Source organism: Streptomyces sp. NPDC004667, assembly GCF_040609475.1.
Lineage (GTDB): Bacteria > Actinomycetota > Actinomycetes > Streptomycetales > Streptomycetaceae > Streptomyces.
In genome coordinates, this window is record NZ_JBEXKC010000053.1 from 1 (window position 1) to 54,542 (window position 54,542).

The 54,542-nt window shown below is 74.4% G+C and carries 48 protein-coding genes, 1 tRNA gene, 1 pseudogene and 1 riboswitch; of the genes and pseudogenes, 26 read left to right on the plus strand and 24 right to left on the minus strand.

Features of this window, described 5'->3' with window-relative positions:
* Positions 1-79 precede the first annotated feature (79 nt).
* Positions 80-517 carry an AMP-binding protein gene (locus ABZW32_RS25985; RefSeq protein WP_356219944.1) on the minus strand — a complete coding sequence of 146 codons (438 nt, stop codon included), beginning with the start codon at positions 515-517 and terminating at the stop codon, positions 80-82.
* 148 nt (positions 518-665) lie between these two features.
* On the opposite strand from ABZW32_RS25985, the gene ABZW32_RS25990 reads away from it, so the two are divergent.
* From ABZW32_RS25990 to ABZW32_RS26000, 3 genes are all read left to right on the plus strand, one after another.
* Positions 666-2,582: an ABC transporter ATP-binding protein gene (locus tag ABZW32_RS25990; protein WP_356219947.1), complete on the plus strand. Its 1,917-nt coding sequence runs from the start codon at positions 666-668 to the stop codon at positions 2,580-2,582.
* Between the two features lie 61 nt (positions 2,583-2,643).
* Positions 2,644-3,021, plus strand: coding sequence for a VOC family protein (locus ABZW32_RS25995; protein ID WP_356219950.1), 378 nt, complete (start codon positions 2,644-2,646; stop codon positions 3,019-3,021).
* Between the two features lie 50 nt (positions 3,022-3,071).
* Positions 3,072-4,196 carry a MerR family transcriptional regulator gene (locus ABZW32_RS26000; protein ID WP_356219953.1) on the plus strand — a complete coding sequence of 375 codons (1,125 nt, stop codon included), beginning with the start codon at positions 3,072-3,074 and terminating at the stop codon, positions 4,194-4,196.
* Positions 4,197-4,217: 21 nt separating this feature from the next.
* Here the strand turns inward: ABZW32_RS26000 and ABZW32_RS26005 are convergent, their stop codons facing one another.
* Entirely contained in the window at positions 4,218-6,293 is a 2,076-nt protein-coding gene (locus tag ABZW32_RS26005; RefSeq protein ID WP_356219956.1) for a regulator, read from the minus strand.
* 122 nt (positions 6,294-6,415) lie between these two features.
* Here ABZW32_RS26005 and ABZW32_RS26010 point away from each other — a divergent pair, with 122 nt between their 5' ends.
* On the plus strand, positions 6,416-6,841 hold the full coding sequence (locus ABZW32_RS26010) for a hypothetical protein (RefSeq protein WP_356219958.1): 426 nt from the start codon (positions 6,416-6,418) through the stop codon (positions 6,839-6,841).
* A gap of 22 nt (positions 6,842-6,863) precedes the next feature.
* Here the strand turns inward: ABZW32_RS26010 and ABZW32_RS26015 are convergent, their stop codons facing one another.
* Positions 6,864-7,574 carry an FCD domain-containing protein gene (locus tag ABZW32_RS26015; RefSeq protein WP_356219961.1) on the minus strand — a complete coding sequence of 237 codons (711 nt, stop codon included), beginning with the start codon at positions 7,572-7,574 and terminating at the stop codon, positions 6,864-6,866.
* Between the two features lie 149 nt (positions 7,575-7,723).
* On the opposite strand from ABZW32_RS26015, the gene ABZW32_RS26020 reads away from it, so the two are divergent.
* Both ABZW32_RS26020 and ABZW32_RS26025 read left to right on the plus strand, forming a co-directional pair.
* A complete protein-coding gene (locus tag ABZW32_RS26020; protein WP_356219964.1) occupies positions 7,724-8,230 on the plus strand; it encodes a gluconokinase in 507 nt (168 codons plus the stop codon).
* Positions 8,231-8,298: 68 nt separating this feature from the next.
* Positions 8,299-9,696: a gluconate:H+ symporter gene (locus tag ABZW32_RS26025; RefSeq protein WP_356219967.1), complete on the plus strand. Its 1,398-nt coding sequence runs from the start codon at positions 8,299-8,301 to the stop codon at positions 9,694-9,696.
* On the opposite strand, the gene ABZW32_RS26030 is transcribed toward ABZW32_RS26025, so the two are convergent.
* The 5 genes from ABZW32_RS26030 to ABZW32_RS26050 form a co-directional block, all read right to left on the minus strand.
* On the minus strand, positions 9,644-9,931 hold the full coding sequence (locus tag ABZW32_RS26030) for a hypothetical protein (protein ID WP_356219969.1): 288 nt from the start codon (positions 9,929-9,931) through the stop codon (positions 9,644-9,646). The two genes, ABZW32_RS26025 and ABZW32_RS26030, sit on opposite strands and share 53 nt — an antisense overlap.
* A complete protein-coding gene (locus tag ABZW32_RS26035; protein ID WP_356219972.1) occupies positions 9,928-11,106 on the minus strand; it encodes a hypothetical protein in 1,179 nt (392 codons plus the stop codon). Before ABZW32_RS26035 ends, ABZW32_RS26030 begins: the two co-directional genes overlap by 4 nt.
* Positions 11,107-11,247: 141 nt before the next feature.
* A complete protein-coding gene (locus ABZW32_RS26040; protein WP_356219975.1) occupies positions 11,248-11,763 on the minus strand; it encodes a protein phosphatase in 516 nt (171 codons plus the stop codon).
* Between the two features lie 25 nt (positions 11,764-11,788).
* On the minus strand, positions 11,789-12,559 hold the full coding sequence (locus tag ABZW32_RS26045) for a hypothetical protein (RefSeq protein ID WP_356219977.1): 771 nt from the start codon (positions 12,557-12,559) through the stop codon (positions 11,789-11,791).
* Between the two features lie 104 nt (positions 12,560-12,663).
* A complete protein-coding gene (locus tag ABZW32_RS26050) occupies positions 12,664-16,230 on the minus strand; it encodes a S8 family serine peptidase (protein WP_356219980.1) in 3,567 nt (1,188 codons plus the stop codon).
* A gap of 183 nt (positions 16,231-16,413) precedes the next feature.
* On the opposite strand from ABZW32_RS26050, the gene ABZW32_RS26055 reads away from it, so the two are divergent.
* The gene (locus ABZW32_RS26055; protein ID WP_356219982.1) at positions 16,414-17,928 is read left to right on the plus strand and encodes an MFS transporter; all 1,515 of its coding nucleotides are present in this window, start codon (positions 16,414-16,416) and stop codon (positions 17,926-17,928) included.
* 60 nt (positions 17,929-17,988) lie between these two features.
* Complete coding sequence (locus ABZW32_RS26060; RefSeq protein ID WP_356219985.1) at positions 17,989-18,660, plus strand: DUF6629 family protein; 672 nt, start codon at positions 17,989-17,991, stop codon at positions 18,658-18,660.
* Here the strand turns inward: ABZW32_RS26060 and ABZW32_RS26065 are convergent.
* The 3 genes from ABZW32_RS26065 to ABZW32_RS26075 all read right to left on the minus strand — a co-directional run bounded on the left by ABZW32_RS26065 (position 18,624) and on the right by ABZW32_RS26075 (position 21,226).
* Positions 18,624-18,752: a DUF6126 family protein gene (locus tag ABZW32_RS26065; RefSeq protein WP_037687239.1), complete on the minus strand. Its 129-nt coding sequence runs from the start codon at positions 18,750-18,752 to the stop codon at positions 18,624-18,626. The two genes, ABZW32_RS26060 and ABZW32_RS26065, sit on opposite strands and share 37 nt — an antisense overlap.
* A 214-nt stretch (positions 18,753-18,966) precedes the next feature.
* The gene (locus tag ABZW32_RS26070) at positions 18,967-19,605 is read right to left on the minus strand and encodes an XRE family transcriptional regulator (RefSeq protein WP_356219988.1); all 639 of its coding nucleotides are present in this window, start codon (positions 19,603-19,605) and stop codon (positions 18,967-18,969) included.
* A 79-nt stretch (positions 19,606-19,684) separates the two neighbouring features.
* Positions 19,685-21,226 carry an ATP-dependent DNA ligase gene (locus ABZW32_RS26075; protein WP_356219990.1) on the minus strand — a complete coding sequence of 514 codons (1,542 nt, stop codon included), beginning with the start codon at positions 21,224-21,226 and terminating at the stop codon, positions 19,685-19,687.
* A 175-nt stretch (positions 21,227-21,401) separates the two neighbouring features.
* Here ABZW32_RS26075 and ABZW32_RS26080 point away from each other — a divergent pair, with 175 nt between their 5' ends.
* Both ABZW32_RS26080 and ABZW32_RS26085 read left to right on the plus strand, forming a co-directional pair.
* The gene (locus tag ABZW32_RS26080) at positions 21,402-24,125 is read left to right on the plus strand and encodes an alpha/beta fold hydrolase (RefSeq protein WP_356219993.1); all 2,724 of its coding nucleotides are present in this window, start codon (positions 21,402-21,404) and stop codon (positions 24,123-24,125) included.
* Positions 24,122-24,988, plus strand: a complete 867-nt coding sequence (locus ABZW32_RS26085; protein ID WP_356219995.1) for an ABC transporter permease — start codon at positions 24,122-24,124, stop codon at positions 24,986-24,988. The genes ABZW32_RS26080 and ABZW32_RS26085 overlap by 4 nt, the downstream gene beginning before the upstream one ends.
* Positions 24,989-25,000: 12 nt before the next feature.
* Here the strand turns inward: ABZW32_RS26085 and ABZW32_RS26090 are convergent, their stop codons facing one another.
* Entirely contained in the window at positions 25,001-25,999 is a 999-nt protein-coding gene (locus tag ABZW32_RS26090; protein WP_356219997.1) for a polysaccharide deacetylase family protein, read from the minus strand.
* A gap of 143 nt (positions 26,000-26,142) precedes the next feature.
* Entirely contained in the window at positions 26,143-27,090 is a 948-nt protein-coding gene (locus tag ABZW32_RS26095; RefSeq protein ID WP_356220000.1) for an aldo/keto reductase, read from the minus strand.
* Positions 27,091-27,524: 434 nt separating this feature from the next.
* Here ABZW32_RS26095 and ABZW32_RS26100 point away from each other — a divergent pair.
* Together ABZW32_RS26100 and ABZW32_RS26105 are read left to right on the plus strand one after the other, a co-directional pair.
* Positions 27,525-28,301 (plus strand): annotated as a pseudogene (locus ABZW32_RS26100) (substrate-binding domain-containing protein); the annotation flags it as partial.
* Positions 28,302-28,800: 499 nt separating this feature from the next.
* The gene (locus tag ABZW32_RS26105; RefSeq protein ID WP_356220059.1) at positions 28,801-29,790 is read left to right on the plus strand and encodes a hydroxyacid dehydrogenase; all 990 of its coding nucleotides are present in this window, start codon (positions 28,801-28,803) and stop codon (positions 29,788-29,790) included.
* Here ABZW32_RS26105 and ABZW32_RS26110 read toward each other — a convergent pair.
* Positions 29,751-30,575, minus strand: a complete 825-nt coding sequence (locus ABZW32_RS26110; RefSeq protein ID WP_356220003.1) for a sugar phosphate isomerase/epimerase family protein — start codon at positions 30,573-30,575, stop codon at positions 29,751-29,753. The genes ABZW32_RS26105 and ABZW32_RS26110 overlap by 40 nt on opposite strands.
* A complete protein-coding gene (locus ABZW32_RS26115; RefSeq protein WP_356220062.1) occupies positions 30,572-31,648 on the minus strand; it encodes a LacI family DNA-binding transcriptional regulator in 1,077 nt (358 codons plus the stop codon). Before ABZW32_RS26115 ends, ABZW32_RS26110 begins: the two co-directional genes overlap by 4 nt.
* Positions 31,649-31,850: 202 nt before the next feature.
* Between ABZW32_RS26115 and ABZW32_RS26120 the strand changes: the two genes are divergently transcribed.
* The 9 genes from ABZW32_RS26120 (at position 31,851) to ABZW32_RS26160 (ending at position 41,460) form a co-directional block, all read left to right on the plus strand.
* Positions 31,851-33,002, plus strand: coding sequence for a Gfo/Idh/MocA family oxidoreductase (locus tag ABZW32_RS26120; protein ID WP_356220005.1), 1,152 nt, complete (start codon positions 31,851-31,853; stop codon positions 33,000-33,002).
* Positions 32,999-34,153 (plus strand): DUF993 family protein, encoded by a 1,155-nt coding sequence (locus ABZW32_RS26125; protein WP_356220008.1) that lies wholly within the window; start codon positions 32,999-33,001, stop codon positions 34,151-34,153. The genes ABZW32_RS26120 and ABZW32_RS26125 overlap by 4 nt, the downstream gene beginning before the upstream one ends.
* On the plus strand, positions 34,150-34,989 hold the full coding sequence (locus tag ABZW32_RS26130) for a sugar phosphate isomerase/epimerase family protein (RefSeq protein ID WP_356220010.1): 840 nt from the start codon (positions 34,150-34,152) through the stop codon (positions 34,987-34,989). Before ABZW32_RS26125 ends, ABZW32_RS26130 begins: the two co-directional genes overlap by 4 nt.
* A gap of 72 nt (positions 34,990-35,061) precedes the next feature.
* The gene (locus ABZW32_RS26135; protein WP_356220013.1) at positions 35,062-37,455 is read left to right on the plus strand and encodes a polysaccharide lyase 8 family protein; all 2,394 of its coding nucleotides are present in this window, start codon (positions 35,062-35,064) and stop codon (positions 37,453-37,455) included.
* A 104-nt stretch (positions 37,456-37,559) separates the two neighbouring features.
* Entirely contained in the window at positions 37,560-38,150 is a 591-nt protein-coding gene (locus ABZW32_RS26140) for a VOC family protein (protein ID WP_356220015.1), read from the plus strand.
* 108 nt (positions 38,151-38,258) lie between these two features.
* The gene (locus tag ABZW32_RS26145) at positions 38,259-39,875 is read left to right on the plus strand and encodes a N,N-dimethylformamidase beta subunit family domain-containing protein (RefSeq protein ID WP_356220017.1); all 1,617 of its coding nucleotides are present in this window, start codon (positions 38,259-38,261) and stop codon (positions 39,873-39,875) included.
* 140 nt (positions 39,876-40,015) lie between these two features.
* Positions 40,016-40,396, plus strand: coding sequence for a VOC family protein (locus ABZW32_RS26150; RefSeq protein ID WP_356220020.1), 381 nt, complete (start codon positions 40,016-40,018; stop codon positions 40,394-40,396).
* A gap of 168 nt (positions 40,397-40,564) precedes the next feature.
* Positions 40,565-41,032 (plus strand): SRPBCC family protein, encoded by a 468-nt coding sequence (locus ABZW32_RS26155; RefSeq protein ID WP_356220023.1) that lies wholly within the window; start codon positions 40,565-40,567, stop codon positions 41,030-41,032.
* Positions 41,032-41,460: a MarR family transcriptional regulator gene (locus ABZW32_RS26160; protein WP_280918876.1), complete on the plus strand. Its 429-nt coding sequence runs from the start codon at positions 41,032-41,034 to the stop codon at positions 41,458-41,460. The genes ABZW32_RS26155 and ABZW32_RS26160 overlap by 1 nt, the downstream gene beginning before the upstream one ends.
* 188 nt (positions 41,461-41,648) lie before the next feature.
* On the opposite strand, the gene ABZW32_RS26165 is transcribed toward ABZW32_RS26160, so the two are convergent.
* The 4 genes from ABZW32_RS26165 to ABZW32_RS26180 form a co-directional block, all read right to left on the minus strand.
* The gene (locus ABZW32_RS26165; RefSeq protein WP_356220026.1) at positions 41,649-42,479 is read right to left on the minus strand and encodes an ABC transporter ATP-binding protein; all 831 of its coding nucleotides are present in this window, start codon (positions 42,477-42,479) and stop codon (positions 41,649-41,651) included.
* Positions 42,476-43,522, minus strand: a complete 1,047-nt coding sequence (locus ABZW32_RS26170) for an iron ABC transporter permease (protein ID WP_356220029.1) — start codon at positions 43,520-43,522, stop codon at positions 42,476-42,478. The genes ABZW32_RS26165 and ABZW32_RS26170 overlap by 4 nt, the downstream gene beginning before the upstream one ends.
* A complete protein-coding gene (locus ABZW32_RS26175; protein ID WP_356220032.1) occupies positions 43,519-44,520 on the minus strand; it encodes an ABC transporter substrate-binding protein in 1,002 nt (333 codons plus the stop codon). The genes ABZW32_RS26170 and ABZW32_RS26175 overlap by 4 nt, the downstream gene beginning before the upstream one ends.
* Positions 44,521-44,554: 34 nt before the next feature.
* A riboswitch (cobalamin riboswitch) is annotated at positions 44,555-44,698 on the minus strand.
* A gap of 557 nt (positions 44,699-45,255) precedes the next feature.
* On the minus strand, positions 45,256-45,399 hold the full coding sequence (locus tag ABZW32_RS26180) for a hypothetical protein (RefSeq protein WP_356220035.1): 144 nt from the start codon (positions 45,397-45,399) through the stop codon (positions 45,256-45,258).
* Between the two features lie 60 nt (positions 45,400-45,459).
* On the opposite strand from ABZW32_RS26180, the gene ABZW32_RS26185 reads away from it, so the two are divergent.
* On the plus strand, positions 45,460-45,933 hold the full coding sequence (locus ABZW32_RS26185) for a hypothetical protein (RefSeq protein WP_356220038.1): 474 nt from the start codon (positions 45,460-45,462) through the stop codon (positions 45,931-45,933).
* Between the two features lie 79 nt (positions 45,934-46,012).
* Here ABZW32_RS26185 and ABZW32_RS26190 read toward each other — a convergent pair.
* Positions 46,013-46,086: transfer RNA gene (locus tag ABZW32_RS26190), tRNA-Trp, on the minus strand.
* Between the two features lie 224 nt (positions 46,087-46,310).
* Here ABZW32_RS26190 and ABZW32_RS26195 point away from each other — a divergent pair.
* Complete coding sequence (locus ABZW32_RS26195) at positions 46,311-47,966, plus strand: GMC oxidoreductase (RefSeq protein WP_356220039.1); 1,656 nt, start codon at positions 46,311-46,313, stop codon at positions 47,964-47,966.
* Between the two features lie 61 nt (positions 47,967-48,027).
* Here ABZW32_RS26195 and ABZW32_RS26200 read toward each other — a convergent pair whose 3' ends face one another.
* Together ABZW32_RS26200 and ABZW32_RS26205 are read right to left on the minus strand one after the other, a co-directional pair.
* Positions 48,028-48,507: a carboxymuconolactone decarboxylase family protein gene (locus ABZW32_RS26200; protein ID WP_030229787.1), complete on the minus strand. Its 480-nt coding sequence runs from the start codon at positions 48,505-48,507 to the stop codon at positions 48,028-48,030.
* Positions 48,504-49,583, minus strand: a complete 1,080-nt coding sequence (locus ABZW32_RS26205; protein WP_356220042.1) for a dihydrodipicolinate reductase — start codon at positions 49,581-49,583, stop codon at positions 48,504-48,506. Before ABZW32_RS26205 ends, ABZW32_RS26200 begins: the two co-directional genes overlap by 4 nt.
* Before the next feature lie 145 nt (positions 49,584-49,728).
* On the opposite strand from ABZW32_RS26205, the gene ABZW32_RS26210 reads away from it, so the two are divergent.
* On the plus strand, positions 49,729-50,928 hold the full coding sequence (locus tag ABZW32_RS26210) for a serpin family protein (protein ID WP_356220045.1): 1,200 nt from the start codon (positions 49,729-49,731) through the stop codon (positions 50,926-50,928).
* On the opposite strand, the gene ABZW32_RS26215 is transcribed toward ABZW32_RS26210, so the two are convergent.
* Positions 50,894-51,886: a PfkB family carbohydrate kinase gene (locus ABZW32_RS26215; protein ID WP_356220048.1), complete on the minus strand. Its 993-nt coding sequence runs from the start codon at positions 51,884-51,886 to the stop codon at positions 50,894-50,896. The genes ABZW32_RS26210 and ABZW32_RS26215 overlap by 35 nt on opposite strands.
* The gene (locus tag ABZW32_RS26220; protein WP_356220051.1) at positions 51,883-52,542 is read right to left on the minus strand and encodes a bifunctional 4-hydroxy-2-oxoglutarate aldolase/2-dehydro-3-deoxy-phosphogluconate aldolase; all 660 of its coding nucleotides are present in this window, start codon (positions 52,540-52,542) and stop codon (positions 51,883-51,885) included. The genes ABZW32_RS26215 and ABZW32_RS26220 overlap by 4 nt, the downstream gene beginning before the upstream one ends.
* An 88-nt stretch (positions 52,543-52,630) precedes the next feature.
* Between ABZW32_RS26220 and ABZW32_RS26225 the strand changes: the two genes are divergently transcribed.
* The gene (locus tag ABZW32_RS26225; protein WP_356220053.1) at positions 52,631-53,458 is read left to right on the plus strand and encodes an IclR family transcriptional regulator; all 828 of its coding nucleotides are present in this window, start codon (positions 52,631-52,633) and stop codon (positions 53,456-53,458) included.
* A 138-nt stretch (positions 53,459-53,596) separates the two neighbouring features.
* Positions 53,597-54,542: sigma-70 family RNA polymerase sigma factor (locus ABZW32_RS26230; RefSeq protein WP_356220056.1), on the plus strand; the 946-nt coding region annotated here is incomplete at its 3' end.

The following is a 54,542-nucleotide window of genomic DNA, read 5'->3' on the forward strand; positions in this document are numbered from 1 at the left end:
CATCACCTTGATCGGAGTGCTCATGCGTCCTTCTTCGTCTCGGAGGAGCCGCCCGGCGGGTCCATGGGGAGGACCGCGCTCACCTCGTACCCGCCTCCTCGTCGACGGCCACGGTCCGCTGCCCCTCGGGCAGGCCGAGGCCGGCCGCCCGGCGGCCGGTGTCGGTGAGCAGGAGGTACGGGGGCAGGGCGGCGAGCATGCCGCGGGCGGTGCGCGGGTCGTCCTCGGCGACGAGGGCGTAGGTGCCGCCCGCCTTGAGGGTGGCGAGGAGGCAGACGGGGAGCGCGGGCCGGGCGCCCACGGCGATGGCGACGAGGCCGCCGGTGGGCAGGGCCCCGTCCAGCAGGTGGTGGGCCAACCGGTTGGCCTGCGCGTCGAGTTCGCCGTAGGAGAGTTCCTGGGAGCCGTGGAGGACGGCGGGGGCGGCGGGGGCGGTGCGGGCGAGTTCCTCGAAGCGCCGCAGGACGGTGTCCACGGTGGGTCGGTGCGGGCGGGCGGGCGGTGGTGCCTGCGTCATCACCCGATGATGCCACCGGCGGGCGACCGGGTGCGAGGGTTGTGAACATCCTTGGTACGCACTTGAGTTGGCAGACTCGGCACCCCCTGCGGGGGGTCCGGACCGGTTCATTGACCTGAAGTCCGGTTGAGGTCCTAGCGTGACGTACATGGACATGGAAGTCACCGCCTGGCATTCGCTGCACAGCGCGATCAACGCCCAACAGGACAAGCGCCCCCTCTCCCGGGCGAGCCTGCGCCGGATCGCCGTCTTCGCCCGCCCGCACCGGCGCGGGCTGACCTTCTTCCTGCTGCTCAGCGTGGTGGGCGCGCTCCTCGCCGTGGCCACTCCGCTGCTGGCCAGCCGGATCGTGGACGCGATCGTGCGGGGCGGCGACAGCACGGCCGTCACCCGGCTCGCCCTGCTCATCGCGGTGATCGCGGTCGCCGAGGCCGGGCTCGGGCTGCTGACCCGCAAGCTGTCGGCCACCCTCGGCGAGGGCCTGATCCTGGATCTGCGGACGGCGGTCTTCGACCACGTCCAGCGGATGCCGGTGGCCTTCTTCACCCGGACCCGGACGGGCGCGCTGGTCAGCCGCCTGAACAACGATGTGATCGGGGCCCAGCGGGCGTTCAGCAACACCCTGTCCGGGGTGGTGTCCAACACGGTGACGCTGCTGCTGACACTGGGGGTGATGCTCACCATCTCCTGGCAGATCACCCTGCTGGCCCTGGTGCTGCTCCCGGTGTTCGTGCTGCCGGCCCGGCGGATGGGCGCCCGGATGGCGGCGATGCAGCGCGAGGCCTCGACGCTGAACGCCGCGATGGGCACCCAGATGACGGAACGCTTCTCCGCCCCGGGCGCCACCCTGGTCAAGCTGTTCGGGCGGCCCGCCGACGAGTCCGCCGAGTTCGCGGCGCGCGCGGCCCGGGTGCGGGACATCGGGATCCGTACGGCGATGGCCCAGTCGGCCTTCATCACGGCGCTCACCCTGGTCTCCGCGCTCGCCCTCGCCCTGGTCTATGGCCTCGGCGGACACTTCGCGCTGCGCGGCACGCTGGAGGCCGGTTCCGTCGTCGCGCTCGCCCTGCTGCTGACCCGGCTGTACGCGCCCCTGACCGCGCTGGCCGGGGCCCGTGTGGAGGTGATGAGCGCCATGGTCAGCTTCGAGCGGGTCTTCGAGGTCCTCGACCTGAAGCCGCTGATCGACCAGAAGCCGGACGCCGGCCGGGTGCCCGACGGGCCGGTGGCGGTGGAGTTCGACCGCGTGTCCTTCGCCTACCCCTCCCCCGACAAGGTCTCCCTGGCCTCCCTGGAGGAGGTGGCCACCCTGGACGCACGCGGCGGCGCCCGGGTGCTGCACGAGGTGTCCTTCCGCGCCGAGCCCGGCCGGATGATCGCCCTCGTCGGCTCGTCCGGTGCCGGGAAGTCGACGATCGCCCAGCTGCTGCCGCGCCTGTACGACGCCGACGCGGGCACGGTCCGCCTCGGCGGGGTCGACGTACGGGACCTCACGGCCGATTCCATCCGCGAGACGCTCGGCATGGTCACCCAGGACGGTCACCTCTTCCACGAGTCGGTACGGGCCAACCTGCTGCTCGCCCGGCCTTCGGCCACCGAGGAGGAGATCTGGGAGGCCCTGCGCCGCTCCCGCCTGGACGGGCTCGTCGCCTCCCTCCCCGACGGCCTGGACACCGTCGTCGGGGAGCGCGGCTACCGGCTCTCGGGCGGCGAGCGGCAGCGGCTGACCATCGCCCGGCTGCTGCTGGCCCGCCAGCGGGTGGTCATCCTCGACGAGGCCACCGCCCACCTGGACTCCACCTCCGAGGCCGCGGTCCAGGAGGCCCTCGCCGAGGCGCTGGCCGGCCGGACCGCCGTGGTGATCGCACACCGGCTGTCGACGGTGCAGGCGGCCGATCTGATCCTCGTCGTCGAGGAGGGCCGGATCGTGGAACGCGGGACGCACGAGGAACTGCTGGCGGCCGGCGGCCGCTACGAGGAGCTGTACCGCACGCAGTTCGCCGCGCGCGACACGGAAGGCCGCCGCCCCGTGGCGGGCGGCACGGCGGCGGCCCCGGGCGCATGATGCCGGAGGGCCCGCGCGCCACCCGGGCGCCGGGCCGGTCCGCTACCGAGGGGAGCCCGTCATGGACGTCAAGCTCGAACTGGTCGCCGTCCCGGTCACCGATGTCGACCGGGCCAAGGCCTTCTACGAACGGATCGGCTTCCACGCCGACCACGACGTCACCGTCAGCGAGGAGATCCGCTTCGTCCAGCTGACCCCGCCCGGATCGGCCTGCTCCATCGCCATCGGCAAGGGGCTCACCCGGATGGTCCCGGGGTCGCTGGACAACATGCAGGTGGTCGTCGCCGACATCGAGGAGGCCTACGCGGACCTGCGCGGCCGGGGCGTGGAGGTGACGGAGATCCAGGACATGCCGTGGGGCTCCTTCGTGTACTTCTCCGATCCGGACGGCAACGGGTGGGCCGTGCAGCAGACCACCCCGCGGCCGGCGGCGGGCTGAGGAACCCTCGGTTTGACCTTCGAGTGGGATGAGAGCCGATCATCGCTCCCATGGACGCCACTCCCGAACTGATGGGCATCAGCGCCTTCGGCCGCCGCGTGGGGCTCGCCCCGAGCGCCCTGCGCTTCTACGACGACTGCCGGGTGCTGCTCCCCGCGCACGTCGATCCGGTCACCGGGTACCGGTACTACGCCGAGTCCCAGCGCGCCCGCGCCGCGCTGCTGCGCGGGCTGCGCGAGGCGGGCCTGGCCCTGCCCGACGTGGTCACCGTCCTCGACGGGCCGCCCGAGCGGGCCCGGCAGGTGCTGGAGCGGCACCGCCGGGCGGTGCGGGAGTCCGGGCGGGCCGCCGACGCGGCGGTCCGCGCCGTCCTGGACACCCTCCCGGCGGGGCCCGCCCGTACCGAGGTCGCCCTCGGCGGTCCCGAGCTGGCGAGCGCGGTCCGGCAGGTGGCCCCGGCGGCCGGGCGGGATCCCGCGCACCCCGTACTGGGCTGCGTGCTGGTGGAGTTCGACGAGGACGAGGTCCGCTTCGTGGCCACCGACCGCTACCGGCTCTCGCTGCGCGTCCTGCGCCCCACCGCCGTGACCGGACCGCCCGGGCGGGTCCTGGTCGAGGCCCCGGTCCTGGTCGGGGTCGGCGGGTGGGCGGCCCGGGCGGCCGAGGTCACCCTGGTGGCGGGGCCGCCCGGCACTCCCCTGGCCCTCCGCCACCCGGGCGGCTCGCGCGAGGTGCCGGTGGCCGGCGGGACCTACCCCGCCTACCGGGACATGCTCGGCGCCCTGGAGGCCGTCCCCGTGCCCACCCACCGGGTCGTCGTGGACCGGACCGCGCTGCTCGCGGCCCTCGCCGCGTGCGGGGAGAGCCCCGTCGTGGCCCTGGAGCCGGGCCCCGACCGGCTGCGGGTGACCGCCACCGGGCCGGCCGGCGTGCGCGGGGAGTCCGCCAGGGAGCTGCCCGCCCTGTGCGGGGAGACCGCGCCGGTGCGGATCGGCTTCGACCCGGTGGTGCTGGCGGGCGCGCTGGAGGCCGGCGTGGGGCCGGACGTCCTGCTGGAGATCCCGGCCGCGCCCCGGCCCGCACGCGTGCGCTCCGCCGACCAGGGCAGCTTCACCACCCTGGTCATGCCGGTCGCCCTCCCGCCCGCGCGGGGCCGGTCCGGCCCGCCGGGCTGAGGTCCGGTCAGCCGGGTCCGGTCAGCCGGGGTGGGGGCGGCCGCGCAGGGCCTGTCCGTGGCGGACCCCCTCCGCGAAGGCCGCCTCGTATCCCGCGTCCCCGAGGGCCGCACGGGCCGTGCGCTCGAACTCCTCCCGTACGGAGCGCAGTTCCGGCGTACCGCGTTGCGGGTGGCCTACCGCCTGCCAGTAGGCGTGGCCGGTGCCGTAGGCGTGCGCGCCGCCCGCTCCGTCGCCGCCCGCGGCCCGGGCGGCGGCCAGCAGATCGAGGCCGAGGGCGGTGCCGAAGCTGTCGCCGAGTTCCCGCTTGCTCTTCAGCATCGCCCGCGCGTGTTCGGCGGACTCGGCGGGGCGGCCCTCGAACAGGCGGATCAGCGCCAACTGGTAGTCGGCGTAGGCCCGCGTCCAGTACTCCTGCCGCGCCACGCACCCCGCCCGCAACCGCTCGGCCTCCTCCCGGGCGTCGGTGAAGAGCCCGGTGCCGGTCAGCGCGAACACCCGTACGAGACTGCAGCGCAGCCGGGGGCCGGAGTCGAAGGGCGTGCCGGGGAAGGCCTCCAGGGCGTTGTCGGCCACGATCCGGGCGGCCAGCGGGCGGCCCGCCAGCAGGTGGCTGACGCCCAGCAGGTAGGCGGCGTCGAGGGCGGCGTCCGGTCCCGCGTCGGGCCGGGCGGCCAGGGCCTCGCAGGCCACCGCGATCCGGTGCGCGTCCTCGTGCTCGCCCTGGAGCAGCAGGGTCACCCCGAGGGCCCACAGGGCGCGCACCCGGCCGACAGTGTCCACGTCCTCGGGGCGGGCGGCGGACAGGGCCCGTTCCAGGTACGAGCGGGCCACGTGCAGGCATCCGCAGCAGGCCCAGAAGAAGCCGACGCGGCCGGCCAGTTCGAGGGCCGCCGCCGGCTCGGTGGCGAGCAGGTGGTCGAGGGCCGCGCAGATGTCCCCGTACGCGGCGGCGACCCCGCGGTAGGCGGCGCGCTGGCCGGGGCCCGGCCAGTCCGCGTCCGCGGCGCGCACCAGTTCCAGGAAGTGGGCCGCGTGCCGGGCGCGCAGCGCGTCCCGTTCGCCGATGCCGTCGCACCACATGGCCCCGTACTCGCGGATCGTGTCGAGCATCCGGTACCCGGCGCCGTCCGGGTCGCGGCGGACCACGGACTTGGCGACGAGCGAGGCGAGGAGCGGCTCCACGTCCCCGCCGTCGAGCGGGGGTGCGGAGCACACGGCGCGGGCGGCGGCCACGTCGAAGGTGCCGCCGAAGACGGAGAGCCGCAGCCACAGGAGGCGTTCGGCGGGGGTGCACCACTCGTGGCTCCAGCCGATGGCGGTGCGCAGCGCCCGGTGGCGGGGCGGCCGGGCCCCTCCGCCGCCGGTCAGCGGGCCGATCCTGCGGGAGAGCCGGTCGGCGAGTTCCTCGACGGTGTGGTCCGTCAACTGGGCGGCGGCGAGTTCCAGCGCGAGGGGGACCCCTTCGAGGCGGGCGCAGATGGCGCGGGCGGCGGCCAGCCGGGACGGGGTCCACGCGGGTGCCCGCCCGGGGCGCACGGCGTCCGCCCGCGCGGTGAAGAGGGCGAGGGCCTCGTCCGCCGGTTCCTCGTGGGGCAGCGGCCCGACCTCCAGTACGTGTTCGCCGGCCAGCGCGAGGGGCTCGCGGCTGGTCAGCAGCACGACGAGGTGCGGGGCGGTGTCGAGCAGGTCCCGTACGAGGATCCGCAGGGGCTCGATGAGGTGTTCGCAGCAGTCCAGTACGAGGAGCAGCCCGCGCGGGCGGATCCACGCGCGCACCGCTTCGGCGAGGGTGCGCGGGGTGTGGTCGGCGAGGTCGAGCGCGTCCGCGACGGCGTCCAGGAGCAGCCGGTCCCCGGACAGCGGAGCGAGGTCGGCCCAGTGGATCCCGTCGGGGAAGCGCGTTCCGGGTCCGACGGCCCCGGTGGCGGCTGGGCCAAGGGTCTCTCGGGCCAGCCGGGTCTTGCCGACGCCCGCGGGCCCGGTCAGGGTGATCAGCCGCCGTTCCGTCAGGGCCGCCCGCAGCGAGGCGAGTTCGGCGTCCCGCCCCACGAAGGAGGCGGGTCCGCCGTCGTTTCCCCGGGCATGTCCGCGCACGCGCCCAGTGTGGCGTACGCGCGGGGCCCTGCGTACCGGTCGGCCGGGGTCCTCCCGGGCGCACGGGAGCGTGTCGCGAAAGTCGTTTGGTGTGCTTGTCGGACATCCCTACCCTCTGGCCCATGACCCAGGCGAGGATTCACGAACTGCGCGGCTACGAGGTGGGACCGGTGCGGGCCGAGCTGCGCGCGCTCACGGTGGAGGACGACCGGGAGGGCATGCTCGAAGGGACGCCCTACCTGCACCGCCGCATGAGCCTGCTGCGCATCGGGAAGGCGATGGCGGCGGACCCGCACCTGTACGTACACGATCTCGACGTGCTGCGGGCCGATGCGGAGAGCAGGCTCGAGGAATGGCTGCCGCGGGAGAGGGTTCGCGCGCGGCTGACGTCATGGTGGCTGCCCGGGGGCATCACGCAAGAGGGGCACACGGAACTCTCGGTGATGTGGTTCCAGACGGCCGTGGAGGACCCGTTCGCCCGGCTGGCCGCGATCGTGCGTCCGCTGGACTGGCCTTCGCTCGCCGGGTTCGTCCCCTTCGAGGACTGACGGCCCACCGGAGGCCGGGCGCTCACGGCGCGAGGACGTCCAGTTCCTCCAGGGCGCCGAGGGCGATCTGCCGCGTCAGGGTCTCGGCCGCGGCGGCGTCCCCTTCCCGTACCGCCTCGGCGACCCGGACGTGGAGGGTGACGGCGGCCGGGTCGGGGTCGGGGAACATCACGGAGTGCTGGGTGCGGCCGGTGAGCACCTCGGCGACGACGTCGCCCAGGCGGGCGAACATCTCGTTGCCGGAGGCGTTCAGCACGATGCGGTGGAAGGCGACGTCGTGGTGGAGGTAGCCCTCCAGCTGGTGGCCGCGCGAGGTGCGGACCATGCCGAGGGCCGCTTCGGTCAGACGGGCGCACTGCTCGGGGGTGGCGCGGAGGGCGGCGAGGCCGGCCGCGACGGGTTCGACCGCAGAACGCAGGACGGTCAGGGAGCGCAGCTGGCGCGGGCGGTCGGCGCCGGCGAGGCGCCAGCGGATGACGCGCGGGTCGTAGACGTTCCACTCCTCGGTGGGGCGGACGGTGACACCGACGCGGCGGCGGGACTCGACGAGCTGCATCGACTCCAGGACGCGCACCACCTCGCGCACGACGGTGCGGGAGGCGTCGAAGCGCGTGGCGATCTCGTCGGTGCGCAGGACGCTGCCGGGCGGGTGCTCCCCCGCCGTGATCGCCAGGCCGAGGGTGTCCAGTACCTGGGTGTGGAGTCCTGGGACCGGACTGCCTTCGGTTGTCATGGCGTAAGCGTACGGTGACGCCCGGGCGGACCAAAGGTGTGATGTTTGCCGCCGAACCCTTGAATAAGTACTACTTAATAGGGTTCAGTGGTGCCCGCCCGGGCCTCCCCCGCCCGGGGCCGATGTCAACGAGGACAGCGAGGTACGGCGTGGGTTCCCAGCGCGTCATTGTGGTGATGGGCGTGACCGGCACGGGCAAGACGACCGTGGGCCGGCTGCTCGCGGAGGCCCTCGGCCTCCCCTACGCGGAGGGCGACGCCTTCCATCCGGCGGCCAACGTGGCGAAGATGTCCGCCGGCCTCCCGCTGGACGACGAGGACCGCAGGCCCTGGCTGGACGCCGTCGGCGAGTGGGCCCACGACCGGGCCGGGCACGGCGGCGGCGTGGTGGCCGCCTCCTATCTCAAGCGCGCCTACCGCGACCGGCTGCGCGCCACCGCGCCCGGGACCGTGTTCGTCCACCTCACCGGGGAACGGGCGCTGATCGAGGAGCGGATGCGCTCGCGCACGGGCCACTTCATGCCCGCCACACTGCTCGACTCCCAGTTCGCGACGCTCGAACCGCTCGGGGCGGACGAGCGGGGGGTCGCCGTCGACGTCGCCGGCACCCCTGAGGAGATCACCGCGCGGGCGGTGGCGGCCCTGCGCCGCCTCTAGCACCTCCTCTTCCCCTCTCACCACCACCCCACCCCACCCCACACCTCCACAGAGTGAGGAACCCCACCGTGACCGGTCTCAGCGTCGAGACACTGGCGGCGGCCGCCCCCGAGCCCATAACCTCGGCCGGAAACGGCCAGTTGGGCATTGCGGTCCTGCTGGGCATCGCCGTCATCGTCCTGCTCATCACCCGCCTCAAGATGCACGCGTTCCTGGCCCTGACGGTCGGTTCGCTGGCCCTCGGCTCCTTCGCGGGCGCTCCGCTGAACAAGACGATCGCCAGCTTCACCGCCGGCCTCGGCGCCACGGTCGCGGGCGTCGGCGTCCTGATCGCGCTCGGTGCGATCCTCGGGAAGCTCCTCGCGGACTCCGGCGGCGCGGACGAGATCGTCGACACGATCCTGGCCCGCGCCAAGGGCCGGTCGATGCCCTGGGCCATGGTGCTGATCGCCTCGGTGATCGGCCTGCCGCTCTTCTTCGAGGTCGGCATCGTGCTGCTGATCCCGGTGGTCCTGCTGGTCGCCAAGCGGGGCAACCACTCGCTGATGCGCATCGGCATCCCGGCCCTGGCCGGCCTGTCGGTGATGCACGGACTGATCCCGCCGCACCCCGGCCCGCTGGTCGCCGTCGACGCCCTGCACGCGAACCTGGGCGTCACCCTCGCCCTCGGCGTGCTCGTCGCCGTCCCGACGGTGATCATCGCCGGACCGCTGTTCTCCCGGTACGCCGCCCGCTGGGTGGACATACCGGCCCCGGAGCACATGGTCCCCGCGCGTCCGTCGCAAGGGGCGGCGCACCGGCCCCGGTTCGGGGCCACGGTCTTCACCGTACTGCTGCCGGTGGTCCTGATGCTGGTCAAGGCCCTGGCAGACATCGTCGTCAACGATCCCGCCAACGCGGTGCAGAAGGTCACCGACGTCGCCGGATCCCCGCTGATCGCCCTTCTGTCGGCCGTACTCGTGGGGATGTTCACCCTCGGGCGGGCGGCCGGATTCACCCGGGAACGGCTCTCCTCGACGGTGGAGAAGTCCCTCGCGCCGATCGCCGGCATCCTGTTGATCGTGGGCGCCGGCGGCGGGTTCAAGCAGACCCTCATCGACGCCGGCGTCGGTCAGATGATCATGGACCTGTCGAAGAGCTGGTCCATCCCGGCCCTGTTGCTGGCCTGGCTGATCGCGGTGGCGATCCGGCTGGCCACCGGATCGGCCACGGTCGCCACCATCTCGGCGGCCGGTCTCGTGGCTCCCCTCGCGGCGGGCATGTCCACGACGGAGACCGCCCTGCTGGTCCTGGCCATCGGCTCCGGCTCGCTGTTCTTCAGCCACGTCAACGACGCCGGGTTCTGGCTGGTGAAGGAGTACTTCGGAATGAGCGTCGGGCAGACGGTCAAGACCTGGTCGGTGATGGAGACCGTCATCTCGGTGGTCGGCCTGGGCTCCGTCCTGCTGTTGTCACTCGTGCTGTGACCCCGCCGTGGACGCCGTCGAGCTGGGCGGCGGCGAGCGCGAAGCCGTCCGCGGCCCGCGCGCAGCGGTCCGCGAGGGCGGCGACCTCGGCGCGGAGGGCGTCGGCCTGGGGGCCCCGCCATTCGAGCGCGGCGGCGCCCGCCCGCAGCCGGTGGGCGTGGGAGCGCAGGGTCTCGCAGTGGCCGCGCAGACCGTCGGCGGGGGCGGCCGGGGGCAGCCGGGGCACGTCGCTCACGGGTTCCTCCGGGAAGTCGTCGTACGCGGGCGCTCCGTGTCGCCGAGCGGGAGCAGCCGGCTTCCGGTGACCCGGCCGTCGGCGGCGGACCCGGCCCCGCCGACGGCTCCCGCCGAGGCCAGCCGGTGGACGCGGGTGCGCGGATCGAGGGGGGTGCGGGCGTCGGCCGGGGAGCCGACGGCGTACAGGTGCGTGATGCGGTAGACGGCGGTGAGGTCGCGGTCCCGGGCCAGGTCCATGGCGGTGACGGCGCCCAGCCGGTGTCCGACCAGGACGAGTTCGGCGCCGGAGGGGATCAGCCCCCGTACGGCGCGGACCACGTCCCGCACCCGCCACGAGTCCCGGTCGGCCAGCTGGAGCACGTGGCGGGGCCGGCCGCCGGGGCCGGTCACCCGCTGGACCAGCAGGGTGTCGGTCGCCCCGAGCAGGCCCGTGTTGCCGACGTACCCGGCGAGGGTGCCGCTGGTGTCGAGCGCCTCCAGCAGGCCGGCGCCGGAGCCGGGGCCGCCGTCCGTGCCGTCGCCGCGGGAGAAGAACGCACGCAGCGCGGCGCCCATGCCGAGGAGCGGTTCGGCGGTCACGGCCCGGCCGGTGGCCACCTGCCAGCCCGCGTGGTCGTTGAAGGGGTTCTCGTCGGTCAGGGCGTGCCACGCCAGGACGTCCGCGAAGGTCGGGGCCAGCAGGGTGAAGGCCTCCCCGGCGCCCCGTTCGCGCAGGAGGGTCCGGAACGCCCGGGCCGCCTCGTCCTGCCGCCCCTCCGCGACCGCCCGCAGGACCGCGGCGCAGTCCGGGTTCGCGAGGAGGTCGGGGCGGCCCACCCCGGCGACGTGGATCCGCGCCTTGAGCCCGCAGACGGCGGTGGTCACGGCGAGGTTCTCCCGGCGGGCCAGGATCCCGGCGAACCACCCGGCCCGCGCCACGCCCCGCCCGCGCGGGGCCCAGCCGAGACCGGCCGGGTCCGTGAGGGTGCGCAGCAGGGTCCGCCAGGCCCGGCGCGGCCTGCCGCCGCCGCATCCGACGAGGGCGGCGGCCGGGAGCCGGGCGCCGAGGGCGAGCCCGGAGGCGTACCGGGCGGCCTCGCCCACGGCGTCGGCGGCCTCGGCGAGGTCCCGGCACAAGGCGTCGAGGGCCTCCACGTCCGGGTCGGTGGCCTGCGCGGTCACGGCGTCGGACATGGGCTCCTCGCGGGGGTGCGGCTGGGAGGGCGGCTGGGTGCCGGGCCTCCGTCCGCGGACCGCGGCACGGGCCGGGCGGACGCGGACGGTGACTCCGGCATCACCGTACGTCGCCCCCTCCCGGCGCGCGCTCCGACTGCGCTACGGGAGTGGGTCCAAGCCGGTGAGCAGGGACGCGGCGTCCAGCCCGGTGTCGAGGTAGTCGGTGAAGACCCGGTTGTGCAGGGCCCAGGGGGAGCGCCTGCTCCGGATGAGGCCGACCGCCTCTCCGGCCGTCGCCCCCCGGCCGACCAGGCACTGGGCGACCACGAGGCCGGAGCGGTTGTACCCGTAGTAGCAGCGCACCAGCGTCCTGCGGCCCGCGTCCAGGGCCCGCCCCGCCGTGTCGGCCAGGCGGCGGACGGTGTCGAGCTGGGCGGCGTCGAGGGGCGCGTCGGGCACCTCCCCGACCAGGTGTTCGGCGGCCGGGCCGGGGCCGTGGCCGGGCCGGGTGTAGAGGCTGATCACGAGGTCGAACTCGTCGGTGACGACGGCGGGGCGCAGCTCGCCTTCGGCGTCGGCGTAGACGTGACCGCCCATCCAGAGGCCGGGGGTGATCTCGTCCCAGGGGGTCGGGGGCCGGGGCGCGTCGGGGTTCTTCCAGTGCGTCTTCGTCATCGTGGCCGGATCGTACAACACCCCTTCAGGCAGGGGGAGTTGTAGTGAAAACCGCCTCGCGGAACGCGGTGCGCAACGCGGCGGCGGGATGGGGCGCGAGGGTGGTCGCGGGGGTGGGCGCGGCGCCGGGCAGCAGGGCGGCCCAGCGGTCGTGCCGCGGGGAGACCCACAGCGCCGGGCCGGTGGCGGCCGGCGGGTGGTGGGCCCACACGCCGGCGGGGGCGGGGTGCCAGAGCAGGCCGCGGGAGGGGGTGAGTTCGCCGGTGCGGATGCGCAGGGATTCCGCCGTCCAGGCCCGGCTGATGGGGTGGTCGGCGGTGGACAGCAGGTGGCGCGGGAAGCGGACGAGGTCGGCGAGCGGCGCGTACAGGGTGCCGTCGGCGAAGCGGGTGCGGTCCATGCCGAGCGGCCGCCAGATGCGGGTCGTGGCGCACTCGGCCAGCGGGGTGCCGGTGAGGTGTTCGGCGAGGCGGGTGAGGGCGGCGAGGGCGGGCGGCCCGTCGCCGTGCGTGAGCAGGTGGTGGGCGGTGGCGGCGCCGGGCGGGCTCGCCGCGGCCCCTTCCCCGTAGGCGGTCAGCGGGGTGTGCAGCGCGAGGTCCCCGGCGGCGACGAGGCTCCCGAGGACGGGCCACAGCGCGAGCACGGCCGTGAGTCCGCCGACGTCGAGGGGGGTGTCCCCGTCACCGGGCGAGCCGGCCCAGACGGCGTCCGCCGACCCCGCCGCCCAGACGGCGTCCGGGTCGGCGGAGCGGACGAGGGCCTCGATGGGGCCCGCCTGCAAGCGGCGCGTCATCATGCCGGGCACGCTACGTGGCCCCGCCCGCCCTCCCGGGCGCGTCGCGGCCCTGTCGCCGCCCGCCACCCGAATGCGCGGGGCGGGCGGCGACGGCCGGTGGGCGGCTAGGCCCTGTCGGGGCGGTCGGTCACGCGGAGGGTGTTGACCAGGGGTTTGCCGTAGCCGTTGTGGGTGACGAAGCGCAGGTTGAGCACGCCGTCGGTGACCTTGACCGTGTAGGTCCTGGTCAGGGCCGTGTACGTGCCCGCCTCCAGGGCGATGTCCAGGGAGGGCAGGACCTGCGTGCCCTCGGCGAGGACGTCGAAGACGCGCTTGTCGGGGCGGGTGGAGGAAAGTTCGGCGAAGCCGAGTTCCACCGTGTAGGTGCCGTTCGGGACGTTGTCGAAGCGGTACTCGTACATGCCCTCGCGGGCGTTGCGGAAGAGCCGCTGGTCCGGGGTCCCGGCGATGGTGCGCCCGGTGGAGCGGACGGTGGCGTCGCCCTGGTAGCCGTACGAGCCCGGGGTGTACTTGCGGTCCGGGGACCAGGGGTCACCGGCCGCGTCGGTGGCCGCGTAGTCGGAGCCCGCGTCGAGCGCCGCCTGGTAGCGCGGGACCACGACCTTGACGGGGACGGTGAGGACGGGGGCCCGGCCGCTGGCCGAGGTGATCTTCAGGTCGGTGGTCAGGACGCTGCCGGGGGTGAGTCCGGCCGTGTCCACGGCCAGCGAGAGCGTGGCCCTGCCGCCGGTCGGGAGGCTGCCGTCCGCCGGGGTCGCGGTCAGCCAGGGCGCGTCCTCGGAGACCGCGAAGGCGGTGTCGAGTCCGGGGTTGGTGAGGTCGAGGCCGCGGGTGCGCTTCTGGCCGGCGGGCAGGACCAGCTCCACGGCCGGCCGGTCCGGTGTCACCCGGCCGGTGCGCAGGGACCGGGTCACCGGGGTGACGTCGGCCGCCTTGACCTCGACGGAGCCCTGCGCGGACTCGTACGCCGGGGCGGTCACGGAGAGTCCGCGGGAGCCCGAGGGACTCTGGACCACGTAGCCGCCGTCCGCCGCGGTGGTGGCGGAGACGGCCGTGTCGCCGCTGCCGACGGTCACCGTGGCACCGCCGACGCCGTCACCGTCGTTGGCGTCGAGCACCCGGCCCGTGACGACTCCGCTGCGGGTGGTCCGGAAGCCGATGGACAGGCCGTCGGTGAGGACGGCCGTGTTGAAGGAGTACCGGAACGCGTCGGTGCCGGCCGCGTTCTCCACTCCGATGGTGGCGGAGGAGCCGCCCTTGATGCCGGTGCCGCCGGTCCCCTTGTAGGAGTAGGTGACGTTGCCGTCCTCGCCGATGGCCGCCGAGAAGGAGAAGGTGTCGGCCTGCGCCGACCAGTGGGACACCTTGCGCCACTCGATCACGTAACTGCGGTGCGGCGCGGTGCCGGTGACGGCGGTGAAGACGCCCGAGCCGCTGCCGGCCGGGCCGACGACGAGGTCGTCCCAGAAGGGGTACAGGGCCGCGTTGGGCGTCGCGGTGCTGGGGATGTCCCCGTTGACGTCGCCGGTGTGGTTGCCGCCGAAGCTGACCGTGCCGTTGGTGCCGATCCAGGCCTGCCCGTACGTCTTCCCGTACAGCGGGAGGGGGAAGGGCAGGTCGACCCGCTCGGTGGTGTTGTCGCCGGTCAGCGCGAGCTGCCGGTCGCCGGCCGCGTACGGGCGGTCGCCCGCGGCGGCGCAGGCGTAGCCGTAGCCGTCGGTGCGCTCGGGGAGGGTGACCGCGACGGTGGTGTCCCCGGCGACGGCGACCTTGGCGGTGCCGCCGGTGAGGCAGCGCGAGGAGTGGGTGGCGTTCACGTCGTAGGTGCCGTGGGGCAGGGTGACCTCGAAGCGGCCCTGCGCGTCGGCGGTGGCGGTCACCGGGGTGTCCGCGATGGTCACCGAGGCGCCGGCGGCCGGCCCGGCGGCGGAGGAGACGGTGCCGGTGACCTTGCCGGAGGCGGCCTGGGTGAGGGTGAAGTCACCGGTGGCAGTGGCGTTCTCGGTGACCGTCGCGGCGGCTTCGCGCTGTCCGTAGCCGAACTTCGAGGCGGTGAGCGCGTACGCGCCGACCGAGAGGGAGGGGAAGCGGTAGGTGCCGTCGGCGGCGGTGGTGGCCGTCCGGTCGATCGGGCCGTGGGCGGTGACCCGGGCGCCCGGGACGGGCTCGCCGGCGTCGGTGCGGACCGTGCCGCCGAGGGCGCCGACGGCGCCGCGCGGGGCGGCGTTCACCGCGGCCAGGGCGTCGAGGCGGCCCTCGCCGAAGACGTTGTTGTCGGCGGTGGTGCCGCCGCACTGGGCGGCTTCGGTGTCCTGGGCCGTGCCGTCGAGCAGCGCCTCGGTCTGGGCGACGTCGCCTTCGAGGGCGGGAGCGGCCGACCAGAGCAGGGCCACCGTGGCGGCGGTGTGCGGGGAGGCCATGGAGGTGCCGGAGAAGGCCTCGTAGCCGCCGCCGGGGACGGAGGAGCGGACGTTGACGCCGGGGGCGGCGATGTTCGGCTTGACGATGCCGCCGGGACCGGCGCCGCGCGAGGAGAAGGAGGCGATGGCGCCGTTCACGTCGAAGGCGCCGGAACTGTAGGAGCTCGCGTAGTCGCCGGGCGATCCGCTGGTGGCGCAACCGGGTCCGGCGTTCCCGTTGGAGAAGGCGGGGAAGATGCCGGCAGCGCGCCAGGTGTCGACGACCTGCCGGTACCAGTCGTCGTGGGCGGAGCTGCCCCAGGAGTTGTTGACGACGTGCGGGGCCAGGTCGGGCCGCGGGTTCTGGCCGTTCAGGTCGGTGGGGGCGACGATCCACTGGCCGGAGGCGAGCAGGGAGGCCTCGGAGCAGGAGTTGGTCTCGCAGCCCTTGGCGGCGATCCACCGGGCGCCGGGAGCCACGCCGATCTTGTTGGCGCCGCCGTCGTCGCCGACCATGGTGCCCATGGTGTGGGTGCCGTGGTCGTTGTTGTCGCAGGGCGCCGCGCCCGCGCAGACGCCCGCCGGGTCGAACCAGTTGTAGTTGTGGTCGTAGGTCCCGTCCGCCTTCTTCCCGCGGTACTGGTTGTTCACGGCGGGGTGCGTGTAGTCGACGCCGCTGTCGATGTTGGCGACGACGATCCCCTCGCCGCGCACCCCGAGCCCGTCCCAGACCTGTGGGGCCTTGATGCGGTCGACGTTCCACTCGACGGCGTCGGCGGCGGTCTTCTCGCGGGTTCCCTCCGCGGGCTTGGGGAGGGAGAGCTTGTCGTCGGCGTCGATGCGGGAGACCTCGGGGCGCTGGGCGAGGGCCCCGGCCAGCTTCTGGGTGCCGACGACGCGGACCGCGTTGACGATCCAGTACGAGGTGTACTCGGCCTTCGCTCCGTCCAGGGCCTTGAGCACCTCGGCCTGGGTGCGCGCGGCGTGGTCCCGCTTCGTCCGCAGAACCGTTTCTGCTTTGGCGGTCCGGGTCGGGGCCTGCCGCGCGGCGCTCAGGTCGGCGGCGCTGTCGAGATAGACCCAGAAGACGGCCTTGTCCGAGCCGTCGAGCTGGGCGCGGAGGGCGGGCTCGATCTTCCGCTCGGCGGCGCCCGGGGCGGGACCCGGTTCCGGGGCGGCGGCGGCGACCCCCGCGCCGAGCGGAAGGAGCAGGACGGATGTGAGGGCGGCGAGCGCCGCGCGTAAGGATCGTCGTCGGTTGCGTGGGGCCACGTGTGATCTCCTCGTACGCCGGTGATGGTTGTGCGGGAAGGGTGCGCGTGACGTGCGCGGATCATGGTGAGTGGGTTGTCATGCCCTTCACAAGAGGGCCTATCCGGCCGACTTCGCGCCGCTGCGCGCGCGGCTTCCGCCCGCCGGGTGGCCCTTCCGGGCGGGGCGCGCCAGCCTGGGGGCATGACCGAACCCGTGCCCGGTGTCCCGCTGCGGTCCGCCCAGGGGCGGTGGATCGTGCTCGCCACCGTGCTCGGGTCGAGCATGGCCCTGCTGGACTCGACCGTCGTCAACGTGGCGCTCCCGACCATCGGCGCCGATCTCGGCGCCGACCTGGCGGTGCTCCAATGGACCGTGAACGCCTACCTGCTGACCCTGGCCGGGCTGATCCTGGTGGGCGGGGCGCTCGGCGACCGGTTCGGGCGGCGCCGGATCTTCGTGCTCGGGGTGGTGTGGTTCGCGGCGGGCTCGCTGGTGTGCGGGCTCGCGCCCGGCGCCGGGGTGCTGATCGCCGCCCGCGCCTTCCAGGGCGTCGGCGGCGCACTGCTGACGCCCGGCTCGCTGGCACTGATCCAGGGGTCGATCCACGCGGACGACCGGGCCCGCGCCGTCGGCCTGTGGTCGGGGTTCGGCGGGGTGGGCGCCGCGGTGGGGCCGTTCCTCGGCGGTTGGCTGGTGGACGGGCCGGGCTGGCGGTGGGTGTTCCTGCTGAACGTGCCGGTCGCCGCGCTGTGCGTGCCGGTGGCGCTGAGACACGTACCGGAGTCGCGGGACCCGGCGGCGCACGGGCGGTTCGACGTGGCCGGGGCCGTGCTGGGCGCCGGGTCCCTGGCCCTGATCACCTACGCCCTGATCGAGGCCACGAGCGGGTCGGCGCCGGTCGTGGCCGCGGCGGTGGGCGGGGTGCTGCTGGGCGCCGCGTTCGTGTACGTGGAGCGACGGCGGCCGGATCCGATGGTTCCGCCGGACATCTTCGCCTCCCGGCTGTTCACCGCCGTCAACCTGGTCACCCTGTGCGTCTACGCGGCCTTCGGCGGGTTCTTCTTCCTCATCGTGCTCCAGCTCCAGGTGGTGGCCGGGTACTCGGCACTGGCCGCCGGGGCCGCGCTGCTCCCCACCACCCTGCTGATGCTGCTGCTGTCGGCCCGCTCGGCCGCGCTCGGGGAGCGGATCGGACCGCGGATCCCGCTCACGGTGGGGCCGCTGCTGTGCGCGGCCGGGATGCTGCTGACCCTGCGGATCGGCCCGGACGCCTCCTACGTACAGGACGTGCTGCCGGCCATGGTGGTGATGGGCTCCGGCATGGTCGCCCTGGTGGCTCCGCTGACGGCGACCGTCCTGGCCTCGGTGGACCCGGGCCGGGCGGGCCTGGCCAGCGGCATCAACAACGCCGCCGCTCGGGCCGCCGGGCTGCTCGCGGTGGCGGGGCTGCCGTTGCTGGCGGGGATGGGCCCGGACGCCTACCGGTCGGCGGAGGCCTTCGACGCCGCCTTCGACCGCGCCATGCCCTGGTGTGCGGGAGCCCTCCTGGTGGGGGCGGCCCTGGCATGGACGACCGTACGCTCCCCCGCGCCCGGGGAGCCCCACCCCCACCCGCAGTGCCGCATGCAGTGCCCGGTCGGTGCGCCGCCCCTGGAGCCACCGGCGGCGGCCGGGGGCGAGGAGTCCGGGGGCGAGGAGTCCAGGGGTGCCGGGTGACGACCGTCTCCCGGGAACCGGCACGCACGTCCGCGTGAACCCGACCGGTGGGAGCCCGCCATGTGCTGGAGCACGGCCGCGGACCTGACGGCGGGCACCGTGGTGACCGCCGTCGGGGTGGTGTGCCTCGCCCGCGTGCGGCGGGCCCGCGACCTGCCCGTGGCGGCGCTGCCGCTGCTGCTGGGCGCGCACCAGCTGGTCGAGGCCGCCGTCCGGCACGCGGGCGGCGGCTGCGGCCCGGCCACCACGGCCTGGGCGGTGATCGCCCTGCCCGTGCTGCCGGTGTGGGTGTCGCTCGGGGTGCTGCTCGCCGCCGGGCCCGGGGGCCCGCGGCGGCTCCGGGGGCCGGCGGCCGTCGGGATCGCCGTCGCCGCGGTGCTGGGGTACTGCCTCGCGACGCGGCCGGTGACCGCCGAGGTACGGGGCCGCCTGGTCGGGTACGGGGTGGACGTGCCGTACGTACCGCTGGTCCTGGCGGGCTACCTCTACGCCACCCTCGGGGCGCTGCTGCTCGCCGGGGACCGTCGGCTGCGGGTACTGGGCGCCGTCCTGGCCGCCGGGGCGCTGGTCTGCGCGGCACTGTGGCGGCTGGAGTTCGCCTCCACCTGGTGCGCCTTCGCCGCGGTGGCCTCCGTGCTGGTGCTGGGCTGGGTGCGCCGCCCGGTGGTGCCCGGCGGGATCCCGGAGGGGCGCGGCTACTGGTTCTGGCCGCCCAGCACGAAGAGGAGGTAGACGAAGAAGGCGAAGAGGTGGCCGACGAAGAGGTACGCGATCAGCCGGATGACCAGGCCTCGGGGGAACCGCGACTCGATGCGGCCCAGCAGACCGGACGGCTGGGCCGCGGCGTCGGTCCCGGCGGCGGTCCCCGCGGTGGTCCCGGCGGCGATGTCGTCCGTGGTGGCGGCGGCGGTCCCGGCCGTGGTGGCGGTGGTGGTGCCGGTCCCTTCGGCCCCGGTGCCCTTCGCCCCGGACGTGGCCACGGTCTTCTCGGACGTGGTGGGCATGTTCTCCTCCTTGGTCATGGGTACGGCTCCTCGGCTAGCGGTGCTGTGTGGTGGCGGCGCCGCCGAGGCACAGCCCGGCGAGGTTGCTCTGCAGCAGGGTGTGGACGAACAGCAGCTCGGCTCCGCCGTGGCCCGGCGCGGCGATCCGGTGCGGGGTCAGCGAGTCGAAGTGCGCGCTGTCCCCCGGCTCCAGCAGGTACTCGGTCTCCCCCAGGTGGAGCCGCAGCTGTCCGGTGAGCACGTACAACCACTCCTCCCCTGGGTGGACGCGGACCAGCTCGCCCTGGCTGCGCCCCTGGGGCACGTGTACGCGCAGCGCCTGCATCCCCCGTCCGGAGCCCCCGGCCTGCCAGTACGTCCACCCGTCGGCCTCGCGGGCCCCGGGACCACCGGCCCGTACGATGGGATCCGCGACGGCCGGATTCTCGCCCAGCAGCTCGGAGACCGTCGTACCGTAGGTGCGGGCGAGCCCGAGCAGCAGCGGCAGCGAGGGCTGGCGCCGTCCGGTCTCCAGGCGGGACAGGTGCGCGGGCGAGAGCCGGGCCCTGGCCGCGGCGGCCTCCAGCGTGAGGCCGGCGCGTCGGCGCAGCTCACGCAGCTGTGGCGCGACCGCGGGCAGGTCGTCGGGCAGGCCGTCGTCGTGGCGGTCCGGGCCCTCGGCTCGGGGGTTCATACCCCTGATTGAGTCAGATTCTTACCCCGCTGGCAATTTTCTTGCCTCTGAGGCAAAACCGCCGTGTTCCCTGCCCGCCTCACGTGGTGCGGGCGCCTCCCTGCTCCAGGACCGTCTCCACGGTGTCCGCCTGCTCGGCGCTCTTGTCCGGCCGGTGGCGCAGGACCCGGGCGAAGCGCAGGGCGACACCGGCCGGGTAGCGGGGGGAGCGCTGGAGTCCGTCGTAGGCGATCTCCACCACCAGTTCCGGCCGGACCCGGACGGTGAAGCCGTCGTCTCCCTGCGCCAGCTCGGTCAGCCGCCCGGTCTGCCAGCGCAGCATCTCGTCCGTCAGTCCCTTGAAGGTCTTGCCCAGCATCGCGTACGTGCCGTCGGCGGTCCGCGCGCCCAGGTGCAGGTTCGAGAGCAGGCCGGTGCGGCGGCCGTGGCCCCACTCGGCGGCGAGCACGACCAGGTCGAGGGTGTGCACGGGTTTGACCTTCAGCCAGCGCTTGCCGCGCCGGCCGGCCGCGTACACCGAATCCAGCGCCTTGACGACGACCCCCTCGTGGCCCCGGTCCAGCGCCCCGGCCAGGAACTCCTCGGCCTCCGCCGCACGGGCGCGCGGATCGTCCACCACCAGCCGACGCACCCGCGAGGCCTCGGGGACCAGGGCGGCGAGGGCCGCGTGGCGTTCGCGGACGGGCAGGTCGAGCAGGACCCGGTCGCCGAGGGCCAGCAGGTCGAAGAAGTACGCGTGCGCCGGGAGGGCGCGCCGCGCCGCCGCCACGTCCACCCGGGAGCCGACCCGGCTCGCGATCTCCTGGAAGGGCACCGGGCGTCCGCCGGAGTCCTGACCGATGACCTCGCCGTCCAGGATGAACCTCTCCCCGGGCAGGCTCCGCGCCAGTTCCACCACCTCCGGCAGCCGGTCGGTGATCTCGTCCAGGGAACGGGTGTGGATCCGCACCTCGTCCCCCGACCGGTGGACCTGGACGCGGATCCCGTCGAGCTTCTCCTCCACGGCGCAGGGTCCCAGCGCGAGGAGGGCGTCGGCCACCGACCGGGCGGTCCCGGCGAGCATCGGCCGTACGGGCTGCCCGACGCGCAGGGTCACCCCGCGCAGCGCCGCGGCCCCTCCGGTGAGTACCGCGGCGGCCGCCCGGGGCAGCGAGCCCTCCAGCATCACGGCCCGGCGCAGGTCCGCGGCCGGTACCCCGGCGGCCTTGGCCACGCCTTCCAGGGCCACCGCGTCCAGGGCCCCCTGGCGCACCTCCCCGGACAGCAGGCCGCGCAGGAACGCCTGTTCCCCGGCGGTGGCGGCGCCCAGCAGGCCGTCCACGATCCGGCGTCGCTCCGCCTGCGCGCCGGGGCCCGCGACCGCGGCCAGCTCGGACACGGCCGCGTCCACGGCCCGTACGGTCAGGGAGGGCAGCGGCGCCGGGACCGTGTCCCGTCCGAGGGTGCGCCACCCGATGCCCGGGCGGCCCTGCGGGAGGCGGCCGGAGAGGTAGGAGACGACCAGGCCGGCCTCCTCGGCGGGGGCGGACGCGAACAGTTCCGCGAGCAGGGCGGTCTTGCGGGAGCGTGCGGCGGTCCCGGCGACCTCCCGGGACACGCGCGCGACCTCGGCCAGCAGCATGCGGCCCATCCTCCCGCCGCCCGGGCGGGCGCGCAGGTCGGCGCACGGGGCGGCGCACGGGGCGGCGCGTACCGCGGACGCGGTAGGCCGGGCCCGGCCGTGTAGTCCTGGAGAAGGGGCGGGGCTCCCCCTGAGGGAGCCCGCGTACGGCGATCCCTGGCTTTAGTGTTCCCGTATGAAGCCACGACTGCCCCGTCGGCGCCGCGACCGCCTGCTCGCCGGCGCCGCCGCCCTCGCGGTCCTGGCCGGCGCCGGTACCTGGACGGCGGCCGCCGCCTCCGGGGACGCGCCGGCCGTGCACCGCCAGGACCAGATGCTGAACGTGCCGGGCCTGGAACCGCCGGGCGCCGGGATCGACACCTCCTACTTCACGGCCGGGGAGGGCGGGGAACGACGCCCCGCGGTACTCCTCGGACACGGCTTCGGCGGCAGCAAGGACGACGTACGGGCCCAGGCCGAGCGGCTGGCCCGCGACGGGTACGCCGTCATGACCTGGTCCGCGCGCGGTTTCGGCCGCTCCGGCGGCAAGATCGGGCTGAACGATCCCGAGCACGAGGTCAAGGACGTCTCCGCGCTGATCGACTGGCTGGCCCGCAGGCCCGAGGTGCGCCTGGACGCCGACGGCGACCCGCGCGTGGGCGTGGCCGGGGCCTCGTACGGCGGGGCCGTCGCGCTGCTGGCCGCCGGGTACGACCATCGGGTGGACGCCATCGCCCCGCAGATCACGTACTGGAACCTCGCCGACGCCCTGTTCCCGCAGGGCGTCTTCAAGAAGCTGTGGGCCGGGATCTTCTTCACCACCGGTGCCACCGGCGGCCTCCAGCCGACGGCCGCGAACGCCGGTCCCCCCGCCCCCGGGGCGGCCTCCGGCTGCGGCCGGTTCGAGCCGCAGCTGTGCGCCATGTACGAGCGCGTCGCGGTGGCCGGGAAGCCGGACGCCGAGGCGCGCGAGCTGCTGGAGCGGCGCAGCCCCTCGGCGGTGGGCGACCGGATCAAGGTGCCCACCCTGATCGTGCAGGGCCAGGACGACTCCCTCTTCCCGCTGGACCAGGCCGACGCCATGGCCCGCGCCATCGCGGCGAACGGCGCCCCCGTCTCGGTGGACTGGGCGGCCGGCGGACACGACGGCGGCATGCGCGAGTCGGCCCGCGTCGAGGCCCGGGTGACGGCCTGGTTCGACCGCCACCTCAAGGGGGACCAGTCCGCGGACACCGGTCCGGCCTTCCGGGTCTCGCGCTCCGGCGGCGTCGACTCCACGGACGGGCTGGTCAAACTGCGGGGCGCGAGCTCCGACCGCTACCCCGGCCTGACCTCGGCCCCGCGCCCCTTCGCGCTGTCCGGGCGGGAGCAGACCTTCGCGAATCCGGCGGGCGGCGCCCCGCCCGCGCTCTCCTCGCTGCCCGGCATCGGCGGGCAGTTCGCCGCCCTCGGCGCCGGGCTGTCGCTCGACTTCCCGGGCCAGAACGCCCGGTTCGAGTCGGAGCCGCTGACGGAGGAACTCCGGGTCACCGGCACCCCGACCCTCACCCTGAACGTGAGGTCGACGGCTGCGGACGGCTCGGCGGTCCTGTTCGGCAAGGTGTACGACGTCGGACCCGACGGCCGCCAGCAGGTACTGCCCGGTCAGCTCGTCGCCCCCGTCCGGGTGGAGGACGCCGGGCAGGGCCGGGACGTGGCGCTGCGGCTCCCGGCGATCGACCACTCCGTCCAGGCCGGGCACCGGCTGCGGGTGGTGGTCGCCGCCACCGACCTCGGGTACGCCTCCCCCGCCGCGCCGGCCGTGTACACGGTCTCGGCGCGGGGGCCGCTGGCCGTGCCCGTCGCCGACGGGGTCCGCACGGCGGCGGCCGGCCTGCCAGCCTGGACCTGGTGGCTGCCGCTCGGCGCGCTGGCGGTGGCCGCGGGGCTGCTCGGGATCCGGCGCACCGGCGGGGGCCGCGCGGCGGTGCGGGTGGGCGCAGCGCAGCCCGAACCCGCGCCGGCCGACGTACCACTGGACATCACCGGGCTGACGAAGCGGTACGCGAAGGCCCAGGACCGCTACGCGGTGCGGGACCTGTCCTTCCGCGTGGAGAAGGGCCAGGTGCTCGGTCTGCTCGGGCCGAACGGGGCCGGGAAGACCACCACCCTGCGCATGCTGATGGGGCTGATCGCACCGGACGCCGGGGAGATCCGGGTGTTCGGGCAGCCGATCCGGCCCGGCGCGCCCGTGCTCTCGCGCGTCGGCGCCTTCGTGGAAGGTGCCGGTTTCCTGCCGCACCTGACGGGCCGGGCCAATCTGGAGCTGTACTGGCAGGCCACCGGCCGGCCGGCGGGCGACGCGCACATGGCGGAGGCCCTGGAGATCGCCGGGCTGGGCGACGCCCTGGAGCGGGCCGTGCGCACCTACTCGCAGGGCATGCGGCAGCGCCTCGCCATCGCGCAGGCCATGCTGGGCATGCCGGACCTGCTGATCCTCGACGAGCCGACCAACGGTCTGGACCCGCCGCAGATCCGCGAGATGCGCGACGTGATGATCCGCTACGCCGCGGGCGGCCGGACGGTCATCGTCTCCAGCCACCTGTTGTCCGAGGTGGAGCAGTCCTGCACGCACCTGGTGGTCATGGACCGCGGCCGACTGGTGCGGGCGGGCGAGGTCTCCGAGATCACCGGCGGCGGGGACACCCTGCTCGTCGCGGTGGAAGGACCGGTGGAGGAGAGCGTCGTCGAGAAGGTCGCGGCCCTGGAGGGCGTGGCCTCGGCGGTGGCCGGGGACGGCGGGATCCTCGTACGGCTCGACGGCGCGACCCCCGCCGCCCTGATCGCCGAACTCGTACGGCTGGACGTGCCGGTCTCGGCGGTGGGACCCCACCGCCGGCTGGAGGACGCCTTCCTCACCCTGATCGGAGGTACGGCATGAGTGCCGTCCAGGAGACCGCGCCCGGCTACGAGCCGGGGCGGACGCTGCCGTTGCGCGTGGAGGCGCTGCGGCAGTGGCGCAGGCGGCGGACGCTGGTGATGGGCGGGGTGCTGGCCGCACTGCCCTTCGTCATGATCATCGCGTTCGCGGTGGGCGGCGGGCCGAACGACGGTCCCGGCGGCGGGAACGGCCGGATCAGCCTGATCGACACGGCGACGGCGTCGGGCGCGAACTTCGCGGCGACCTGCCTGTTCGTGTCGGCCGGCTTCCTGCTGGTGGTGCCGGTGGCGCTGTTCTGCGGTGACACGGTGGCCTCGGAGGCAGGCTGGTCCTCGCTGCGCTACCTGCTGGCCGCGCCGGTACCCCGGGCGCGGCTGCTGTGGAGCAAGCTGGTGGTCGCGCTGGCCTTCAGCCTCGGTGCGATCGTGCTGCTGCCGGTGGTGGCGCTGGCCGCGGGGACGGCGGCGTACGGGTGGGGGCCGCTGAAGCTGCCGACGGGCGGGGCGCTGGCCGCCGCCGACACCCTGCCGCGCCTCGCCCTGGCCGTCGCCTTCGTCTTCGTGTCGCAGCTGGTGACGGCGGGGCTGGCGTTCTGGCTGTCGACCCGGACGGACGCGCCGCTGGGCGCGGTCGGCGGCGCGGTGGGGCTGACCATCGTCGGGAACGTGCTCGACGCGGTGACGGCCCTGGGGTCGTGGCGCGAGTTCCTGCCCGCGCACTGGCAGTTCGCGTGGGCGGACGCCTTGCAGCCGCAGCTGGAATGGGGCGGGATGATCAAGGGGACCGTGGTGTCGGTGTCGTACGCGGTGGTGCTGTTCGCCCTCGCGTTCCGCGGGTTCTCGCGCAAGGACATCGTGTCGTGAGGGGCCCGCGGGTCAGCCCGGCGTGTCGCCCGCGTCGCCCGCGTCGGTGAGGAAGCCGCGGAGGTCGGTGATCGCGTAGCCGGCCTCCTGCACCGCGTCGATGATCCGGGGCAGGGCCCTGGCATCGAGGACGACCCCGTCGCCGTTGTTGCTGCCGACGTGCATCTGCAGGACGGCGCCGGGGGCGAGGGCGTCGACGGCCCGCCGGACCACCCGGTCCACGGTCATCCCTCCCTCGGGGCCCAGGTACCCGTTGGTGTCGGTGGTGAACTCGATCACCGCGTAGCCGAGGTCGTTGACGTCGGCGACGGAGTCGTCCGTGGTCGCGCTGTAGGGGAACCGGAAGAACGGCAGTGGCTCGGCGCCGGAGGCCTCCCGGATCGCGGCGTCGGCCCGGCGGACCTCGTCCCGGCGCTCCGAGGTGTCGAGGTCGTCGAAGTACGGGTGGCTGTACGAGTGGTTGCCGAGGCCGTGGGCGGCGGCCATGACCCGCACCGCGGCGGGGTGGGCCCGCGCGAACGCGCCGGTGGGGAAGAAGGTGGCGGGCAGCTTGCGCCGGCGCAGCTCGGCCAGGACGACGTCGATGCCGGCCTCGTCCCAGGCGGCGTTGAAGGTGAGCGCCACGACCTCGCGGGTGGTGGGGATCCGGCGCAGTTCGGCTCCGAACCACGCCGCGGGCGGGCGCGGCCCCGCCCGGCGGTGGGCCCGCGGCGCGGCGTCCGGCGCGCTCTCGGCGGCGGCGCGGGCGAATCCCGTGGCCGCCAGCGCCGTCGTCATCCCCGCCGCGCCGAGGGCCGCCAGGGTTGCCCGCCGTCCCGTGTCCGCCGCCTGGGCGCTGCCGGCCCTGGCCTTTTCCACGTCGGCCAGGGCCGCCCCGGTCCGGTCGGCCTCGGCCCGGTACGCCTCGATCCTGGCCGCGTCGGCCCGGTGCACTTCGGCCCTGGCCGCGTCGGCCCGGTGCACCTCGGCCCTGGCCGCGTCGGCCCCGTCCCGCCCGGCCCCGTCCACCATGGCTCCGTCTCCCTCAGCCGCCGGGCCGCCGGCATGGTCATCGCGGTCCCGTTCTGTCCGGCACTGTGCAGGAGGGGGCGGGCGGGAGCGGGCAGCGCGCGCCGGGCACCCGGGTGATCCCGGTCCGGCACGCGGAGCGGCCGTCAGGCCGGAAGGCCCGCTACGGCGTCGATCTCGGCCAGCAGCCCGTCCTCCAGCGGACGGTCGGCCACCGCCGCGTTGGCGCGTACCTGCTCGGCGGAGGTGGCGCCGGCGATGACGGAGGCACAGCCGGGCCGGGCGGAGAGCCAGCCGATGGCGAGCTCCAGAACGCTGCGCCCGTGCTTCTCCGCGATCGCCGCCAGGGCCTCGACGGTGTCGAGTCGCTCCTCGGTGACGTAGGAGTCGCGCCCTCCCAGGCGGGAGCCGGCCGGGACGGGAGCACCGCGGCGGATCTTGCCGGTGAGCAGGCCGTTGGCGAGCGGGAAGTAGGGCAGGACGCCGAGGCCGTAGTGCAGGGCGGCCGGGACCAGTTCCCGCTCGGCGGAACGCTGGAGCAGGGACCACTCGTTCTGCGCCGACACGAAGGGGACCGCGCCCGTTTCGCGGGCCACGTGGGCGGCCTCGGCGAGCTGCCACCCGCTGAGGTTGGAGTGCCCGATGTAACGGATCTTCCCCTCGGTGACGAGCTCGGTGAGCGCGGCGAGGGTCTCCGCGATGGGGGTGGCCGGGTCGGGGCTGTGCAGCTGGTAGAGGTCGATGTGGTCGGTGTCCAGGCGGCGCAGGGACTCCTCCACGGCGCGCCGGATGTAGGCGCGGCCGCCCCGGGAACCGGCTGCGGGCCCGTACCCCATGTCGACGCCGTCGTAGCCGAACTTGGTGGCCAGGACCACCTGGTCCCGGCGGCCCTTGAGGGCCTGCCCGAGGTGGGTCTCGGAGCCGCCGGCGCCACCGTAGATGTCGGCGGTGTCGAGGAGGGTGATGCCCGCGTCGAGGGCGGCGTCGACGACGGAGCGGGTGGCCTGGGCGTCGAGACGGCCACCGAAGTTGTTGCAGCCGAGGCCGACGGCGGAGACCTTCAGTCCGGAACTGCCCAGGGGGAGATAACGCATGCGGGTTCTGCCTCCACGCTCGTCCGATACATGATCAATCGATCGGTTCGCAGTCTAGGCACAAGCGGCCTGGCCCGCCCCGGTGTTCGAGCCCGGTTGGCGTGAACACCGTGTGACGGGGCCATCGGTCGGCGAACCGGACCGGCGGCGCTGCTCCACGACGCCGGGCCGAGGCATCCCACAGGCCGTAGGCGCATGAACGACCGGGCCAACCCACGGGAGTTGAGCGCGATCGATCGAACCGTTCGTTTCGTTTGCCCACCATGACCGGCACCGCCGGAGCGGAGCCACACCCGGCCGACGGGGGCTGAGAGGGGGGCGACGTGCGGGCACATGTCCACCGGACGCCCGGAGTGATCAGCCGGGTGGGACGGCCGGGACCCGGCACGGACGGGGTCGCGAGCTCCCGCCCCGGGTATGGCGCCGGTGGTTGGATGGTCGTGCCGACCACCGGGTACTACGTCGCGGACGCCCTGCGGGGCACCCGGGAGGCGGTCGAGGCGCGGGGCGCGCGACTGACCGGGGGGCTGACGCGGTACCTGCCGGGCGAGGACCGGCTGCTGTCGGCGGGGCCGAAGGGTTGCTGCTGACCCCGAGCTGGAACGACGGCGTACCGGCCCCCGGGGAAGGCGCCTGGACGGCGGAGCCGGCGGTGCTGGCGGAGCGGTCGACGCCACCCGGGCATCGGCTCGACCGGGCGGGTTCGGAGCACGCGCACGGCGCGGCGGGGCGGTAGGGCATCTGGTGGAACGCGGCCACCGGCGTACCGCCCTGGCGCCGGCCGGGAGACACCGACGGCGGTGCGGCTGCGGGCGGGGTACGAGGCAGCCCTGGCCGCGTTCGGACTGAAGCCGGCACCGGTGCGGCCACCGAAGGGAACGCCGCCGCGCGCGAGGGTGCCGTGGACACCGCGGCGTCCGACGGAACCGGGGGGGTCCTGGCCGGGCGGGCTGTAGGTGGCGGACCGGCTCGCGCGGATCCTGGACCATCTCGCCGCCGCGGTGACGACGGGTGCGGTGACGGCCGCCCTGGTCCACGACGACGCCGACGCCATCATGCTCATCCCGGGGCTCCGGGCGCGGGGCGTGCGGGTACCCGAGGACCTGGCCGGGCCGGCCGACGCACGGGCGGCGGACCGGCTGCCGGACCGGCCGTCCGGGGACGAGGGCCCGCGCCGACACCTGGAACTGCTCCCCCGCCTGAACGTCCGGGCGGGACCACCACGAAGTGATCGTGTCAGTCGACTCGCGCGGTCGCTCTTGACGGTGGGGCGGCCCGCACGAAGGATGGCTGCGTTCTCCCGCCCGTCGCCACACGCGGTCGCCCGTAGGAGCCGCCCCATGTCGCGCAGCTTCGCCGTCCTCGCCCCGCCCACGCGGTCAAGGGCCGTACCGCACCCGACATGGCGCCGGTGGGCGACCCGCAGGACGGTGCGGGTGAACTCCGTGTCCCCACGCACGTGTCGTTCCCCGAGCCGCGGCCGGGCTTTGTGACGATCTCCCTGTTCATCCGCACGGCCATCCGTAACGGCTCCACGTCGAGCGGCCCCATCCCGTGCGTCCCGGCCTCCGGCCCCGACCTCCGGCCCGTTCATGTCCCCCTCGCGCCGACCTTCCCCGGCCACCGGCGCTTCCGGCGCCCGGGTCTCACCGCAGGAGCCGTCAAGTGACCCGTCCCGACCTCTCCTCCCGGCCCACCACCGTGCTCGCCATGAGCCCCGCCACCCGTGAGGCCGTTCTGACCCGCCGGGTCCTGCCGGAGCTGCTGCGCGTCGCCGATGTCGACCCCGAACTGCTGATCAGCGACTTCGCCCGGGAGGACGACCCGTCGCTCCGCAGCCGGCTGGCCCGCGCCGAGGTGCTGTTCACCGGCTGGGGCTGCCCGCCGCTCGACGAGGACGCGCTGCGCCGGATGCCGCGGCTGCGAGCCGTCGTCCACTCCGCCGGGAGCGTCAAGCACCATGTCACCGCGGCCTGCTGGGAGCGGGGGCTGCTGGTCTCGAGTGCGGCCGCCGCCAACGCGGTACCGGTCGCCGAGTACACGCTCGCCGCGATCCTGTTCACCAACAAGCGGGTGCTGGAGTCCGCGCACGCCTACCGCTCCCTGCGCGGTCCGGTGGACCTGCTGCGCCGCTATCCGGAGGTCGGCAACTACCGGCGCACCGTGGGGCTCGTGGGTGCCTCCCTGATCGGACGGCGGGTGCTGGAGCTGCTGCGCCCCTTCGATCTGCGGGTCCTGGTGAACGATCCGTACGCCGACGCCGGCGAGGTCGCCGCTCTCGGCGGGGAGCTCTGCCCGCTGGACGAACTGCTGCGCCGCAGTGACGTGGTGAGCCTGCACGCCCCGGCGCTCCCGCAGACCCGCCATCTGCTCGACGCCTCCCGGCTGGCCCTGATGCCGGACGGCGCGACCCTCGTCAACACGGCGCGGGGCACGCTCGTCGACACTGCGGCCCTGACCGAGGAGCTGGTCTCCGGGAGGCTGCACGCCGTGCTCGACCACACCGAACCCGAGGTGCTGCCGGCCACCTCGCCGCTCTTCAACCTCCCGAACGTGCTGCTCACCCCGCACATCGCCGGATCGCTCGGCGGTGAGCTGGGCCGGCTGGCGGCCAGCGCCGTCGAGGAGCTGGAGCGGTACGCACGCGGCCTGGACTTCCGCTACCCCGTGGACCCGGACCGTTTGGCCCACTCCGCCTGACCGGCCGCGGCCACCAGTCGCACCAGGTGCTCCCGTCCCCCCGCGAGCCCTCGGGCCAGTTCCGCGGCCTCGGGGTACCAGCGCTTCTCGTACTCCCAGCACAGCCATCCCCCGGCAGGCACCCGTGCCACCGCCCCGGCCAGCGGCAGCACCCCGGCGCCGAGTGCGAGCGGGGTGAGCTCCCGCGCGGACGCCACGTCCTTCACCTGGAGGTAGCCGAGGTGGGCTCCCAGCAACCGGCTCGACTCGGCCGGTGCCTCGCCGCCCAGCCAGGTGTGGAGCACGTCCCACAGCGCGCCCGCGCCGGGGTGTCCGACGGCGTCGAGCACCCGGGCGGCGGCCGCCGCGGTGCGGTGCGAATCGTGGGTCTCCAGCAGGATCCGCACTCCGTTCCGGGCTGCGAGGGGGGCCGCCGCGCACAGTCGGCGGACGGCATGGGCATCGGCTTCGGCCTCGGGCAGATCACCCCCGCCGGGGAAGACCCGGACGTACGGGGCTTCGAGATCGGCCGCGAGCCGGACCAGGTCCCGCAGCTCGGCGAGGACCGGCCCGTCCTCCCCGGCCGCCGCCACCCTCGCGTACCCGGCCACCGCGAGGACGCGCACCCCGGCCCGGGTGACGGCCCGCAGCCCGGCCGCCCGGTCCGCGCGCGGACTCCCGGGGTGCAGCGGTTCCTCCCAGTGGGCCCGCAGTTCGAGGCCGTCGTAGCCGTGCTCGGCTGCCAGCCGGGCGCTCCGGGCGAGGGAGGTCCCGGGCACGCCCAGCGTGGAGAAGGCGTACCTCACGGTCTCCTCCGTCCGGCCGGAGGCGGGGCGGTGGAGCCCCGCACCATGAGCTCGGTGGGCAGGGTGGTGATGCCCCCCGGAGGAAGGGCCCGCCGCCCGGTCACCAGCCGCGCCGCGAGCACGCCCGCCTCGCGCAGTGGCACCCGGACGGTGGTGAGGGCGGGCGCGGTGTCGATGGCGAACGGCAGGTCGTCGAAGCCCGCGACGGACACGTCCTGGGGGATCCGCAGGCCCGCCTCGCGCAGGGCGGCGGCGGCGCCGGTGGCCACGGTGTCGTTGGCGGCGGCCACGGCCGTGAAGGGTCTTCCCCGGCGCAGCAGCTCGCGGGTGGCGTCATAACCCGCGGAGCGCTCGAAGCCGGCGTGGACGGTGAGCGCGGCGCAGGCGTCGGACCGGGCCGGATCCCGCCGCTCCAGAGCGGCCCGGTGGCCGGCGAGCCGCTCCCGGGTGGTGCTCAGTCCCGGCGGGCCCGCCAGGTAGGCGATGTGCCGGTGGCCGAGCGTCAGCAGGTGCTCGGCGAGGCGGAAGGCACCTCCGTGGTCGTCGAACGTGATGGTGGCGACGGACAGGGCGGGGGGTATCGGCAACGGCGGGCGCCCGCAGAGGACCACGCGCGTCCCTGCGGCCGCCATCCGGGAGACACGGGCGGCGAGCGCGGCGCTGTGGTCCGGATCCTCGGCGGCCCCGCCCGTCAGGACGACTCCGCCGGCCCGCTGGCCCTCCAGCAGCCCGAGGTAGGCGGTCTCGGCGTCCGGGTCGCCCGCCGTGTTGCAGACCACGGCCAGTCTTCGCGCCTCCCCGGGCCCGGCGGGATCGAGCGCGCTCTGCAGGGAGCCCGCGAGGATGCCGAAGAAGCTGTCGGCGACGTCGTGGACGAGCACGCCGACCAGATCGGAGGTGGCCGCGGCCAGCGCCCGGGCGGGGGCGTTGGCGATGTAGCCCAGTTCCTCCACGGCCTGCTCCACACGGGTGCGGGTGCCGCCGGCCACCGGGTATCCGCCGTTGAGCACGCGGGAGACCGTGGCGGAGGACACCCCCGCTCGCGCCGCGACCTCGGCAAGAGTCACCGCCATCTCGAACCCCTCCTCCTCGGCCCGGCCGTCCGCCCGGGTCATCGTCCCATCCGTTGTGTGGATCTCCATTCTGCTCGATCGAGCAAGCGCTTTCCATCACTCGAACGTGTGTTGTGTCGCGGAGGTGAGCGGCTCTAGCCTGATGGAACAGAAAGCGCTTTCTATCGAGAAGGAACCACCGGCACGGAGGGACGCGGAGACCATGGAACGCAGGACGATCAGGATCGCGATGAACGGCGTGACCGGGCGGATGGGGTACCGCCAGCATCTGGTCCGCTCCCTGCTGGCCCTGCGGGAACAGGGCGGGCTGGACCTCGGGGACGGGACGGCGCTGTGGCCGGAGCCCGTCCTGGTCGGACGCCGGGAGCCGGCCCTCCGGGCCATCGCCGAGCGGCACGGCCTGGAACACGTCTCCACCGATCTGACGGCCGTACTGGCCGACCCGGAGGTGGAGGTCTACTTCGACGCCCAGGTGACCGCCGCGCGGGAGACGGCGGTCCGTCAGGCCATCGCCGCCGGGAAGCACGTGTACTGCGAGAAACCCACGGCCCTGACCTTCGAATCCTCGCTGGAGCTGGCCAGACTCGCCGCGGCGGCGGGCGTCAAGCACGGCGTGGTGCAGGACAAGCTGTTCCTCCCGGGCCTGCTGAAGCTGAGGCGGCTGATCGAGGGCGGGTTCTTCGGCGAGGTCCTGTCCGTGCGCGGCGAGTTCGGCTACTGGGTCTTCGAAGGCGACTGGCAGCCGGCGCAACGGCCCTCGTGGAACTACCGGGAGCAGGACGGCGGAGGCATCGTCACCGACATGTTCCCGCACTGGGAGTACCTGCTGCACGAGCTGTTCGGCCGGATCCGCACGGTACAGGCCCTCACCCGCACCCACATCGGCCGCCGCTGGGACGAGGACGGCAAACCGTACGAGGCCACGGCGGACGACGCCGCGTACGGCATCTTCGAGCTGGAGGGCGGGGCCGTCGCCCAGATCAACTCCTCCTGGGCCGTGCGGGTCCACCGCGACGAGCTGGTGGAGTTCCAGGTGGACGGGACGCACGGGTCGGCGGTGGCGGGGCTGCGCGGCTGCCGGGTCCAGCACCGGGCCTCGACCCCGAAGCCGGTGTGGAATCCGGATCTCGCACCGACCGAGCCGTTCCGGGCGCAGTGGCAGGAGGTACCGGACAACAGCCCGGCGGACAACGCCTTCAAGGCCCAGTGGGAGCTCTTCCTGCGCCACGTCGTGCGGGACGAACCCTGGCGGTGGGACCTGCTGGCGGGTGCGCGGGGGGTGCAACTGGCCCGCCTCGGGCTGCGCTCCAGCGCCGAGGGCCGCAGGCTGCCGGTGCCGGAGGTCGTGCTGTGAACGGGATCCGGCTCCCGTCGGCGGACGGAGGGTTCCGTCTGCACCGGCCGTCGCGGCATCCGCTCGGGCCGTTCACCCGCGGCCCGGCCCGCAGCCGCGTCCTCTACTCCGCCGCGCACGTGGCCACCGCCCCGGCACCGGAGGCGGGTGGCCCGGTGGTCGACTGGGAGGCCACGCTCGCCTTCCGCCGCCGGCTGTGGGCGCTGGGCCTCGGGGTCGCCGAGGCGATGGACACCGCCCAGCGGGGCATGGGCCTGGACTGGACCGCCGCGGCGGAGCTGATCCGCCGTTCGGCGGCCGAGGCCCGGACCGTGGGCGGCCGCATCGTCTGCGGCGCGGGGACCGACCAGCTCCCCGCGGGGCGCCCGCACCACCTGGCGGCGATCACCGCCGCGTACGAGGAGCAGCTCGCGTACGTGGAGTCCTGTGGTGCGGGGGCCGTTCTGATGGCTTCCCGTGCCCTTGCCGCCGCGGCCCGCTCCCCCGAGGACTATCTGGAGGTGTACTGCGGACTCCTGCGGCAGAGCACCCGTCCGGTCGTCCTGCACTGGCTGGGGCCGGTGTTCGACCCCGAGCTGAAGGGCTACTGGGGCCACGAGGACCTCGACGAGGCGACGGACGTCGTACTGAAGATCGTTTCCGAGTGCCCGGAGAGGGTGGACGGGATCAAGATCTCGCTGCTGGACGCGGAGCGGGAGTGTGACATCAGACGGCGGCTCCCGGCGGGCGTGCGCTGCTACACCGGTGACGACCACCACTATCCGCAGCTGATCGCCGGTGACGGGGAGCTGGCCAGCGACGCCCTGCTGGGGATCTTCGACCCGATCGCCCCGATCGCCGCCCGCGCGGCCCAGGCCCTCGATCTCGGGGACCCTGACGGATTCCGGGCACTGCTGGATCCGACGGTGTCCCTGGCCCGGCACCTGTTCGCCCCGCCGACCCGCCATTACAAAACGGGGATCGTCCTGCTGGCCTGGCTCGCGGGATATCAGGAGCACTTCACGCTCCTGGGCGGGCACCAGTCGGCCCGTTCGCTCCCGCACCTGGCGACCGCGTACGAACGGGCAGACCTGTTGGGCCTGTTCCCCGATCCGGAGCTGGCCGCCGACAGGATGCGCGCGCTCCTCGCGGCGCACGGAGCGGGCGCGTGAGCCGGGCCGGGGCGCCGGACCGGCTGAGCCTCAACCAGGAGACGGTCCGGCAGTGGTCGCTGCCGGAGCTGGTGGCCGGGTGCGCCGAGGCCGGGGTGGGCGCCGTCGGGCTGTGGCGGGACCCCGTACGCCGTTTCGGGGTGCGGGAGACGGCGAAGCTGGTCGCCGGCTCCGGACTGCGGGTCAGCTCCCTGTGCCGCGGCGGGTTCTTCACGGCCTCCGATCGGGCCGGCCGGGCCGTCGCGCTCGATGACAACCGGCGTGCGGTCGAGGAGGCGGCCGAGCTGGGGGCGGACACCCTGGTGCTGGTCTCGGGTGGGCTGGCGGAGGGTGAACGCGATCTGGTCGAGGCGCGGCGCAGGATCGTCGGCGTCCTGGACGAGCTGGCGCCCTGGGCCTGGGGGCACGGGGTGCGGCTGGGGATCGAGCCGCTGCATCCGATGTTCGCGGCCGACCGTTGCGTGGTCTCCACCCTGGGCCAGGCCCTCGACATCGCCGAGCGGTATCCGGCGCACCAGGTGGGTGTGGTGGCCGACTCCTACCACGTGTGGTGGGACGAACGGCTGGAGGCGGACCTGCGGCGGGCCGGTGAGGCCGGGCGGATCGTGTCCGTGCAGGTGGCCGACTGGGTGACCCCGCTCCCCGAGGGGGTGCTGCTCGGCCGGGGGCAACTGGGCGACGGCTGCGTCGACCTGCGGGGCTTCCGGGAGACGGCGGACGCGGCCGGCTACCGGGGGCCGGTGGAGGTGGAGATCTTCCATCCGGGGCTGTGGGCCCGCGATGGCGCCGAGGTGCTGCGGGAGGTGATCGACCGCTACCGCGAACACGTCGAGTGACGGCGGGTCACGGCGGACGAAGACGGGAGACCGGGCCGAAGGGGCCGGTCGGGATCGGACAAGGAGCATGCGATGACGGACGTGTGGAGTCGGCGCGCCTTCCTCTCCGCGGCGGGCGGAGGCGCGCTGCTGCTGGGGGCACCCGCCGTACGGGCGGGGGCCTCGCCCGCGGCAGTGGACTGGGCGGCCCTGCGTGCGGCCTGGCGGCATCTGCTGCTGGGCGGCGGATTCCCGGCGACCGCCGAGCCGTTCCGTTCACGGCTGACCGAGCTCGGGGAGACGGCGCGGGGGTGGGCCGCCGCGATGGCCACGGCACCCGGTTCTCTCTGGCCCGATCTGGGGTTCGCCACGGATCCCGAGAAGATGCTGCAGAGCTACTACCGGTTGCGGACGATGGCGGAGGCCTATGTCCGGCCGGGCACCGGGCTCACCGGGGACGCGGCGCTGCTGTCGGCTCTGCTCGGCGGCCTCGACCAGATGCACGCGCAGGTGTACCACGCGGGCCAGGTGCGCTACGGGAATTGGTTCTGCTGGCAGATCGGGGCGCCACAGGCGCTGCTGGACACGTGCGTGCTGCTGTACGGGGAGTTGACGCCGGACCGGCTCGCCGCGTTCTGCGCGGCGGTCGACCACTTCGTGCCGGACTCCGCCGTGGCCGCCTACGGCGGGACGAGCACGGGAGCCAACCGGGTCGACCTGTGCAGGGTCCTGGCCGTGCGCGGGGTGGTGGGCGCGGATCCGGCGAAGATCGCCCTGGCCGGGGAGGCGCTCGCGCCGGTTTTCCCGTACGTCACCGGCGGGGACGGGCTCTACCGCGACGGGTCGTTCGTCCAACACAGCTGGGTGCCGTACACGGGGACCTACGGCGCGGTGCTCCTGGGCGGTCTCGGTCTGCTGTTCGCGCTGCTGAAGGGCACCCCCTGGGAGGTCACGGATCCGGGGGCGCGGATCGTCTTCGACGCGGTGGAGCGGGCCTGGGCCCCCTTCCTGTTCAACGGGCTGGCCATGGACTGCGTGTCCGGGCGGGCGGTCAGCAGGGGGATCGCCGCCCTGGACGCACGGCAGGTCCAGCAGGACGACCACACCCGGGGGCACGCACTGCTGGCGGCGGTCCTGCAGCTCGCCGAGGGGGCGAGTCCGGCCGAACGCATGCGCTGGCGCGGGCTGGTGAAGGGGTGGACGACGCGGGCGCACTACAGCCCCCCGGCCGGCGACCGCAGCCTCGGGCTTGCCTCGCTCGCGGCGCTGGCCGAGCTCGAAGCCGACGTCTCGGTGGCGGCGCTGCCCGAACCCGTCGGGCACCGGCTGTTCTCCTCGATGGACCGGGCAACGCACCGACGGCCCGGCTGGGCGGCCTCGCTCTCCCTGGCCTCGCGACGCATCGCGCACTACGAGACGGGAAACGGTGAGAACCTGCGCGGATGGCACACCGGCAGCGGAATGCTCGCCTGGTGGGGGTCCTCGTACGGCAACGGCCAGTACTCGGACGCCTTCTGGCCCACCGTCGACCCGTACCGGCTGCCCGGCACCACGGTGGCGCGCAAGACCCTGGCCGACGGCGCGGGCGGCGACTGGGGCGCGCCGCGGCCCGACGCGGCGTGGGTGGGAGGGAGCACCGACGGGGAGTTCGCGTCGGTGGGCCAGCACCTGCGCGGCCTCGGCAGCACCCTGGAGGCCCGGAAGTCGTGGTTCTTCCTGGCCGACACGGTGGTCTGCCTGGGGTCGGGGATCCGCGCCTCGGACGGGGTCGTGGTCGAGACGGTCGTCGACAACCGCAACCTGGGGGCGGCCGGCGGCCACGCCCTGACGGTGAACGGGGCCGTTCAGCCTTCGGAGCAGGGCTGGTCGGGGGTGTACCCCGCGCCGGGGTGGGCGCATCTGGCGGGCTTCGGCGGGTACGTCCTGCACGGCCCGGGAACCTTCAGGGCTCTGCGGGAGGCGCGTACCGGCCGCTGGAGCGAGGTGAACCGGGGCGGTTCCACCACCGCGCTGACCCGGCGGTACCTCACCCTCTGGTACGACCACGGCACGGATCCGGCGGGCGCGGGCTACGCCTACCAGCTCCTCCCGGGGGCCGGGGCGGACCGGACCGGGGCGCGGGCCGCCGCGTCGGGGTGGATGGCCGTCCTCGCCAACGACGAGGCGGCCCAGGGGGTGGCGGTGGGCTCCCTCGGCTTCACGGGCGTCAACTTCTGGCGGGCCGGGGTGGCGGGTCCACTGGAGGCGAGTGCTCCGTGCTCGGTCACGGTGCGGGAGAGGGGGGACGGCACGGCGACGGTGTGCGTCGCCGACCCTGCCCGGGCGGTGGAGGCGCTGGACGTGGTGTGGGGCCGGCCCGTCGTGGCGGTGCTGTCGAAGCCGCCGAGCCTGCTGTCGGTCGCGACGGGACCGCGGTTGCAACTGCGGTTCGGTAACCTCACCACGGCCGCCGGAGCGAGCCAGGAGGTGGTGGTACTGCTGGGGTGACAGGGGTGGATCGGGTGGGTTGATCGGGTGGGGCCTCCGGTCGGAACGTGGCGGCTGGGGCGACAATGAGCAGGCGACGGATTCGACGGCTTGGGGGGAACGCAATGCTGACCGGGATCGTGATCGACGCACTGGATGTCGCGCACATGGACCGCTTCTGGCAGGAGGCGACACGGGGCAGGACGGACGGTCTGCGCCTGCGGTTCGTGCCGACGGCAACGCCGAAGGCGGGCAAGAACCGGCTCCACCTCGACCTGGCCGGGGGGCCGGACTGGGAAGCCGAGGTGGAGCGCCTGCTCACGCTCGGTGCGAGGCGGGTCGACATCGGCCAGGGGGACGTCCCGTGGGACGTCCTGGCCGATCCGGAGGGCAACGAGTTCTGCGTGCTGCGTCCGGGACATCCGGGCGTGCTCGCCGACTCCGGGCTCGTCGCCATCTGCCTCGACATCGACGAGGAGGACCGCCGCGCGCAGCCGGCCTTCTGGCAGGCCGGGGCCGACTGGCACGCGGTCGAGTCCCACGACTGGGGCGTCCGGCTCCGTCGCACACCCACCAGCCCGGTCTCCCTGGTGATGGGGCCGCCTGCGGCGCCCAAGGCGGGACGGAACAGACTGCGACTGGAGGTCACCCATCGCGACCGGGAACCGGGCGAGTTCCTCGACGCCGGCGGGAACGAGTTCCACGTCACGAGCTGACCCCGGACGGATCCTCGTCCGGAGCCCGTTCCGGCTCCTCGCTCCGTCCGCGGGAGGCATGTCCGACGCGGTGACGGGGAGGCGGCGGGCGTGACATAACGTGCCCGCATGGATCAGGAGCACATAGCCGGCGGCGCCGAGGGTGCGGGCCGGCGGCGTTTTCTCGCCATGGCGACGGGGGCGGCCACGGTCGCCGGGATCGGCGCGGTGGCCGGCTGCGGTACGGGTGACGGTGACGCCTCGAAGGGAGCCGGGGCGGACCGGGGGCCGAAGCCGGACGGCTCCGCGTCGGCGCACGCGCCGGGGGCCGGGTTCGATGTGAAGGCCGAGAACGCCCGGCCCGGCAACGCCGACTGGCACGTGACCAAGGCCGGTCCGGCCCGCGCCATCGAGGGCTTCGCGGACCGGGTGTCGGTCCTGCCCGGCGAGTCCTTCGGGCTGCACGTGTCGACCACCGCACCCCGGTTCACCGTCTCCGCCTACCGGATGGGCTGGTACGGCGGGGCCCGGGCCCGCCTGGTGTGGCGATCGGAGGCGCTGCCCGGGGGCCGCCAGGCGGAGCACGTGGTGGAGCCCGGGACCCGCATGGTCCGCACCCGGTGGCCGCGTACCGCCTCGGTCGACACCACGGGCTGGCCCGAAGGCTGTTACCTGCTGAGGCTCGACGCGCAGGGCGGCGAGGGCCAGCGGTTCGTGCCGGTCACCGTCCGCTCGGCGGCGACGGCCGGACGGACGGTGATCGTCAACGCGGTGGCGACCTGGCAGGCGTACAACCGGTGGGGCGGGTACGGCAGCTACGACGGTCCGAGCGGCGGATACGCCTCGCGTTCGCTCGCCGTGACCTTCGACCGGCCGTACGAGTACGACGACGGCGCGGGGCTGTTCCTCGTCTACGAAGCACCCCTGGTCGCGCTGGCGGAGCGGCTCGGGATACCCCTCGCGTACGCGACGACCACCGATGTGGCGCGGGAGAAGCGGCTGCTGGAGGGGGCGTCGGCGGTGCTCTCGCTCGGCCACGACGAGTACTGGTCGCCGGAACAGCGCGCGCACTTCACCGCGGCGCGCGACGCGGGCACCAACATCGCGGTCCTGGGTGCGAACTGCTGCTTCCGCCGGATCCGGCTGGAGGCCTCGGACCTGGGCCCGGACCGTACGGTCGTCTGCTACAAGTCCTCCTACGACCAGGATCCCGGCTTCAAACGGGGCCATCCGGCCACGGTCGACTTCCGCTCGCCGCCCGCGGCGGACCCCGAGAGCTCCCTGCTCGGCGTGATCTACGACGGGTACCCGGTGGATGCCCCGTACGTGGTCACGAACCCGGGCCACTGGCTGTTCGAGGGAACGGGCGTCAAGGCCGGCGACAGCTTCGCGCACCTGGTCGGCGTCGAGTACGACAAGGTCGACACCGGTTTCCCGACGCCCCGCCCGATCGAGATCCTGGCCCACTCCCCGGTGGTGTGCGAGGGACGGCCCAGCCACCAGGACTCGGCCTACTACACCGTGCCCGGCGGGGCGGGGGTGTTCGCGACGGGCACGATGCGCTGGGTCGAGGCCCTCGACGCGTCGGGCGACGGCCGCGGCACCGCCAACCACGGCCTGGACGCCCGCGCCGGCGCGCTGACCACGCGGGTGACGGAGAACCTGCTGCGGGCCTTCGCCACGGGACCCGCCGGGCGGAGCCGCCCCGCGCGGGACAACGTCAAGGAGGTGTACGGCGGACCGTGAGGCCTGCGGGCCGCATGCGGCGAAATCGGTGGACTGCGCCCGGACGGGCTGATTAGGATCACGAGTACGGCATCGCGTGTCGGTCACCGACCGGGTGAGGCATGGAGGTGCCGTGACATGCCTTGCGGAGGCATTCACCCATGTCGGTCCAGTTGAACCACACGATCATCCACTCCCGTGACAACCGGGAGTCCGCCGAATTCCTGGCGCACATCCTCGACCTCGAAGTCGGCCCCGAGTGGGGTCCCTTCGTCCCGGTGTCCACCGCGAACGGGGTCACCCTCGACTTCGTCACCATCCCCGCGGAGTCCATCACCGCGCAGCACTACGCGTTCCTCGTCTCGGAGGCGGAGTTCGACGCCGCGTTCGAGAAGATCCAGGCCGCGGGCATCCCGTACTTCGCCGACCCGCACGGCAAGCACCCGGGCGAGATCAACCACAACGACGGCGGGCGCGGGGTCTACTTCCCGGACCCGGACGGGCACGGCATGGAGATCATCACCCGCCCGTACGGCGGCTAGGCAAGGCCCGGCGGAGACATCGCGGCACCAGGAGGGGCCCGCGGCGCAGTATGCGCCGCGGGCCCCTCCGCCTGTCCGGACGGGAGGGGCTCCGGGCCGCCTGTGGACAGATAGTCTTCGCGAAGATAATCTATGCACAGAACATCAGGCGTCGAAGGAGACCGCATCATGTGGACGTACGAGCACAGCGTCGAGACCACCGCCACCGCCTCGTCGGTCTGGCACCTGTGGGCCGACGTCGAGCGCTGGGCGGACTGGAACTCCGAGATCGAGAAGATCGAGATCGACGGGCCCTTCGCGGTCGGCACCCGCATCACCATGATCCCGCCCGGTGAGGATCCGATCCCGCTGCTCGTCGCGGAGGCCGTGGAAGACGAACTCTTCGTCGACGAGGCCCGGTTCGGGGGCCTGTTGCTGCGCACCCTGCACCGCGTCGACCCGGCCGGTCAGGGCCGGATCCGCGTGACCTACCGGATGGAGATCACCGGAGCGGGCGCGGACGAGGCCGGCCCCAAGATCGGACCGGGCATCACCGCCGACTGGCCGGACACCATGGCCGCGCTGACCCGACTGGCCGAGGCCGCCGATACGGACAGGGCGCACCGGGCGGACGAGGCGAACGAGGTGGCGGGCTGATGGCGCTGCGGCCCGCCGACAGCCCCGGCTTCCTGCTCTGGCACGCCACGCTGCGCTGGCAGCGCGACATCGCCGCGGCACTGGCCCCGATCGGCCTCACCCACGTGCAGTTCGTGCTGCTCGCCTGTGCCTGGTGGCTCAACGGGCAGGGCGAACACCCCAACCAGCTGGCCCTGGCGCGCCAGGCCGGCACGGACGTCAAAATGACCTCCCAGGTGCTTCGGGCCCTGGAGCAGAAGGGGCTCGTCGAGCGGGAGGTCGACCCGGCCGACACCCGGGCCAAACGGCTCCGGGTCACGGAGGCGGGCGCCGAGCTGGCGCCCCGGGCGATCGCCGCCGTCGAGGCCGCCGATGCGGAGTTCTTCCGCGTCGTCCCCCTGGACGAGGCCCTGCCCCTCCTGCGCCGCCTGGCCCTCCCCGAGGAGTGACCCCAAGCCCCGGCCCCAGACCCGACCCCGAGCGCCAGCCCCGGCCCCAGCCCCAGCCCCGGCGCGGCCCTGACCGGGTCTGCCACGGCCGGGCGGGGCGCACCTCGACCCGCCCCGTCCGAGCCCGCAGGAGGCGGGGGCGTCACGCCCGGCCGACGCGCCCCCTCGGCACGGGACGTGAACGTGCGTCAGGGCCCGGCCGTTCCGCCCGGTGCGTGTCGCCGTCGTGCGGCGGGCGGTTCCGGGGGGAGATAGACGATGCTGGGGGCGCCCGTGGTCGGGTGGGTGCCGATGCGCGTGCGGACACCATAGACCTCGGCCAGCAGGTCCTCCGTCAGCACGTCGCCCGGCACCCCCGCCGCGACCACCCGGCCGCCCGCCAGGACGTACAGCCGGTCGCAGAAGGAGGCCGCCAGGTTGAGGTCGTGCAGGACCAGCAGGCTCGTCGTGGGCAGGCCGCTCACCAGGTCCAGGACCTCCAGCTGGTAGCGGATGTCGAGGTGGTTGGTCGGCTCGTCCAGGGCGAGGAGGCCCGTTTCCTGGACGAGGGCGCGGGCGACGAGCGCGCGCTGGCGTTCCCCGCCGGACAGTTCCTCGAAGCGCCGAGCCGCGAAGGCGGCCGCGCCGACCGTCTCCAGGGCCCTGTCGACGCGCAGTGCGTCCCCCGGGCCGTCCTGTTCCCAGAACCGCTTGTGCGGGCTGCGCCCCATGGCGACGGCCTCCCGGACCGTCAGGCCCAGGGCGCCGGCGCCGTCCTGGGGAACGGCAGCCACCTTCCGGGCCCGCTCCTTGACGCTCATCGGGCCCGCGTCCTCCCCGTCGAGGAGCACGCGGCCGGCGGTGGGCCGCAGCGTGCCGTAGACGCAACGCAGCAGTGTGGTCTTGCCGCTGCCGTTCGGCCCGACCACGGCGACCGTCTCCCCCGGCCGGGCGGTCAGGTCGACTCCGCGCAGCAGCGGCTGCCCGTCGATCTCGTAACGCACGGCCTCGACGGTGAGTTCCACCGGACTCCCCGTCATCCGCCCACCACCCCCTCGCCGCGGCCGGACCTGCGCAGCATCCACAGGAAGAACGGCCCTCCCACCAGTGCGGTGACCACGCCGACCGGTATCTCCTCGGGCGCGGCCGCCGTACGGGCCAGCAGGTCGGCCAGCGTCAGGAACACGGCCCCGCCCAGAGCGGCGACGGGCAGCAGGGCGCGGTGCCCGGCGCCCACCACCATCCGGGCGGCGTGCGGAACCATCAGCCCGACGAAGCCGATCGCCCCGCTGGAGGCCACCAGCACCCCGATCACGAGGGAGGTGAGCACGAACGCGGCGGCCCGGAACCGGCCGGTGTCCAACCCGAGGGTGTGCGCGCCCTCCTCCCCCGCGAGCAGCAGGTCGAGGGGCCGGGCCAGGGTGACGAGCACACCGGTCCCGACGAACAGCGCGGCCGCGGGCAGGGCCAGTTCGTCCCAGCGGGCCCCGCCCAGGCCGCCCAGCGTCCAGAACAGCACGGAGCGCATCTGGTCGGGGCTCGCGGACAGTACGAGCACCAGGCTGGTCAGCGCGGAGAGCACGTACTGCACGGCGACTCCGGCCAGGATCAGCCGGCCGGTGGTCATGGTGCCGCCGCGCCGGGCCAGGGCGTAGACGGTGACGAGCGCGGCCATCGACCCGGCGAACGCGGCGAGCGGCACCCCGGCCCCGCCCAGGAAGCCGACGGCGCCCGCACCGGCGGCCGTACCGAAGACGATGACGAGCACGGCCCCGGCGGAGGCGCCCGAGGAGGCGCCGAGCAGGAAGGGGTCGGCGAGCGGGTTGCGCACGAGGGCCTGGAGCACCGCGCCGGCGACCGCGAGTCCGGCGCCGACGACCGCACCGAGCAGGACGCGCGGCATGCGGACGTCCCACACGATGGAGGCGAAGGCTCCGCCCCGCGCGCCCGGTCCGGCGAGGACCAGGTCGAGGACCTTGCCGGGGGCGATCCGTACGGGGCCCAGGGCGAGCCCCGCCACCGCCGACGCCGCCAGCGCGGCGGCGAGGAGCAGGAGGACGGTGGCGGTCCGGCCGCGGGTCACGCGGCGTCGGGGTGCAGTTGGCGGCCCAGGGACTCGACGGCGTCGGCGACGCGGACGCCGAGCACGGCGGAGGAGAGCGGCAGCACGACGAACCGCCGGTTCTTGACCGCGGGAACCTCCGCCAGCGCCGGGTCGTTCAACAGGCGCTGCTTCTTGGACTCCACGGTGGTGCCGCCGTAGTCGTAGATGAGGACGACCTCGGGCTTGCGCTCGATGACCTTCTCCCAGGACACGTCGCCGAAGGTGTCGTCGAGGTCGGCGAAGACGTTCGTGCCTCCGGCGAGGGTGACGATTTCGTTGCCGATGCCCTTGCCACCCGAGGTGAAGGCGGAGCCCTCACCGGAGTCGTAGACGAAGACGGGCGGCCTCGGCGCGTCCTTCAGCCGCGCGGTGACGGCGTCGACGCGGCGTTGCTCGTCCTCGACGAGGGCCGCGCCGCGTTCGGGCACGCCGAAGGTCCGGGCGACCTCGGTGATCTCGGTCTTCAGCTGGGCGAGGCCGACCGGGCCCCGGGTGCAGTACTCCACGCTCAGCCGGGAGCCGATGCCGGACCGGGCCAGCCCTTCACGGTCCCGGCCCTGGCCCTTGTCGAAGGCGCTGGCGTAACCGCCGTACACGAAGTCGGGGTCGGCTCCGAGGAGCACCTCCTTGGAGGGGTATTCGCCGGCCAGCACCTTGATCTTGTCGTAGGCGGGCCGGTAGGCGGGGAGCACGGAGTCGTCGAGATAGGCCGTGCCGACCATCCGGTCCTGCAGTCCGAGGGCCAGCATGATCTCGGTGGCGTGCTGGTTCATCGTGACGGCCCGCTCGGGCGGGGCCTGGTAGGTGCTGGTGACACCGCAGTTGGTGACGGTGTACGGGAACCCGGGCGCGGGCCGCGCTCCGGGGCCGGGCCGGACCGCACCGGCGGGTCCGTCGGCCGGCCCGCCGCACGCGGCGAGGGGAACCAGGAAGGCGAGGGCGGCGATTGAGCGCAGGGTTGCGCGGGAACGCGACATGGCGAGGCCTCTCCGGGGGATCCTCGTCCCCGGTCGAAGTGAAGAGGCGGCGCGTCAGTGTCTGACTCCCGGGGCCCGCGGGTCGGCGGAACTCCGGTCACAGTGGCGGGACCGCACCGGATTCGCACCGGTTTCCTGTCCTGCGCCGCCCGGGACAACCCGCACAAGTGTGCCAGATGCCGCCTTTGCCTCGAACGGGGGTCCACAGATCCAACGCGGCCGACCGCCACCGGGGTCGGCGCACGAACGCCCGGGGACGACAGGAGTCGCTCCTACCACCGGGGCGGACGTTCCACTTTCCGCAATCCGCCCTGTCATATGCCTACCGTCGCCCCCACCTGCGGGTCTACGGTGCTGCCACCGGACCCTCCCGGGCCGGCGCCCCTCCCGGCTCCCCACGGGAGGGGCGCCGCGTGCCCGGTGCACAGACATCGGCGGTCCACGTCCCGGACCCGCCGGCGGGTCGGAGTGCGCTGTTCCGGGTCAGGCCCCGTTGTCAGTGGTGGCGGATAGCGTGGGCGCATCATCCGCGAGCAGTTCCTGACTTGCGGGGACGCTGCGGGCTGCAGCTGCACGGCCCCGCCCCGCCGGGCCCTTCAGGGCACGAGAGACCGGCGGGGCGGAGCACCGTCAGGCCTCGGGCGACCGTAGCCGCCGCACGTCGGGGCACTCCTCGTCCACGGCCCGCCGCAACACCACGAGGCCGCCGTTCGCTTGGCTTGCCGCGGCCGGATCTCAGGCCGCGGCTACGACAGTTGCCCGCAGCCACTCGCGCAACAGGGCCTGGTACTCGTCGGAGCCCGCCTGCCCGACCGCGACGAGCGCGCGGATCCGCTCGTTCAGCTCGGCGGCGCGGTCTTCGGCAGGGGTCGGGATCATGTCGCACAGGATATCGGGCCCCACCCGCCATCCGGTCCGCGCTCTCATAAGCCGGCCCGCATGATCCGTACCGTCGTGCTCGACGTCGGCGAGACCCTCACCCGCGACGACCGCCACCGGGCCGGCTGGGCCGACTGGCTCGGCGTCCCCAGGCACACCCTGTCCGGGCTGGTCGGCGCCGTCGTCGTCGACGGCCGCGACAACGCCGACGCGATTCGCCTGCTCCGCCCGGACATCGACGTCGCGGCCGAGTACGCCGCCCGGGAGGCCGCCGGACGCGGCGAACGGCTCGACGAGACCGACCTGTACGTCGGCGACCACCCCGCCAACGACGTCTTCCCCGCGGCGGCCGTCGGCCTGCTGACCGCGCACCTCCGCCGCGGCCCGTGGGGCCACTGGTGGGCTGACGACGAAACCGTCCGGCAGGTCGCCGACTACTCCATCGACTCCCTGTTCGACCTGCCCGACCTGCCCGGCCTGCCCGGCCTGCCCGGCCTCGTCAACCCCGGCCGCCGGGGCGGCAGTCACGGCTGACGCTCCTGAAACACAGCGAACGCCCAGCGGGAGAAAGTTCCCGCTGGGCGTTCGTCGGTGTTCGTGAAGGTGAGTCTTGCAGGGGCGGCAGGATTCGAACCTGCGGCCTACGGTTTTGGAGACCGTTGCTCTGACCAGCTGAGCTACACCCCTTTGGTGGGACCAACCATGACACGGCAGGTCGCGAAGATCCACTGAATTCGGGTGTCGACTCGGGGAAAGTTCGCGGCGGCCCGGCGGGAACCTTCCCCCGCGCTCCCGAACCCAACAGGCCCAGCAGGCGAAAACGGTCACAAGTTACCTCGACGCGTGTAGTGACTTGGCAGGCATTCGACAGTAGAACTTGTTCTCACTCCGTCGAGAGTGAGGAAGATCAAATGAGTGACAAAAGCCTGCACAGCAAGGTGTCCAAGGGCGTGTCACGCCGCGGCTTCATTACCGGAACCGGTTCCATTCTTGGAGCCATGGCCCTGGCGGTCAACACCGTCCCGGCCCGAGCGGAAAGCGCCACCGGGGCGGCCGCCGCGAACGCGCCGATCGACTCCGGTGCCCACGTCCCGGCCCTCGTCATCGGTACCGGCTACGGCGGCTCCGTCGCCGCGCTGCGGCTCGCGCAGGCCGGGGTCGACGTGCACATGATCGAGATGGGCATGGCCTGGGACACCCCCGGCAGCGACGGCAAGATCTTCGCCAACACCACCAAGCCCGACTACCGTTCGTACTGGCTCCGCACCAGGACCAAAGCCCCGCTCAGCAACTTCCTCGGCTTCCCCATCGACAAGGACGTCCCGCGGTACACGGGCATCCTCGATGCCGAGGAGATGGGCGGGATCATCGTCTACCAGGGCCGCGGCGTGGGCGGCGGTTCCCTGGTCAACGGCGGTATGGCGGTGACGCCCAAGCGGCAGAACTTCGCCGCGATCCTGCCGTCGGTGGACGCGGAGGAGATGTACTCCACCTACTACCCGCGCGCCAACGCCGGGCTCGGCGTGGGTCTGATCGACCCTGCCTGGTTCGACACGGTGGACTGCTACCAGTTCGCCCGGGTCGGCCGCAAGCACGCCCAGCGCTCCGGCTTCCCCTTCGTCTTCGTCCCGGACGTCTACGACTGGGACTACATGAAGCAGGAGGTCGCCGGCACCGTCCCCAAGTCCGCCGTCGACGGCGAGATCCTCTACGGCAACAACGCCGGCAAGAAGTCCCTCCAGAAGACCTACCTCGCGGCCGCCCGGGCGACCGGCAAGGTCGCCATCTCCCCGCTTCACCGGGTCACCACCGTCTCCCCCTCGGCCGGTGGCGGCTACGCGGTCGGCATGGAACAGATCGACACCACCGGGGCGGTGGTCGCCACCAAGACCGTCACCGCAGACCGCGTGTTCTTCGCGGCGGGCAGCGTCGGCACCAGCAAGCTCCTGGTCAAGCTGAAGGCCACCGGGGCGCTGGCCGACCTGAACGACGAGATCGGCAAGGGCTGGGGCGACAACGGCAACGTCATGTGCGGCCGGGCCAACCACATGTGGGACCCCACCGGCAACGTCCAGGCCGCCATCCCCTGCGGCGGCATCGACAACTGGGACGCGGGCGGGGCCTTCGCCGAGGTGGCCCCGCTGCCCACGGGGATCGAGACGTACGCCTCCTTCTACCTCTCGATCACCAAGAACCCCAACCGCGCCGAGTTCACCTGGAACGCCGCCGCCGGCAAGGTCGACCTGAACTGGCAGACCGCCTGGAAGCAGCCCTCCATCGACATGGCGAAGAGCATCTTCGACAAGATCAACTCGAAGGAGGGGACGATCTACCGGAGCGACCTCTTCGGCGTCAACAAGATCTGGGGCGACCACCTCACGTACCACCCGCTCGGCGGCGCCGTGCTGAACAAGGCCACCGACAACTACGGCCGCCTGCGCGGCTACACCGGCCTCTACGTGATCGACGGAGCGCTGATCCCCGGCAACACCAGCGTCAACCCGTTCGTGACGATCACGGCCCTCGCCGAGCGGAACATAGAGAAGATCATCGCCACCGACCTGTGAGGCCGCCGGCGATCCGGGCCCGGGGCCGTGCGGAACCGCCTCCGCACGGCCCCGGGCCGCTTCAGCCGCCCGGCAGCACACAGACGCTGTCGAGGCCCAGCACGTGGTTGAGCCGGCCGAAGGCGAGCCAGGAGCCGATGCTCATGCTCAGCTCCACGATCTCCACCTGGCTGTAGTGCGCGGTCATCCGGGCCCAGAACTCCTCGTCGAGGTTGTGGTGGTCCAGGGCGTAGCGCTCCGCGTACTCGGCCGCCAGCCGGGTGCGGTCGTCGAAGGCCCCGGTGGTCCGCCACTCGGTCACCGCGTCGGCGAACCCCTCCTCGACCTTCTCCCCGTCCCGGTCGGTGCGCCAGTCGAGGCAGAAGACGCAGCCGTTGATCTGCGCGATGCGCAGCCGGGCGGCCTCGAACTCGCGCAGGCCCAGGGTGGTGTGGGCGTAGACGGACAGGGAGAAGTTGGCCGCGGCCATGCCGATGCCGGGCACCAGGTCGCCCCACACGTACTCGATCGGGTGCTGTCCTTCGGGGACGTCGATCCTCATGGCTGCTTCCTTCCGAGTTTGCCGACTGCGGGTCGCAGCGGGACGTCGAGCGCGTCGTAGAGCCCCGGTTCGGCGTCGACCAGCCAGTCGATGGCGCCGACGAGCCGGCCGACGGCGGTGGCGTTGCCCCCGGCGGAGCGGTTGTCGTCCTCGTCGGTGCACTCGACGGTGACCTCGATGCGCGGGCGGCCCTCGATGACGACCCGGTGGGCCCCGCTCCCGTCGGGCGGGGTGGGCCAGTCGGGGGCGCAGGACGGGTGGATACGGGTGACGTGTTCGATGACGATGCGGGGCTCGCCCTCGACGATGCCCTGCACCTCGAAGCGGATGGCACCTTGGGTGCCGGCCTCGAACTCGCCCATGGTGCGGGTGGTCACGGTGGCGTCGAGGGCGCGGCGCTCCGAGGTCTCGCGGATCTCGTCGAGTTCCACGCCGAGGGCGCGGGCCATCATGCGGATCTGGCCGCCCCACACCATGGTCGGGACGGAGGGCATGAGCATCATCGGCTCGTGGTCCATGGGACGGCCCATGCCGACCAGGTCGCGGACCGAGTCCGGCTGGTCGTACGTGGAGTAGTCGAAGATCTCCTGGCAGCGGATCGCGTCCACCGTGCTGCCGAGGCCGCTGAGCAGCAGCGGGAGCACGTCGTTGCCCCAGCCGGGGTCGACGCCGGAGGCGAAGAGGGAGCCGCCGCCCTCCGCGACGGCCGCCAGGACCGGGTCCCGGAACTCGGGCGGGGCGCCGCGGTGGTCGTAGAGGGGGTAGAGGGCCGGGCTGACGACGACCGCTCCGGCCGCGATCGCCCGGGTGATGTCGGTGAGGGCGTCGTCGGGGCGGACGTCGCCGGACGCCGCGTAGACGACGGCGGCGGGGCGGGCGGCGAGCACCGCCGCCGCGTCGTCGGTCGCCGCCACCCCCAGCCGCCGGTCGAGTCCGGCGAGTTCGCCCGCGTCGCGGCCGACCTTGCCGGGGTTGTGGACGATCACTGCCGTGAGGGCGAGCGCCGGGTGGGCCTCGACGGCGCGGATCGCCGCGCGGCCGACGTTGCCGGTGCCCCAGACCACCGTGGGAATCATGCGCGGAGGGTAGCGAGGGGGCGTAGAGGAGCCCAGGGCCGTGGAGGATGTTTTTCGGACGGCCGGGCGGTGTGCCGGTACCGGCTCCGCCGGGCCGCGAAAAACCGTTCCCGCCCGGCGGCGCCCCCCACGTACGCTCGCGCGCATGAGGAACTCGACGGTACGCGCGGTCAACCGGCTCACGGCACGCTGGGCGGCCGCCGTCCCGGCCGCGGAGGCCGGCACCGTCTTCACCGCGGCCGGGCTCTGGCCGCTGCTCGCCCTCCTCGCGGGCGGCGCGGCCGGCCCGGCGCGGACGGAGCTGGCCGAGGCGCTCGGCATACCCGCCGAGGACGCGACGCCGGCCGCACGGGAACTGCTGGCCGCGCTGGGCGGCGTACGGGGGCTGCGGTCGGCGACCGGACTCTGGACCCGCGAGGACCTTCCCCTGGAACCCGGCTGGTCGGCGGCGCTCCCTCCCGGCACGAGGGGCACCCTGAGCGGGGACACCGACCGCGACCGCAAGGTGCTGGACGGCTGGGCCCGCGAGCGCACCGACGGCCTGATCGAGCGGATGCCGGTCACGCTGCCGGAGGGACCCGACCAGGTCCGGCTGGTGCTGGCCTCGGCGCTCACCCTGCGGCTGGGCTGGATCCAGCCGTTCCACGAGGGGTACGGAGAGGCGCACGAGGGGCCGTGGGCCGGCCGGCCCCTGCACATGCTGCGCCGCGACACGACCCTGCTGGACCGGGTCAAGGTGGCCCGGGGTCCCGGCGGGGCGGTCACCTTGCTGGAGGTGGTCGCGGACACCGGGGTCGACGTCCACCTCGTGCTGGGCGAGCCCCGGGCCCGCCCCGGGGACGTGCTGGGCACCGGCATCCGGGCCGTCACCCGCGCCCTCCCCGCAACGGGCGTGAGCGTGCTGCCGAACGGAGCTCCGGGCCCCGGCCTGCGCATCGGCACGGTGGTCTCGGAATCCCCCGAGCCGCGGCTCTTCATCGAGACGGCCGCCTTCGAGGTGCGCGCGGAACACGATCTCCTGGAACGGGCCGGGGTGTTCGGCCTGGAGACGGCCGCGGACGCCGCCCGCGGCCACTTCCCCGGTATCAGCCGGGAGCCGCTCGCGGTGGGTTCGGCCCGGCAGACCGCGCTCGCCCGCTTCCACGCGCGCGGGTTCGAGGCCGCCGCCGTGACGGCGGTCGGCGCCGCGGCGGGCTGCGCGGCGCCGGGCCGGCGCTACCGGACCCGCGGGGCGAAGGTGACCTTCGACCGGCCCTTCGGGTTCCTGGCCGTCCACCGCACCTCGCGCCTCCTCCTGGCGGCGGGCTGGATCACGGACCCGGTCGGATACCCGGCCGGACCGTAGCCGCCAGCGCGGCGGTGTCCGCGAAGGCCGGCACGTACCCGGTGCCCCCGCGGCCCGAAACCGAGAGGGAGGCGGCCGCCACCCCGTGGGCCACCGCCCGCTCCAGGGTGTCGCCCAGCGCGATCCGGGCCGTGGCCGTGCCGGTGAAGCAGTCCCCGGCACCGGTCGCGTCGACGGGCGCCGGATTGGGCGGGACCGGGAAGCCCGCCACGCGGGCGCCGTCGTCCAGCAGCAGCAGCCCGGCGCCGCAGGTGACGGCGACGGCGCGGGCCCCCAGCGCCCGGTAGCGGGCCGCCGCGACCCGCGGGTCGGCGGTGTCCACCAGGGCGAGCGCGTCGGCCGGGCAGGAGGTCTTGAGCAGTCCGGTCATCGGCGCGATCCGGGCCAGCAGGTCCCGGGCCGGGTCCCGCCCGGTCAGCCGGGGCCGGTGGTTGGGGTCGTACGTGAGGTGCCCGCCGGCCGCGTGGACGGTACGGGCGGCGTCCAGTACGGCCTCCCGGGCGGTCGGCGAGAGCGCGCCGGTGATCCCGCTGGTGACGAGCGCCCCGGTGGCGGTCAGCAGCTTCCGCCAGGCCCGGGTGTGGGCCGGGGAGAGGGTCGAACCGGCGCTGCGGGTGCGCCAGTAGACGAACTCCCGGTCCCCCTCGGTGTCGGCGCCGACCAGGTAGGCGCCGTTGGGGCGGGGGGCGCGGTGGACGTGGGAGACGTCGACTCCGAGTTCGGCGGCGCGGCGCAGCAGCGGGTCACCGAGTTCGTCGTCGCCGACGACCATGAGGAGGGCGGTGCGCGCTCCGGCCGCCGCCGCGGCGGCCGCGGCGTTGAGCGCGTCGCCGGAGAAGGAGACGCGGGCGGTGGTTCCGTCGGCCACCGCGCGCAGGGCCGAGCCGGCGTGGATCTCGACCAGGACCTCGCCGAGCACGAGGACGTCGTACGCACGGGATGCGGCGGCCGTCGTCACCGCACACCGCCACCGGGCTCGTCGGGGTCCGCCCCGCACGCGGCGCAGCACGGTCCGGCCGGTTCCGCGAAGAGCGCCGCCAGCCGGTCCGGGTCCGCGGGCAGGCCGCCGCCTATGCCGACGGCGCTCGCGCCCGCCGCGAGCCAGGTGCGGACCTCGTCGGGCCGGATGCCTCCGGTCGCGATGAGCAGGGCGTCGGGGAGGACCGCCTTGAGGGAGCGGATGAAGTCCGGGCCGCCGACGTGGGCGGGGAAGACCTTCGCGGCGCCGCCGGACCGGACGGCGGCGGCGATCTCGCCGGGGGTGAAACCGCCCTCGACGAACACCGCCGCGCGGCGCCGCGCGACCTCGCGGACCGCGGGGGCCGGGTAGGGGGAGACCAGGAAGCCGGCGCCCGCGTCGAGTGCCTCCTCGGCCTGCGCGCGGGTGGTCACGGTGCCCACGCCGATCAGCGCGCGGCGCCCGCGGGCGTCGGTGAGCGGGGCGGTGCGGGCGACGGCCGAGGCCCAGCCGGGGGTGGAGGTGGTGAGCTCCACGGCGCGGCAGCCGGCGGCGAGCAGGTCCGCGGCGGCCCGGACGGCCTCGTCCGCGCCGGTGTTGCGCAGGACCGGCAGCAGGCGCTGGGCGGCTATCACCGCGTACGGATGGCAGGACAAAGCACCCTCCGATGTGTTCCACGTAGTGGAACGAGGTATCGTGTGGCGGAACTTCGTGGTCCAGACCTTACCCATGCCGGGAGATGACGTGTCAACGGAGCAAGCGCCCGGCCGGGCATCCGAGGACGTGACGGAGGCCGTCGCCGCGACGGCCGGGCCCGCTCGCGCGGGCCGTAGCTCGGCGGCGGGTTCCGCCCTGGAGAAGTCCCTGCGGATCCTGGAGGCCGTCGCCGCGCCGGGCGGCCCGCACCGCCTCACCGACGTCATGACGGCGGCGGCCGTACCGAAGTCGAGCACCTTCCGGATCCTGGCCGCCCTGATCGAGCAGGGCTTCGTCCGCCCGGAAGGCGACGGCCGCTACGGAACCGGTCCCCGGCTGCACGGCCTGTCGGCCCTGGTCCGCGCCGCGGAGCCGGCCGGTGTCGACGAGGTCCTGCACGAACTGCGGCGGAAGACCGGCCAGACGGTGCACCTGGCGCTGCACACCGGGCAGACCATCACCTACATCCGCAAGCTGGAGGCCGACCAGCCCTTCCGGACGGCCTCGCGCGTGGGCGCCCGGATGCCGCTGCACACCACGGCGATCGGCAAGAGCGTCCTGGCCCTGCTGCCCCCGGAGGAGGTCCGTGCCCTGGTCGCCTCGGCCGGCCTGCCGCGCCGCACCCCGAGGACGCTGACCACGACGGCGGAACTGGAGGCGGAGCTGGCGGCGGTGCGCGCGCGGGGGTTCGCCGTGGACGACGAGGAGAACGAGCCCTCGATCCGCTGCGCCGGGGTGGCCGTCGCCGGACCGGACGGCCGGCCGCTCGGCGGGGTCTCCGTCACCACCGTCACCTTCCTGGTCTCCCGTCAGGAGGCCGAGGGCTGCGCCCCGGCCCTCCGGGAGGCCGCGCGGGCGCTGGCGCCGCTGCTCTGAGCCGTCCGGCCGCCCGCGTGCGGCGGCTCCGCGGATTTTCCCGGAAACTTCTTCCGGATAAGTGTTATCGGGGCCCCACTCGACGGTCTCCCAGTTGTTGGGCATCATCGACCGCCGGTACGGACAGGGACTTTTCACATGAGTACACAGCACACGGCAGCGCTGGTGGCAGCGGCCCGCGCGGGTGACCCCCGCGCCCAGGACGAGCTCGTCAGCACCCACCTGCCGCTCGTCTACAACATCGTCGGACGCGCCCTGAACGGGTCGGTCGACGTGGACGACGTCGTACAGGACACGATGCTGCGCGCGCTCGACGGACTGAGCGACCTGCGTACGGACGAGAGCTTCCGGTCCTGGCTGGTGGCGATCACGATGAACCGGGTACGGGCGCACTGGCAGTCCCGCCAGAACGGCCCCGGGCAGAGCGGGCTGGAGGAGGCCGGGGACCTCGCCGACCCCGGCGCCGACTTCGCCGACCTGACCGTCACGCGGCTCCACCTGTCGGGGCAGCGGCGCGAGACCGCCCGCGCCACGCGCTGGCTGGAGCCCGACGACCGGGCGCTGCTGTCGTTGTGGTGGCTGGAGTGCGCCGGGGAGGTCACCCGGGCCGAGATGGCCGCGGCACTGGAGCTGACCCCGCAGCACGCGGCGGTGCGGGTGCAGCGGATGAAGGCGCAGCTGGAGTCGGCCCGGGTGGTGGAGCGGGCACTGGAGACGCAGCCGCCCTGTGAGGGGCTGCGGGCGATGACGGGCACCTGGGACGGACGGCCCTCCGCCCTGTGGCGCAAGCGAATAGCCCGGCACGCCCGGGAGTGCCTGCGCTGCTCGGGGCTGTGGAACGGTCTGGTCCCGGCGGAGGGGCTGCTGGCCGGTCTGGCGCTGGTCCCGGTGACGGCGGCGCTGCTGGCGGGCGTACGGTCGGCCACCGCCGGCGCGGCGTTCGCCCCGGCGGGCGCGGCCTTCGCGGCGGCGGAGACCCAGCTCGCCCCGGTGGTGTCCGGACCGGGCCGGGCGGCGCGCCGCAAGGGGGCCGACACGGGCGACGCGGGCGGCTCGGGCGCGGACGCCGGCCGCGGGGCGCAGC

Bases quoted from the DNA above. Each gene is read 5' to 3' on its own strand.
- ABZW32_RS26205 (WP_356220042.1), bottom strand. From the start codon at position 49,583: ATGATTCCCACGGTGGTCTGGGGCACCGGCAACGTCGGCCGCGCGGCG.
- ABZW32_RS26095 (WP_356220000.1), bottom strand. From the start codon at position 27,090: ATGCGTTATCTCCCCCTGGGCAGTTCCGGACTGAAGGTCTCCGCCGTC.
- ABZW32_RS26210 (WP_356220045.1), top strand. From the start codon at position 49,729: ATGAGGAACTCGACGGTACGCGCGGTCAACCGGCTCACGGCACGCTGG.
- ABZW32_RS26180 (WP_356220035.1), bottom strand. From the start codon at position 45,399: ATGATCCCGACCCCTGCCGAAGACCGCGCCGCCGAGCTGAACGAGCGG.
- ABZW32_RS26010 (WP_356219958.1), top strand. From the start codon at position 6,416: ATGACCCAGGCGAGGATTCACGAACTGCGCGGCTACGAGGTGGGACCG.
- ABZW32_RS26075 (WP_356219990.1), bottom strand. From the start codon at position 21,226: ATGCTGCTGGCCGAGGTCGCGCGCGTGTCCCGGGAGGTCGCCGGGACC.
- ABZW32_RS26175 (WP_356220032.1), bottom strand. From the start codon at position 44,520: ATGTCGCGTTCCCGCGCAACCCTGCGCTCAATCGCCGCCCTCGCCTTC.
- ABZW32_RS26155 (WP_356220023.1), top strand. From the start codon at position 40,565: ATGTGGACGTACGAGCACAGCGTCGAGACCACCGCCACCGCCTCGTCG.
- ABZW32_RS25995 (WP_356219950.1), top strand. From the start codon at position 2,644: ATGGACGTCAAGCTCGAACTGGTCGCCGTCCCGGTCACCGATGTCGAC.
- ABZW32_RS26070 (WP_356219988.1), bottom strand. From the start codon at position 19,605: ATGAACCCCCGAGCCGAGGGCCCGGACCGCCACGACGACGGCCTGCCC.
- ABZW32_RS26195 (WP_356220039.1), top strand. From the start codon at position 46,311: ATGAGTGACAAAAGCCTGCACAGCAAGGTGTCCAAGGGCGTGTCACGC.
- ABZW32_RS26090 (WP_356219997.1), bottom strand. From the start codon at position 25,999: ATGGTGGACGGGGCCGGGCGGGACGGGGCCGACGCGGCCAGGGCCGAG.
- ABZW32_RS25985 (WP_356219944.1), bottom strand. From the start codon at position 517: ATGACGCAGGCACCACCGCCCGCCCGCCCGCACCGACCCACCGTGGAC.
- ABZW32_RS26120 (WP_356220005.1), top strand. From the start codon at position 31,851: ATGGAACGCAGGACGATCAGGATCGCGATGAACGGCGTGACCGGGCGG.
- ABZW32_RS26055 (WP_356219982.1), top strand. From the start codon at position 16,414: ATGACCGAACCCGTGCCCGGTGTCCCGCTGCGGTCCGCCCAGGGGCGG.
- ABZW32_RS26150 (WP_356220020.1), top strand. From the start codon at position 40,016: ATGTCGGTCCAGTTGAACCACACGATCATCCACTCCCGTGACAACCGG.
- ABZW32_RS26145 (WP_356220017.1), top strand. From the start codon at position 38,259: ATGGATCAGGAGCACATAGCCGGCGGCGCCGAGGGTGCGGGCCGGCGG.
- ABZW32_RS26135 (WP_356220013.1), top strand. From the start codon at position 35,062: ATGACGGACGTGTGGAGTCGGCGCGCCTTCCTCTCCGCGGCGGGCGGA.
- ABZW32_RS26015 (WP_356219961.1), bottom strand. From the start codon at position 7,574: ATGACAACCGAAGGCAGTCCGGTCCCAGGACTCCACACCCAGGTACTG.
- ABZW32_RS26165 (WP_356220026.1), bottom strand. From the start codon at position 42,479: ATGACGGGGAGTCCGGTGGAACTCACCGTCGAGGCCGTGCGTTACGAG.
- ABZW32_RS26035 (WP_356219972.1), bottom strand. From the start codon at position 11,106: ATGTCCGACGCCGTGACCGCGCAGGCCACCGACCCGGACGTGGAGGCC.
- ABZW32_RS26185 (WP_356220038.1), top strand. From the start codon at position 45,460: ATGATCCGTACCGTCGTGCTCGACGTCGGCGAGACCCTCACCCGCGAC.
- ABZW32_RS26085 (WP_356219995.1), top strand. From the start codon at position 24,122: ATGAGTGCCGTCCAGGAGACCGCGCCCGGCTACGAGCCGGGGCGGACG.
- ABZW32_RS26200 (WP_030229787.1), bottom strand. From the start codon at position 48,507: ATGAGGATCGACGTCCCCGAAGGACAGCACCCGATCGAGTACGTGTGG.
- ABZW32_RS26060 (WP_356219985.1), top strand. From the start codon at position 17,989: ATGTGCTGGAGCACGGCCGCGGACCTGACGGCGGGCACCGTGGTGACC.
- ABZW32_RS26080 (WP_356219993.1), top strand. From the start codon at position 21,402: ATGAAGCCACGACTGCCCCGTCGGCGCCGCGACCGCCTGCTCGCCGGC.
- ABZW32_RS26000 (WP_356219953.1), top strand. From the start codon at position 3,072: ATGGACGCCACTCCCGAACTGATGGGCATCAGCGCCTTCGGCCGCCGC.
- ABZW32_RS26105 (WP_356220059.1), top strand. From the start codon at position 28,801: ATGAGCCCCGCCACCCGTGAGGCCGTTCTGACCCGCCGGGTCCTGCCG.
- ABZW32_RS26115 (WP_356220062.1), bottom strand. From the start codon at position 31,648: ATGGCGGTGACTCTTGCCGAGGTCGCGGCGCGAGCGGGGGTGTCCTCC.
- ABZW32_RS26040 (WP_356219975.1), bottom strand. From the start codon at position 11,763: ATGACGAAGACGCACTGGAAGAACCCCGACGCGCCCCGGCCCCCGACC.
- ABZW32_RS26140 (WP_356220015.1), top strand. From the start codon at position 37,560: ATGCTGACCGGGATCGTGATCGACGCACTGGATGTCGCGCACATGGAC.
- ABZW32_RS26045 (WP_356219977.1), bottom strand. From the start codon at position 12,559: ATGATGACGCGCCGCTTGCAGGCGGGCCCCATCGAGGCCCTCGTCCGC.
- ABZW32_RS25990 (WP_356219947.1), top strand. From the start codon at position 666: ATGGACATGGAAGTCACCGCCTGGCATTCGCTGCACAGCGCGATCAAC.
- ABZW32_RS26160 (WP_280918876.1), top strand. From the start codon at position 41,032: ATGGCGCTGCGGCCCGCCGACAGCCCCGGCTTCCTGCTCTGGCACGCC.